Origin of the sequence: Acinetobacter sp. YH16051 (assembly GCF_013417135.1) — a bacterium.
GTDB classification, from domain to species: domain Bacteria; phylum Pseudomonadota; class Gammaproteobacteria; order Pseudomonadales; family Moraxellaceae; genus Acinetobacter; species Acinetobacter towneri.
Genome location: NZ_VPEN01000003.1, coordinates 1 through 57,671 on the forward strand (window position 1 = coordinate 1; position 57,671 = coordinate 57,671).

General features: G+C 41.3%; 52 protein-coding genes, 1 tRNA gene and 1 pseudogene (1 of these 54 running past the window's edge). 30 read left to right on the plus strand and 24 right to left on the minus strand.

Annotation, left to right across the window (positions count from 1 at the left end; all coding sequences use genetic code 11):
- Positions 1–126 precede the first annotated feature (126 nt).
- Positions 127–513 (minus strand): annotated as a pseudogene (locus FTV41_RS03445) (hypothetical protein); the annotation flags it as partial.
- A 244-nt stretch (positions 514–757) separates the two neighbouring features.
- Here FTV41_RS03445 and FTV41_RS03450 point away from each other — a divergent pair.
- From FTV41_RS03450 to FTV41_RS03460, 3 genes are all read left to right on the plus strand, one after another.
- Positions 758–3,862, plus strand: coding sequence for a multidrug efflux RND transporter permease subunit (locus tag FTV41_RS03450; protein WP_179996135.1), 3,105 nt, complete (start codon positions 758–760; stop codon positions 3,860–3,862).
- Positions 3,863–4,025: 163 nt separating this feature from the next.
- On the plus strand, positions 4,026–5,360 hold the full coding sequence (gene mgtE, locus FTV41_RS03455; RefSeq protein ID WP_179988559.1) for a magnesium transporter: 1,335 nt from the start codon (positions 4,026–4,028) through the stop codon (positions 5,358–5,360).
- A gap of 145 nt (positions 5,361–5,505) precedes the next feature.
- The gene (locus FTV41_RS03460; protein ID WP_004972119.1) at positions 5,506–6,096 is read left to right on the plus strand and encodes a DUF4112 domain-containing protein; all 591 of its coding nucleotides are present in this window, start codon (positions 5,506–5,508) and stop codon (positions 6,094–6,096) included.
- Positions 6,097–6,207: 111 nt separating this feature from the next.
- Here the strand turns inward: FTV41_RS03460 and htpX are convergent, their stop codons facing one another.
- Positions 6,208–7,113 (minus strand): protease HtpX, encoded by a 906-nt coding sequence (gene htpX / locus FTV41_RS03465; protein WP_004972117.1) that lies wholly within the window; start codon positions 7,111–7,113, stop codon positions 6,208–6,210.
- Positions 7,114–7,301: 188 nt separating this feature from the next.
- A complete protein-coding gene (locus FTV41_RS03470; RefSeq protein ID WP_004972115.1) occupies positions 7,302–8,189 on the minus strand; it encodes a lytic transglycosylase domain-containing protein in 888 nt (295 codons plus the stop codon).
- A 556-nt stretch (positions 8,190–8,745) separates the two neighbouring features.
- On the opposite strand from FTV41_RS03470, the gene ttcA reads away from it, so the two are divergent.
- Together ttcA and FTV41_RS03480 are read left to right on the plus strand one after the other, a co-directional pair.
- Positions 8,746–9,666 carry a tRNA 2-thiocytidine(32) synthetase TtcA gene (gene ttcA / locus FTV41_RS03475; protein ID WP_104853169.1) on the plus strand — a complete coding sequence of 307 codons (921 nt, stop codon included), beginning with the start codon at positions 8,746–8,748 and terminating at the stop codon, positions 9,664–9,666.
- Positions 9,667–9,914: 248 nt separating this feature from the next.
- Positions 9,915–10,298 carry an SCP2 sterol-binding domain-containing protein gene (locus FTV41_RS03480; protein WP_004972111.1) on the plus strand — a complete coding sequence of 128 codons (384 nt, stop codon included), beginning with the start codon at positions 9,915–9,917 and terminating at the stop codon, positions 10,296–10,298.
- A gap of 163 nt (positions 10,299–10,461) precedes the next feature.
- Here FTV41_RS03480 and FTV41_RS03485 read toward each other — a convergent pair whose 3' ends face one another.
- Complete coding sequence (locus FTV41_RS03485; protein ID WP_179991135.1) at positions 10,462–11,577, minus strand: transglycosylase SLT domain-containing protein; 1,116 nt, start codon at positions 11,575–11,577, stop codon at positions 10,462–10,464.
- A gap of 363 nt (positions 11,578–11,940) precedes the next feature.
- Between FTV41_RS03485 and greB the strand changes: the two genes are divergently transcribed.
- Entirely contained in the window at positions 11,941–12,438 is a 498-nt protein-coding gene (greB, locus tag FTV41_RS03490; protein ID WP_004972106.1) for a transcription elongation factor GreB, read from the plus strand.
- 86 nt (positions 12,439–12,524) lie between these two features.
- Positions 12,525–12,614: transfer RNA gene (locus tag FTV41_RS03495), tRNA-Ser, on the plus strand.
- Between the two features lie 104 nt (positions 12,615–12,718).
- On the opposite strand, the gene FTV41_RS03500 is transcribed toward FTV41_RS03495, so the two are convergent.
- A complete protein-coding gene (locus tag FTV41_RS03500; protein ID WP_179988560.1) occupies positions 12,719–13,141 on the minus strand; it encodes a hypothetical protein in 423 nt (140 codons plus the stop codon).
- 65 nt (positions 13,142–13,206) lie between these two features.
- On the opposite strand from FTV41_RS03500, the gene FTV41_RS03505 reads away from it, so the two are divergent.
- Positions 13,207–14,265: a restriction endonuclease gene (locus FTV41_RS03505; RefSeq protein WP_257221906.1), complete on the plus strand. Its 1,059-nt coding sequence runs from the start codon at positions 13,207–13,209 to the stop codon at positions 14,263–14,265.
- 325 nt (positions 14,266–14,590) lie between these two features.
- Here the strand turns inward: FTV41_RS03505 and metH are convergent, their stop codons facing one another.
- Positions 14,591–18,280, minus strand: coding sequence for a methionine synthase (metH, locus tag FTV41_RS03510; protein ID WP_179996136.1), 3,690 nt, complete (start codon positions 18,278–18,280; stop codon positions 14,591–14,593).
- A gap of 497 nt (positions 18,281–18,777) precedes the next feature.
- On the opposite strand from metH, the gene FTV41_RS03515 reads away from it, so the two are divergent.
- A complete protein-coding gene (locus FTV41_RS03515) occupies positions 18,778–20,394 on the plus strand; it encodes an inorganic phosphate transporter (protein ID WP_167845859.1) in 1,617 nt (538 codons plus the stop codon).
- A 125-nt stretch (positions 20,395–20,519) separates the two neighbouring features.
- Here the strand turns inward: FTV41_RS03515 and FTV41_RS03520 are convergent, their stop codons facing one another.
- The 3 genes from FTV41_RS03520 to FTV41_RS03530 form a co-directional block, all read right to left on the minus strand.
- A complete protein-coding gene (locus FTV41_RS03520; protein ID WP_131261616.1) occupies positions 20,520–22,067 on the minus strand; it encodes a hypothetical protein in 1,548 nt (515 codons plus the stop codon).
- 208 nt (positions 22,068–22,275) lie between these two features.
- On the minus strand, positions 22,276–22,470 hold the full coding sequence (locus FTV41_RS03525) for a hypothetical protein (RefSeq protein ID WP_168461374.1): 195 nt from the start codon (positions 22,468–22,470) through the stop codon (positions 22,276–22,278).
- Positions 22,471–22,635: 165 nt separating this feature from the next.
- Positions 22,636–23,253: a rhomboid family intramembrane serine protease gene (locus tag FTV41_RS03530; protein ID WP_179996137.1), complete on the minus strand. Its 618-nt coding sequence runs from the start codon at positions 23,251–23,253 to the stop codon at positions 22,636–22,638.
- 157 nt (positions 23,254–23,410) lie between these two features.
- Here FTV41_RS03530 and nfuA point away from each other — a divergent pair, with 157 nt between their 5' ends.
- Positions 23,411–24,049, plus strand: coding sequence for a Fe-S biogenesis protein NfuA (gene nfuA / locus FTV41_RS03535; RefSeq protein ID WP_096900978.1), 639 nt, complete (start codon positions 23,411–23,413; stop codon positions 24,047–24,049).
- 72 nt (positions 24,050–24,121) lie between these two features.
- Here the strand turns inward: nfuA and FTV41_RS03540 are convergent, their stop codons facing one another.
- The gene (locus FTV41_RS03540) at positions 24,122–25,135 is read right to left on the minus strand and encodes a hypothetical protein (protein WP_179996138.1); all 1,014 of its coding nucleotides are present in this window, start codon (positions 25,133–25,135) and stop codon (positions 24,122–24,124) included.
- An 18-nt stretch (positions 25,136–25,153) separates the two neighbouring features.
- Positions 25,154–26,215 (minus strand): alpha/beta fold hydrolase, encoded by a 1,062-nt coding sequence (locus tag FTV41_RS03545; RefSeq protein WP_026438298.1) that lies wholly within the window; start codon positions 26,213–26,215, stop codon positions 25,154–25,156.
- Positions 26,216–26,514: 299 nt separating this feature from the next.
- On the opposite strand from FTV41_RS03545, the gene FTV41_RS03550 reads away from it, so the two are divergent.
- Positions 26,515–27,129, plus strand: coding sequence for a carbonic anhydrase (locus tag FTV41_RS03550; RefSeq protein ID WP_004972031.1), 615 nt, complete (start codon positions 26,515–26,517; stop codon positions 27,127–27,129).
- A gap of 39 nt (positions 27,130–27,168) precedes the next feature.
- On the opposite strand, the gene FTV41_RS03555 is transcribed toward FTV41_RS03550, so the two are convergent.
- Positions 27,169–27,798 (minus strand): arylesterase, encoded by a 630-nt coding sequence (locus FTV41_RS03555; protein WP_004972029.1) that lies wholly within the window; start codon positions 27,796–27,798, stop codon positions 27,169–27,171.
- 12 nt (positions 27,799–27,810) lie between these two features.
- On the opposite strand from FTV41_RS03555, the gene FTV41_RS03560 reads away from it, so the two are divergent.
- The gene (locus tag FTV41_RS03560) at positions 27,811–28,560 is read left to right on the plus strand and encodes an ABC transporter ATP-binding protein (RefSeq protein ID WP_004972026.1); all 750 of its coding nucleotides are present in this window, start codon (positions 27,811–27,813) and stop codon (positions 28,558–28,560) included.
- Between the two features lies 1 nt (position 28,561).
- Positions 28,562–31,051: an ABC transporter permease gene (locus tag FTV41_RS03565; RefSeq protein ID WP_179996139.1), complete on the plus strand. Its 2,490-nt coding sequence runs from the start codon at positions 28,562–28,564 to the stop codon at positions 31,049–31,051.
- A gap of 46 nt (positions 31,052–31,097) precedes the next feature.
- Here FTV41_RS03565 and FTV41_RS03570 read toward each other — a convergent pair whose 3' ends face one another.
- The gene (locus FTV41_RS03570; RefSeq protein WP_179996140.1) at positions 31,098–31,913 is read right to left on the minus strand and encodes a rhomboid family intramembrane serine protease; all 816 of its coding nucleotides are present in this window, start codon (positions 31,911–31,913) and stop codon (positions 31,098–31,100) included.
- A gap of 76 nt (positions 31,914–31,989) precedes the next feature.
- Here FTV41_RS03570 and mtgA point away from each other — a divergent pair, with 76 nt between their 5' ends.
- Together mtgA and ppk1 are read left to right on the plus strand one after the other, a co-directional pair.
- Positions 31,990–32,664 carry a monofunctional biosynthetic peptidoglycan transglycosylase gene (gene mtgA, locus FTV41_RS03575; protein WP_004972019.1) on the plus strand — a complete coding sequence of 225 codons (675 nt, stop codon included), beginning with the start codon at positions 31,990–31,992 and terminating at the stop codon, positions 32,662–32,664.
- 133 nt (positions 32,665–32,797) lie between these two features.
- Positions 32,798–34,879, plus strand: a complete 2,082-nt coding sequence (gene ppk1 / locus FTV41_RS03580; protein ID WP_096900973.1) for a polyphosphate kinase 1 — start codon at positions 32,798–32,800, stop codon at positions 34,877–34,879.
- 110 nt (positions 34,880–34,989) lie between these two features.
- Here the strand turns inward: ppk1 and FTV41_RS03585 are convergent, their stop codons facing one another.
- From FTV41_RS03585 to rubA, 5 genes are all read right to left on the minus strand, one after another.
- The gene (locus FTV41_RS03585; RefSeq protein WP_096900972.1) at positions 34,990–35,625 is read right to left on the minus strand and encodes a LuxR C-terminal-related transcriptional regulator; all 636 of its coding nucleotides are present in this window, start codon (positions 35,623–35,625) and stop codon (positions 34,990–34,992) included.
- Between the two features lie 364 nt (positions 35,626–35,989).
- Entirely contained in the window at positions 35,990–36,895 is a 906-nt protein-coding gene (gene oxyR / locus FTV41_RS03590) for a LysR family transcriptional regulator OxyR (protein WP_096900971.1), read from the minus strand.
- A gap of 13 nt (positions 36,896–36,908) precedes the next feature.
- Complete coding sequence (locus FTV41_RS03595) at positions 36,909–37,847, minus strand: alpha/beta fold hydrolase (RefSeq protein ID WP_154320942.1); 939 nt, start codon at positions 37,845–37,847, stop codon at positions 36,909–36,911.
- A 56-nt stretch (positions 37,848–37,903) separates the two neighbouring features.
- Positions 37,904–39,082, minus strand: a complete 1,179-nt coding sequence (locus tag FTV41_RS03600) for an FAD-dependent oxidoreductase (protein ID WP_179996141.1) — start codon at positions 39,080–39,082, stop codon at positions 37,904–37,906.
- 72 nt (positions 39,083–39,154) lie between these two features.
- The gene (rubA, locus tag FTV41_RS03605) at positions 39,155–39,319 is read right to left on the minus strand and encodes a rubredoxin RubA (protein ID WP_004972007.1); all 165 of its coding nucleotides are present in this window, start codon (positions 39,317–39,319) and stop codon (positions 39,155–39,157) included.
- Positions 39,320–39,803: 484 nt separating this feature from the next.
- Here rubA and FTV41_RS03610 point away from each other — a divergent pair, with 484 nt between their 5' ends.
- Positions 39,804–40,346: an adenine phosphoribosyltransferase gene (locus FTV41_RS03610; protein ID WP_004972003.1), complete on the plus strand. Its 543-nt coding sequence runs from the start codon at positions 39,804–39,806 to the stop codon at positions 40,344–40,346.
- Positions 40,347–40,456: 110 nt separating this feature from the next.
- Here the strand turns inward: FTV41_RS03610 and FTV41_RS03615 are convergent, their stop codons facing one another.
- Complete coding sequence (locus FTV41_RS03615) at positions 40,457–40,963, minus strand: YqiA/YcfP family alpha/beta fold hydrolase (RefSeq protein ID WP_026438299.1); 507 nt, start codon at positions 40,961–40,963, stop codon at positions 40,457–40,459.
- A 316-nt stretch (positions 40,964–41,279) separates the two neighbouring features.
- Between FTV41_RS03615 and lysS the strand changes: the two genes are divergently transcribed.
- Entirely contained in the window at positions 41,280–42,806 is a 1,527-nt protein-coding gene (lysS, locus tag FTV41_RS03620) for a lysine--tRNA ligase (protein WP_096900968.1), read from the plus strand.
- A 73-nt stretch (positions 42,807–42,879) separates the two neighbouring features.
- On the opposite strand, the gene FTV41_RS03625 is transcribed toward lysS, so the two are convergent.
- The 3 genes from FTV41_RS03625 to FTV41_RS03635 all read right to left on the minus strand — a co-directional run bounded on the left by FTV41_RS03625 (position 42,880) and on the right by FTV41_RS03635 (position 44,123).
- Positions 42,880–43,161: a HigA family addiction module antitoxin gene (locus FTV41_RS03625; protein WP_004971994.1), complete on the minus strand. Its 282-nt coding sequence runs from the start codon at positions 43,159–43,161 to the stop codon at positions 42,880–42,882.
- Entirely contained in the window at positions 43,158–43,466 is a 309-nt protein-coding gene (locus FTV41_RS03630) for a type II toxin-antitoxin system RelE/ParE family toxin (protein WP_179996142.1), read from the minus strand. The genes FTV41_RS03625 and FTV41_RS03630 overlap by 4 nt, the downstream gene beginning before the upstream one ends.
- Positions 43,467–43,592: 126 nt before the next feature.
- Positions 43,593–44,123, minus strand: coding sequence for a hypothetical protein (locus FTV41_RS03635; RefSeq protein WP_096900966.1), 531 nt, complete (start codon positions 44,121–44,123; stop codon positions 43,593–43,595).
- Positions 44,124–44,477: 354 nt separating this feature from the next.
- Between FTV41_RS03635 and cysD the strand changes: the two genes are divergently transcribed.
- Together cysD and cysN are read left to right on the plus strand one after the other, a co-directional pair.
- Entirely contained in the window at positions 44,478–45,386 is a 909-nt protein-coding gene (gene cysD, locus FTV41_RS03640) for a sulfate adenylyltransferase subunit CysD (protein ID WP_026438300.1), read from the plus strand.
- Positions 45,387–45,530: 144 nt separating this feature from the next.
- Positions 45,531–47,147, plus strand: a complete 1,617-nt coding sequence (gene cysN / locus FTV41_RS03645; protein ID WP_179996143.1) for a sulfate adenylyltransferase subunit CysN — start codon at positions 45,531–45,533, stop codon at positions 47,145–47,147.
- Between the two features lie 101 nt (positions 47,148–47,248).
- Here the strand turns inward: cysN and FTV41_RS03650 are convergent, their stop codons facing one another.
- Positions 47,249–47,716: a GNAT family N-acetyltransferase gene (locus FTV41_RS03650; protein ID WP_179996144.1), complete on the minus strand. Its 468-nt coding sequence runs from the start codon at positions 47,714–47,716 to the stop codon at positions 47,249–47,251.
- Positions 47,717–47,997: 281 nt separating this feature from the next.
- Between FTV41_RS03650 and FTV41_RS03655 the strand changes: the two genes are divergently transcribed.
- From FTV41_RS03655 to FTV41_RS03675, 5 genes are all read left to right on the plus strand, one after another.
- Positions 47,998–48,474, plus strand: coding sequence for a hypothetical protein (locus FTV41_RS03655; RefSeq protein ID WP_104853188.1), 477 nt, complete (start codon positions 47,998–48,000; stop codon positions 48,472–48,474).
- Between the two features lie 157 nt (positions 48,475–48,631).
- On the plus strand, positions 48,632–49,210 hold the full coding sequence (pnuC, locus tag FTV41_RS03660) for a nicotinamide riboside transporter PnuC (RefSeq protein WP_179996145.1): 579 nt from the start codon (positions 48,632–48,634) through the stop codon (positions 49,208–49,210).
- 12 nt (positions 49,211–49,222) lie between these two features.
- A complete protein-coding gene (locus FTV41_RS03665) occupies positions 49,223–49,507 on the plus strand; it encodes a hypothetical protein (protein ID WP_096900962.1) in 285 nt (94 codons plus the stop codon).
- 165 nt (positions 49,508–49,672) lie between these two features.
- Complete coding sequence (locus FTV41_RS03670) at positions 49,673–50,170, plus strand: DUF2505 family protein (RefSeq protein ID WP_004971978.1); 498 nt, start codon at positions 49,673–49,675, stop codon at positions 50,168–50,170.
- Between the two features lie 258 nt (positions 50,171–50,428).
- A complete protein-coding gene (locus tag FTV41_RS03675) occupies positions 50,429–50,848 on the plus strand; it encodes a DsrE family protein (protein ID WP_004971976.1) in 420 nt (139 codons plus the stop codon).
- Between the two features lie 46 nt (positions 50,849–50,894).
- Here FTV41_RS03675 and mobR read toward each other — a convergent pair whose 3' ends face one another.
- Positions 50,895–52,583, minus strand: a complete 1,689-nt coding sequence (gene mobR / locus FTV41_RS03680; protein WP_179996146.1) for a phenol degradation transcriptional regulator MobR — start codon at positions 52,581–52,583, stop codon at positions 50,895–50,897.
- Positions 52,584–53,000: 417 nt separating this feature from the next.
- On the opposite strand from mobR, the gene FTV41_RS03685 reads away from it, so the two are divergent.
- From FTV41_RS03685 to FTV41_RS03710, 6 genes are all read left to right on the plus strand, one after another.
- Entirely contained in the window at positions 53,001–53,294 is a 294-nt protein-coding gene (locus FTV41_RS03685) for a phenol hydroxylase subunit (protein WP_004971972.1), read from the plus strand.
- Positions 53,295–53,313: 19 nt separating this feature from the next.
- Positions 53,314–54,318 (plus strand): aromatic/alkene monooxygenase hydroxylase subunit beta, encoded by a 1,005-nt coding sequence (locus tag FTV41_RS03690; protein ID WP_004971970.1) that lies wholly within the window; start codon positions 53,314–53,316, stop codon positions 54,316–54,318.
- A gap of 11 nt (positions 54,319–54,329) precedes the next feature.
- Positions 54,330–54,596 carry an MmoB/DmpM family protein gene (locus FTV41_RS03695; RefSeq protein WP_179996147.1) on the plus strand — a complete coding sequence of 89 codons (267 nt, stop codon included), beginning with the start codon at positions 54,330–54,332 and terminating at the stop codon, positions 54,594–54,596.
- 90 nt (positions 54,597–54,686) lie between these two features.
- Positions 54,687–56,213 (plus strand): aromatic/alkene/methane monooxygenase hydroxylase/oxygenase subunit alpha, encoded by a 1,527-nt coding sequence (locus FTV41_RS03700; RefSeq protein WP_004971966.1) that lies wholly within the window; start codon positions 54,687–54,689, stop codon positions 56,211–56,213.
- Between the two features lie 117 nt (positions 56,214–56,330).
- The gene (locus tag FTV41_RS03705; protein WP_104853300.1) at positions 56,331–56,693 is read left to right on the plus strand and encodes a phenol hydroxylase subunit P4; all 363 of its coding nucleotides are present in this window, start codon (positions 56,331–56,333) and stop codon (positions 56,691–56,693) included.
- A 68-nt stretch (positions 56,694–56,761) separates the two neighbouring features.
- Positions 56,762–57,671, plus strand: the 5' portion of a protein-coding gene (locus FTV41_RS03710) for an NADH:ubiquinone reductase (Na(+)-transporting) subunit F (protein WP_004971960.1). It continues 152 nt past the right edge of the window; only the first 910 of its 1,062 coding nucleotides appear in the window; the start codon lies at positions 56,762–56,764; the stop codon falls past the right edge of the window.

The following is a 57,671-nucleotide window of genomic DNA, read 5'->3' on the forward strand; positions in this document are numbered from 1 at the left end:
GTACACAGTGCACTGGGTTATGTATCGCCTTTTGAGTTTGAAGCAATGTACTATGATAAGATTAACCCGTTAGGTCAGGTGGCCTAACTTAAATAAAAAAGTCTCCGACAAACCCGGTACGGTTCATCCATTGCTATGGTCGCCATCGCTATCTAAAGATTGTAAAAATACCATTAAGTTGGTACGGGCATTTTCACTTTCAGCCAAATCTAGTGGGGTAATACGTGCTTTAGCTTCAATGGCTTCACCAAGTTGCACATCACCAATAAAGAAGCGAACAGTATCACTCTCAGCATATTCAAACTCACCTTTATCATTGGTGATACCTTCAATACTTTCACCTGAACTCGAAGCTCTGAGATATTTAACCCCAGTTACAGGGCCATCGGTCAGTACACCAATCTGTGTTGCTGAACTCGGTGGCGGATTCTGATTGCTACCAGAATCATTGTCTGACCCGCCACATGCACTGAGTAAACCTGCTAAGGCTAAGCAAATTAACGTTTTTTTCATCATGATTTCCTTGTCATCTCGTTGTTTATAGACAAAGTATAAAAACATGGCTGAGTCGCTGCATATCCTAAAGTGAGGAGGTTAAGGGCTTAAATCTGTGAGAAAAAATGAAGAAAAAACAATATTTTTGTGAAAAAGTATAATTTTTTGATTTTCAGTCACGGAAGATCCACTCGCCTATGTTAATTTGAAGAAAAATATTGCGTGTTTAAGCCCAATCGCCACCAGAAAGTGATCTTGTTCTATGCTGTCTAAATTTTTTATTGAACGTCCTATTTTTGCAGGTGTGCTCGCCATTGTGGTGATGGCACTGGGGATTTTTTCAGTATTAAATTTACCTGTAGAACGCTACCCAGACATTGCACCACCTCGTATCACCGTCAGCGCAACGTATACAGGAGCTTCGGCAGAAACGGTTGAAGAAAGCGTCACACAGGTTTTAGAACAGCAAATTAAAGGCTTAGATCACTTACTGTATTTTAGTTCTAGCAGCGATTCTTCAGGACGAAGTAGAATCAGCATTAGCTTTGAAAATGGTACCAACCCCGATACCGCACAAGTCCAGGTACAAAATGCGATTAATGGTGCAATTAACCGCTTACCTGAAGATGTGCAGCGTCAGGGGGTGAATGTCTTTAAGTCATTGGGCGATACCCACATGGTGATTGGGCTGTACGATGCCACAGGCAAAAGCAGCAATATTGCCTTGTCTGACTATATGATGAGTCATTTAGAGCAAGAGTTGGCACGCATTGAAGGTGTGGGTGAGGTCGATGTTTTTGGTGCGCAATATGCAATGCGGATTTGGCTGAATCCGATAAAGTTAAAACAATACGCACTCATGCCAAGTGATGTACGTGCTGCAGTATTGGCACAAAATACCCAAGTCGCAGCAGGCGCAATTGGTGAATTACCCATAGCACAAGAACAATATCTCAATGCCAAAGTCACCTCAGGTTCACGCTTAAAAACGGTAGAAGAATTTGAAAATATTATTTTAAAAGCAGATCAGGCAGGTGGCTTTGTTTATTTAAAAGATGTGGCACGTATTGAACTTGGTGCAGAAAATTATCAAAGCTTTAATACCATTAATGGTTTTCCATCGGCAGGGATGGGTATTTCCTTATCGTCTGGTGCCAATGCGCTACAAACTTCAGCCTTAATTCAAAAACAAATTGAGCATTTAAAACAACAATTGCCCGAAGGTTACCAAATTGTCTATCCACGAGATAACACGCCTTTCGTGCAGGAATCAATTAATGAAGTGGTGAAAACTTTAATTGAAGCGGTGATTTTAGTTGTCATCGTGATGTTCTTGTTTTTACAAAACTGGCGCGCGACGCTCATTCCTACCGTAACCGTGCCTGTGGTGATTTTAGGCACTATGGCCGTGTTGCAACTCTTTGGCCTAAGTATTAACACGCTGACCTTATTCGCTTTGGTTTTAGCGATTGGTTTGTTGGTGGATGATGCGATTGTCGTGGTCGAAAACGTCGAGCGTTTAATGCACGAACAGCAGCTCTCGGCTAAACAGGCATCTATCGCATCTATGCAGGAAATTAGCGGTGCTTTGGTCGGCATTACCTTAGTTTTGACCGCAGTATTTATTCCTATGGCATTTTTTGGTGGTTCGACTGGGGTGATTTATCGCCAGTTTTCCATCACCTTAGTCACTGCGATGGTGCTGTCTTTAGGTGTGGCCTTAATTTTAACGCCTGCCTTGTGTGCCTTGATTTTAAAACCCAATCCACAACCAGCCCAATGGGCCATCTGGTTTAATCAAAAACTGGAACGCTTAAAACAACACTATCTCAAATTATCAGGCTGGACGATTCAGCATAAAGCGGTGTGTCTGGTTATTTTTGCAGGTTTATTGACGGTGTTTGCCTTGTTTTACCGTGCCTTACCTACCAGTTTTATCCCGAATGAAGATCAGGGCATGTTGTCGGTGCAATTTAAATTACAGGAAGGTGCGCCGTTGTCTAAAAGTCGTGAAGTGGGCGAAAGCATACGTGAATACTTTATGCAGCATGAAGCCCACAATGTTGATTTGGTGATGATTCGTTATGGACGTAATTTTTCGGGAACAGGGCAGAATTTAGGGCAGGGTTTTATTGCGCTAAAACATTGGGATGAGCGTCAAGGGCAACAGCATACCGCACAAGCTATTCGTGAACGTGCCATGCAGCATTTTCGACAGCATCCCAATGCACAAATTACCATTGGCATGCCCGCAGCAGTTCGTGGTTTGGGGCAAACCGATGGCTTAGAGTTCTGGATGCGCGATGTGAATGGTACAGGACGCGATTTTTTAATTCAGCAATTTCAAAATTTACAGCAGCAAGCCGCTCAATATCAAAGCTTTAAAAATTTAGATCAACGTGCCAATCCTGAAAAAGCGGAGTTAAACGTCACGATTGATCAGAAACAGGCGATGGCAGCAGGTTTAAATCAAACGGCTATTAACAGTACCTTAGCGGCAGCTTGGGGCGGTAGTTATATCAACGACTTTATTGACCGTGGTCGAATTAAACGTGTGATTATGCAGGGTGATGCCGAATTTCGTGGTAAACCTGAAGATTTGAATCAATGGTCGGTACGCAGTCAGCAAAATCAAATGGTACCTTTTAGCCAGTTTGCTCAACTCAGTTGGAGCGGTGGGCCAGAAGTCGTCAATCGTTTTATGGGGTATAGCGCCGTGCAAATGGAAGCCGATACTGCCGAAGGATATAGCTCAGGGCAGGCGATGCGTGATTTAGAACAGATGGTGGCACAGCAGCAGGGCATTGACTTGGCATGGAGTGGGTTGTCTTTTGAAGAAAATCAGTCCAGCAATCAGGCTTTGTTACTGTATTTGGTTTCCATCGGGTTTATTTTCTTATGCCTTGCTGCCTTGTATGAAAGTTGGAGTATTCCAACAGCCGTGATGAGTGCCATTCCTTTAGGAATTGGTGGAAATATTATTTTCAGCTATTTGGCAGGTTTCCCGAACGACATTTATTTCCAAATTGCCTTGCTTACCACCATTGGTTTGTCATGTAAAAATGCCATTTTAATTGTGGAGTTTGCTTCGGCTGCGCAGCAACAAGGCAAACAGGTGATTCAAGCCGCTTTAGAAGGTGCAAGCTTACGGCTCAGACCTATTTTAATGACCTCATTGGCATTTGGTGCAGGTATTTTGCCGCTAGTATTTGCCTTTGGTGCAGGTGCAGCAAGCCGTCAGGAAATTGGGGTGAGTGTTTTAGGTGGAGTTATTTTTGGCACAATTTTAGTGCTTGTTTTTATTCCGTTTATGTATGTGCTGGTTCGTTCTATATTTCAAGTGAATCGTTCATCACCCATAAACTAAAGATGTTTTTATTAGGCACTTAGCAAAATTATAGGCTATGATATGAAACGCTAAAAATCTTGTATAAATCTACAGATTTTCGGGTTTTTAAGGGTTGGTTTGGGCTGAGAAACTTTGCCCATTCTTCATTTTACGTTTTGGAATGATGGAGTGGGTGAGATTAATGACCAATCTGCACGCTGAACAGTTAGAACAAGCCTTGCAATTACATCAGTCAAGTACAGTGCGCAGCTTGATCGATGGTATCAACCCTGCCGATTTAGCCGACTTAATGCAGCACTTGAGTCTGAAAGCACAGCTGAGTTTAATTGAACAAATTGACAGTGCTGCCTTGGTGATGGAGTTTTTACCACTGCATTCGCAACATCAAATTGCAGAGGCGATGGCACCGCAGCAATTGGTCAAACTGATTTCAGCCATGCATTCAGATGACCGCACCGACTTATTTAAGTTACTTTCTCCGCATTTACAGCGTTTTGTCAGCTTACACATTACGGAAGAAAAACGCGCACAGATTCAGACTTTAGCGCGATATCCTGAAGAATCTGCGGGCGCGATTATGAGTTCGGATTTCGTGGTGCTCTCACCAGAACTGAACATGCAGCAAGCCATAGATGAATTACGCAGAATGACCACAGATCGGGAAACTTTGTACCTGATTTATATTGTCGATGAACTGATGAAACTATTGGGGGTGATTTCTTTAAGAGAAATAATTCAAAACCCGCCTGAACAGAAAATTAAAAATGTGATGCGCACAGATTTAGTCACTGGTTTAGTGACAGAAGATCAGGAAAGTATCGCGCAAAAACTCAGCCATTATGATTTTTTGGCCTTACCGATTGTAGATGATGCACAGCATTTACTGGGGATTGTCACCTATGATGATGCGATGGACGTGGTACAGGCAGAAACTACAGAAGACTTTTTAAAATCCAGTGCGGTAGCGTCTTCACCTGGCATGAGTATAAAAACTGCGCCAATTTTATTTTTATATCGCAAACGTGTGTTTTGGTTGGTGATTTTGGTATTTGGCAGTTTATTGTCTGGAATTGGCATTGCGCATTATGAAGACACTATTGCAGCACATATTGTACTGGTTTTTTTCTTGCCGCTTTTGGTCGGTAGTGGTGGTAATGCGGGTTCTCAGTCTGCGACCTTAATGGTACGGGCACTGGCTACAGGTGATGTGCAATTTAAAGATTGGCTGCATTTACTCGGACGTGAAAGTTTGGTGGCGCTATGTTTGGGTGGAACTATGGCTTTTGCGGTTTCAATTTTAGGCTATTACCGTGGCGATATGATGGTGTCTGTGGTATTGGCACTGAGTATGCTGGGCATTGTGCTGATGGGCTGTTTAATTGGCATGAGTTTGCCTTTTATTTTGCATCGCCTGAAACTAGACCCTGCCAGTGCCTCTGCGCCTTTGGTAACCTCGATTTGTGATGCAACGGGCGTGGTGGTGTACTTATTTATTGCTTCACAGTTGTTACTTTAAACACTGTCGGTGATGATGACTTATTCAAGACCTCATCTTAAACTTTTTGCATTGATCAAAATTCTGTTTATAAAATCATAACAGACCTGAGTAAAAAACTGCTTTATTCTCAAGTAGATTGCATTTACCCAACGATACGTTTTCTATGCCAGAACCTGCATCTTCAAAAAAACTTAGCCAGCAAGAGGTGATTCGCTTAGAGCGCGATTTAGCCAAGTTTGCCAATATGATGGATTCTGTGGTGCGTATTCCATTTACCAAGCAGGGCGTGGGAGCAGATGCCGCATTAGGCACTGTACCTGTCGCGGGGGATGTCGCAGGTTTTGCACTGACCTGTTATGCGATTTATAAAGCCAAACAAATTGGTGTACCACAAACCAAACTCACTCCCGTGATTAAACTTGCTGTGATGGATGCAGTAGTTGGTTTTGTGCCAATTGTCGGCACAGTATTTGATGTATTTATTCGTCCAAGCCGTAAAGCTTTAGATGTAGTGCATACGCATATCCGTGAAGAATATCAGATTCACAGTGAGCATCATGTGGTACATCCTTTTTTACATGAGCGATTGGAACGTAAACAGCAGCAGTCAGCATTTTGGCGTAATCCTGTAGTGGCATGGCTGTGGCTACATTTGCCTGATTTGCTTGGTGTGATTTTTCTTATTTTCTTTATTTGGGCAGCATGGCTCGGTGCAAGTTGGTTGTGGCACTGGTCACAAAGTTTTGCTGTTTAAATGAACCTGTTTAAAGTACAAAACCATCTGGCAGATCTAATTTACAGACATGAAAAAAGCTTCCCTGAGGAAGCTTTTTGGTGTCGCTGTTACAATATCTTGCTAGCAGTATTAAGGTAAATTTAATTGCTGTAAAGCTGCAACACGTTGTTCAATGCTTGGGTGAGTTTGGAATAACGCTGCCAAGCTAAAACCTTCTTCTTTACCTGCAGAAATCGCAAAAGCTTTCATTTCTTTTGGCATTGCATCAGGCATTTCAGATTCTGCCTGTAAACGTAATAATGCAGAAATCATGGCTTGCTTACCTGCCAAACGTGCACCTGCTTCATCGGCACGGTATTCACGTTGACGCGAGAACCACATCACGATTGAAGAGGCCAAAATACCAAATACGATATCCAGTACAATGGTAATTGCAAAATAAGCCAAGCCTGGTGCTTCGCCATCTTCACGACCAAATACGTTACGGTCAATGAAGTCACCTGCAACACGGGCAAAGAACATGACGAATGCGTTGACCACACCTTGAATCAGTGCCAAGGTCACCATGTCACCATTGGCAACGTGACCAATTTCGTGTGCCAAAACTGCACGTAATTCATCTTTGTTCATACGCTCAAGCAGCCCTGTAGATACAGCGACTAAAGCATCGTTTTTATTCCAACCTGTTGCAAAAGCATTCGATTGGTAAGAAGGGAAAATACCCACTTCTGGCATTTTGATACCAGCACGTTGCGACAATTGCGCAACTTCATTTAATAACCACGCTTCAGCTTGGTTACGAGGGGCATTCGGGTCAATTAATTCAGTCCCAGTTGTTTTTTTCGCCATCCATTTAGACATGAATAGTGAAATTAAAGAGCCAACCATACCAAAGACAAAACAGATGACCAACAGGTTGCCTAGGTTTAAGCCACCCGCGCCATGGTAACTACCGACACCGAAGAGTGACAAAATTATGCCAGCTACAACCAGTACCGCGAGGTTGGTTAGCAAGAACAAACCAATCCGCATCATTGAGTAAATCCTCTTATATTAAAAATGTAATCTGATTTATTAATAAACCATGCCGTAAATATGCGGTGTATGTATTAAAAATTCAAGAAAAATAATAAAACTGTACTAAAAATATTTTGAGCTGATACTGCAATCAGCACTTCATTTGAGCTTGCGGCAACGCAAGCTCAAATGAAGTGCTGTAGCTTTTATTCTGAAATAAAAATACGTGCCGAAGCCGTGGCATTCCCTGTCGCGTAAGAACCTGCAGGTGCATCGGTAAAGCGACCATCGGCAGCCATAATAATTTGACGTTGTGGACGTTTGTTTGCCGCCACTTGATGATTACTGGCAGTGTAATTGTCTGACTGCGCAATCACTTGTGCATTTTGACTCTGAGTATTGCTATTGTTATTTGCCGTAATCGCGTTACTGCCAGAACTTGCACTAACGCCGCTAGCATATAGGTTGCTATAGCGACTGGTCACACGACGTACATAATCCTGTGTTTCACGAAAAGGCGGTACGCCGCCGTATTTTGCAACATTGCCTTCGCCTGCGTTATAGCCCGCCAAAGCTAAAGTGGTGTTGCCATTAAAGCGTTTGAGTAACCAAGCCAAGTATTTTGCACCCGCCATAATGTTTTCATGCGGGTCATAAGCGTTGCTGACATTAAAACGTCGTGCTGTCGCAGGCATGAGCTGCATTAGACCTTGTGCACCGACAGGCGAGCGGGCGTTGACATTAAAACCTGATTCGGTATGCATCACTGCTTTAATTAGACCTTCTGAAACACCGTGTTGTTGTGCTGCTTGCTGAATAATGTGGTCAAAGGCGTTTTTATTGCGGCTATAACTTGGCAATACCGACGCTTCGGAATTGCCCCAGTTGCGATAACTGTGAATATTGCTGTCTGGATAATATGTGACTTTTACTTTTGTCAGTGAACGATCTGCACTTTTACGGTTGGTCAGCAAGGTACTGCCATTGCTGTCCTTATACATATAAATTTGACCTGCGTGCGTTGTCGTTGCCAAAGGCATGATGCTGGCAGTCCCCAAAATATACAGTAAAAAGGCATTAATTTTATTGTTCATGCTGTGAATACACTAAAAGCTGTCCCCAAACAGTTATGAGGAGTTTAACAAAAATCTCACAGATGAAAAGGCTTTGTACAAATTCATTTACAGTAGTGTCGAAAAAAATCAAGCTTAATTGCTGACAGAGTAATCAAAAAAAATATTTATTTTTTTTTAATTGGATCAGCTTGACACACTTAAGTGTATGATTTTAAATTAAAATAAAATCGATCAAAAAGTGATCAATTTAAAGAGAAGCCTTAGAATAACGGCAAGAGGCGTTGTCAAGTTGTTTTAAATCCACAAAGTTATCCACAGCTTTTGTGGAAAACTGTGGAAAAGTCCAAAAGATAAGCATCTTGGCGAAAAAGTGAACCTGAGGGTTCAAACTTGCCGCAGAAAAAACGATCTGCGCAGACAAAAATAAAGTGTGCAAACAGAAATGAACGCGCAGTCAGAAATTAAGTTCTCTGACGAAAAGGAAGATTGCGATGAAATTACATTCTTTTGATGCGGGATTGGTCTGAATCGGCTAAAATTGCGCGGTAATTTTTTTCATGGGTTAATCGCGTCTATGTTCTCTCCAGTTGAGTCCGATCAAGGCTTTAATTTCAAACCAGAACTTCCAACCAGCTCTGCGTATTATCGTTTGTTGAAAAAGCTGCGTCGTCAAGTCGGGCATGCGATTCGTGACTTCAACATGATTGAAGATGGCGATAAAGTCATGGTGTGTATTTCTGGTGGTAAAGACAGTTATACCTTGTTGGACATTATGTTGCAGTTCAAGCGCATCGCACCCATCAATTTTGATGTGGTGGCTGTGAACTTAGACCAAAAGCAACCAGGCTTCCCTGAAGATGTATTGCCGCGTTATTTAGAAGAAAATAACATCCCATATTACATATTAGAAAAAGACACCTATAGCATCACCAAGCGTTTAACGCCTGAAGGTAAAACTTACTGTGCAGTGTGTTCGCGTTTGCGTCGTGGTTCTTTGTATGGCTTTGCGCAGGAAATAGGGGCAACCAAAGTGGCGCTTGGGCATCACCGTGATGATATTTTGGCGACTTTTTTCTTAAACTTGTTCCATGGCGGTAGCTTAAAAGCCATGCCACCGAAGTTGTTGTCATCAGACAAGAAAAATATGCTGATTCGTCCACTGGCTTATGTGGAAGAAAAAGACATCATTAAATATGCAGAAATGCGTAAATTCCCAATTATTCCGTGTAACTTGTGTGGTTCACAGGAAAACTTACAGCGTGCCATTATTAACGACATGTTACGTGAGTGGGATAAAGCACATCCTAAGCGTTTGCACAGTATTTTTGGCGCATTACAGAATGTATCGCCATCGCAGTTGGCAGACCGTGAATTATTCGACTTTGAAGCGTTAGACAGCCAACGCGTATTTGATTTTGCCGATCAGGCCGAACAAAACGCAGCAGAGCAAAACAAACGCATCAATATGGTCAATTTAGGCTACGCTGCAGACTAAGCGATAACAGCCTGTCAATCCCTTTAAAATGTAATCAACACCAAGCCAGAGCTTGGTGTTTTTTTATGAATTTGATTTATTTGAGAAAGTCGTCATTTCGACTAAAAATACAAAAACTGAACGTCCCGTACAAAATTTCTTAGCCTTTCACGAAAGGTTCATGCTATAACAATCAGCAAGCAAAACAGCTTAATAATGATGGTGTCTGGATAGACAACACACATGCACAAATATATTGAGGAAAAATCATGCCTGCTTTTTTAACTGATGATTGGTTTGCAACTGTAGAAAATTTAACGGCTCAAGCTGGTGATTTAAACCTACCTCCAGCACTTGCAAATCTGGCAATTAACTTAGTGGTGACTGATGCTGCAGGCAACACAGAATTGTCTTTAGATGGCGGTAAAATCCAAAAAGGTTTGGCGGACAACGCAAAAACAACATTAAATATGGATGCGGAAACTTTACGTAAAGTATTCCTAGAGTTTGACATGGCGGCTGCTATGCAAGCCTTTATGACAGGTAAAATCAAAGTACAGGGCGATATGTCACAATTAATGGCATTACAAACTGCAAAACCAAGCCAAGAACAAAAAGACTTATTTAAGAAGATTCTTGAGCAATCTGCTTAATTCAAGCGATTTACGCTGTAGCAGGCGAATTTCCCGCTATAGTACAAAAAAGCCTAGCTGAAGTATCAACTAGGCTTTTTTATGCACTGCAGCTTTAACAGCGCATTATTCATGTTTGAATTGCAGCTGATATACACTGCAACTCAATCACGCGAGGTAAATTTTAGATATTCACCAATTGCGGTGTGGTCTTAATATGCTCAAGGTAGGCGCGAATACGAGTCACATATTGCACTGCTTGACGATAACGACCGTTGCTCGCTTTGTTACGGTCTAAATACGCATATAGGTTAACCCAATTGTTCGGGTTTTTGCCTTGTGAGCGAATACGCTTCTGAATTTGACTGACTGCACCAGGACCCATGTTATAAGCGACTAGGGCATACCAGTTACGATCAGGAAATGGAATATGCTCATAACGGCTCAGCATTTGGTCATAATACTTAGCACCACCCTGAATACTTTGTGCAGGATCGGTACGGTTGCTTACGCCCATCGCTTTGGCTGTATTATTGGTCAGCATCATAATACCGCGCACACCTGTTGGCGAAACCGAGTTGGGTTTGAGGTAAGATTCCTGATAACCAATTGCCGCCAAAAGATGCCAGTCTAAATCGTACTGCGTGGCAGTCTTTTTAAAGTTGGCCTTATATAAAGGTAAACGATTACGCAAATCCCGCTGGATCACATCCCACGATTCTTGTTTGACCACATTACGATTATAAAATGAAGCCAATTGGGTAATTGAGCCGTTTTGCTTGCCACGACAAACAAAGTTGTTTGCGGTTTGGCTAAGAGGATCATCTGCGTGTTTAAACACCCAGTTCAGCTCACTATTTAAACCATTACGCTTTAAAGTATTTAAATCGCCACAACTGGCAGAAAATGCCGTGAGTTGCTGCTTTTCGATGCTTTGGATACTCGACGTGGTCATGGCAAAGTTCGCTTTACCAGAAGACACCCATTTTAAAGCGGTCGCATTGTCGCTTACCGTTTTAAATTCGAGTTTCACATTCATGCTGTCGGCATAGTTACGCACAAGGTCATAACCAAAGCCATGTAAATGTTGTCCATCTTTAAACACTGTGGTTGGATTTTCCACAGACACAACGGTCAATTTGTTCTGATTGACGACGCTGTCAAATTGATGAACGGCTTTGCCTGCGTTAATACTGTGGAATGGGAGAAGAACAGTACTGAAAGCGAGGACTTTGAATGGGAGGCGATTAAAAAATGAGTGAAGGCTAAGCCTAGACCCAGACGTTGAACTACTGTGCATGTTGGCTCCGCTACAAGTAATTTATGCCCTAAAAAGCAAAGGCAACACACCTTAAACTTTTTCAAGTTTGATAAATTCAATAAGGGTTGGGCAGTCATGACGTCATTCAAAATGACTTGGGATTAAAGGGAAAATGTGTAAAATTTATACACAGGTTAAAAAGTGATCAAAACTAAAAGATGTGCGAATAATAAAGATGAAAATTTTGGATGTCAAATTTTGTACATAAATTTTTTGAAAAATGTAACATAAGATATTCATTTCATTGAGAAATAAATTTTATAAATTTTTATTGTGTATAAAAATGCAATAAAATATAGGATTGATGTTAACCAAATGTAAAAAACCGGCTGCAAAAACACCATGAAATCTAACTTAATTACACGTTCTGGACACGATAAACTCGTGGCAGAGTTACAGCATTTGTGGCATGAAGAACGCCCTGAAATCACCAAAAAAGTAAACTGGGCGGCAAGTCTCGGCGATCGCTCTGAAAACGCAGATTACCAATATAACAAACAGCTTTTGCGTAAAATTGACCGTCGGGTACGTTATTTGGGCAAGCGTTTAGAAGAGCTGCGTATTGTCGATTTTGCACCAGAACAAGAGGGTAAAGTATATTTTGGCGCATGGGTCGAAATTGAAAATGAACAAGGCGAGCAAAAGACCTTGAGAATTGTGGGCGTGGATGAAATTTATGATCATCATCCACAACATATTTCGATTGATTCACCTATGGCTCGGGCTTTGTTGTCTAAACAGGTAGATGATGAGGTGGAAGTGCAGACGCCGTTAGGCAAAAAGAGCTGGTTTATTAATTCGATACGCTATGAAAAGCCTGAAATTGCAGAAAATGACTGATTTTTGATTTTATTTTGAACATTTGGATCATAATTTTTAGAAAATATTTGCCAAGCTGAATTTTTCTTTATATGATAGCCGCCATTGGAAGCGTGGCAGAGCGGTTTAATGCACCGGTCTTGAAAACCGACGAGGGTGTGAGTCCTCCGTGAGTTCGAATCTCACCGCTTCCGCCAAATATCAATGACTTAGCCCTGACATACTCAGGGCTTTGTTGTATTTGGGGTTTATGCAAGGTAAGCCTGTAGTAAGCATAATAAAAACTTGGTTTGAGTTTAAATTATTGTTCAAGACTAAATACAATCTCAAATTGGATACCATCCCAAATAGTTAATTCACCGATCCAATTGGTTTTTGCATTAAATCTTTTAGGGTATTGGCTGCCATCTTTGCCATCTAAAATATTTTGAAAATCCGAGCTTTTATCGAGCATAGCTATAATAGGTCTAATTTTTAATTTTTCTTCTAATGCTAGATCAAGGTTTTTCTTAAATTCATTACGTCCATTACCAGACCATCTATCAATACGGTCACGATAAACCTGTTTTCTTTCAGTTGGATGTTTAGATAATAAAGGTTTATGACCCCATAAACTAACAATTAGCTCATTATTAGAGCTAATTGAAGATACTGACCAGTTCGGATTTTTAAGATCAGCATCAAATTTTTTAAACTCAGAAACGATACCCACAATAATACTCATATTCAAATTAATCCTTATTTAAGATATGCTGAACGGCATAAATTACAAGTATTTAAGGTTAATAAATGTCTGATACACCGACTGTTTGGGGTGTACACATGGGCGTACATGTTGGAACTGAGCCAGTTGAAAAAAATTACATTGGAATTGGCTGGTCAGAGTTAGGTGATTTAAGTCAGATTGATGCTGATAGGGAAGCCTTTAAATTTGCTTTGCAAGCAAAGCAACCTGATTCTTCAATGCCTTCTATCCGAACTCAGGTAGCCACAATTTACAGATTTATGCATGTGGTAAAAACAGGAGATTATGTGGTATACCCATGCAAATCGGATAGATTGGTCTATATTGGTATTATTAGTGGAGATTATGAGAGAGCTAATTCTGAAGACGAAGATGCTTATTTAAATCGTCGTCCTGTAACATGGCTAACACCTAATGGAGTCCCACGTAACAATTTTTCTCAAGTAGCGTTATATGAAATTGGTGCTTACATTACGTTGTTTGAAATTAAGAAAACAGCAGGTGATTTTTTAAATGCTGTAGGTATTGAATACCAAGCTACAATAAATAAAGACCCAATAGTTGAGTTACAAGAGCAAGAATTAGAACAAGAAGAAATACCCGATGATGAAACAGTAACTAAAGTAATTAATGAAACAGCAAAATATTCAACTGAAGATTTTATTATTCGCAGATTAAATCAACATTTAAACGGTTATCAGTTTGAAGAATTTGTCGCTCATTTGCTTGAATGCATGGGGTATGTTGCTAGGGTTACTCAGAGGTCGGGTGATGGCGGTGTTGATGTTATTGCTCACAAGGATACACTTGGCTTCGAACCCCCTATTATTAAGGTTCAATGTAAAAAAACTTTAACATCTAATGGCTTACCTGAAATAAATCAACTTTTAGGTACTCTTGAAGATGGCGAATATGCTTTATTTGTTAATCTTGGAAGTTATAGTAATCAAGCAAAGAGTAAAGCTACGAATAAATCACGGTTAAGACTTATTGATGGTAAAGAGATTGTAGAGTTAATTTATCGTTATTATGAAGATTTTAAACCACAATATAGAGCTTTAATCCCTTTAAAGCAGGTTTTTATTCCTGATATTGGTGACTAATTCCTAGTATCGTCAGGATTTGTTGCCTAAACATTCAGAAGCCGAATTTTCCGAAATCCATTCAAATTTAAGTAACAACTCGGATATGTGGTCTGTCTAAGTCCGTAAATTTATTTAATGTAGTCATACGTACATGAATCTTAAAAGAAAATTCTACTTTTAGATTATTTTATTTTAGGGGGATTACGATCTTCCAATAATTTGATGCAATTTAGCTAAAACTTCCTTTTAACAAAAAACCAGTGAATTTTACAATTCACTGGTTTTTGAAATGACATTATGTAGAGCGCATGGGCCGATGTACTACCCAAGCGGCATAAAGCAATTAATTAATCGAATCATCCAAGTTTGGAGCTAACCAACGCTTCGCTTCATCTAAACTCCAGCCTTTACGCTGTGCGTAATCTTCAAGCTGATCTAACGAGATTTTACCTGCGTTAAAGTACTCAGAAGCAGGGTTGGCATAGTAGAAGCCACTCACAGATGAAGGCGGCCACATCGCAAAGCTGCTGGTCAGCTGTGTGCCAATCTTTTCAGTCGAACCTAACCAGTTAAACAGTGTGGCTTTTTCAGAGTGCTCAGGGCACGCAGGATAGCCCGGTGCAGGACGAATCCCTACATATTTCTCTTTAATCAGCTCTTCATTGCTTAGCTGCTCATTCGGCTGATAGCCCCAGAATTCTTTACGAATACGCTCATGCAAATGCTCTGCAAATGCTTCTGCAAAACGGTCACCCAAAGACTGCACCAAAATGGCAGAATAATCATCCCCTTTGGCTTTAAACTCATTGGCCATTTCCTCCGCACCAAAAATCGACACGGTAAAGCCGCCCAAGTAATCTTGCCCTTGCTCTGCAGTTGCAACAAAGTCTGCCAAAGACAAGTTTGGTTTGCCTGTGACTTTGTCAGACTGTTGGCGAATATGATGGAAGGTGTGCGTTACTTGATTACGTGCTGCATCATATACTTGTACTGAATCTGCCGCAGAACGGTTGGCAGGGTAAATCCCAAAGACTGCACGTGCATCAAAGCGATTATTTGCAATAATATCTTTGAGCATGGCTTGCGCTTGGTTATATAAGTCGGTTGCAGCTTCGCCCACCACGTCATCTTCCAAAATTTTCGGGAATTTGCCCGCCAAACTCCAAGAAATAAAGAATGGTGTCCAATCAAAGTATGGCAACAAGGTTTCAAGCGGATAATTAGTCAGCACTTGAGTTCCAATTAAGTTTGGTACTGCAGGCGTATAGTTGTCCCAATCAATTTTCAAACCATTGTCGATGGCTTCTGCATACGACAATTTCGCAGCTTTTGGTTGCTTATTGGCAATACGTTCACGAATTTTAGCGTATTCCGCACGGTGCTCTGCAACAAAAGCAGGTTTCATTTCAGGAGAGAGTAAGGTTGTCGCAACACCAACGGCACGCGAAGCGTCGGCAACGTAAATGACAGCATCGTTTGAGAACTGTGGATCAATTTTAACTGCAGTATGTGCTTTAGATGTGGTTGCGCCACCAATCAACAATGGAATGTTAAAGCCTTTACGCTGCATTTCTTTGGCAACAAAAACCATTTCATCTAAAGATGGGGTAATCAGACCAGACAAGCCAATGATATCGACTTTTTCGTCAATGGCAGTTTGCAGGATTTTTTCTGCAGGTACCATCACACCGAGATCGACAATATCGTATCCATTACAGCCCAAGACTACGCCCACAATATTTTTACCAATGTCGTGAACGTCACCTTTTACCGTTGCCATCAAGACTTTACCTTTAGACTGACCTTCGGTTTTTTCAGCTTCGATGTACGGGTTGAGCCATGCAACGGCTTGTTTCATCACACGGGCAGATTTCACCACTTGTGGCAGGAACATTTTACCTGCACCAAACAAGTCACCGACCACGTTCATGCCATCCATCAACGGGCCTTCAATCACATCTAATGGACGTTTGGCTTTCAGGCGCGCTTCTTCGGTGTCTTCATTAATAAAGGTGGTGATGCCTTTAACTAAAGCGTACTCAAGACGTTTTTCGACAGATTCACTACGCCATTCTAAGTTTTCTTCGGATTTTTGTGCGCCTGATTGACCACGATATTTTTCTGCCACTTCTAGCAGTTTTTCTGTGGCATCCTGACCGCTTTCACCTTGGTTCTGGTTCAGAATAACGGCTTCAACTGCTTCTTTCAGTTCTTTCGGGATGTCATCGTAAATTGCCAACTGACCTGCGTTGACAATCCCCATGGTCATGCCTTGCTGAATAGCGTGATATAGGAATACCGCGTGAATGGCTTCACGTACAGGTTCGTTACCACGGAATGAGAAAGATACGTTCGATACACCGCCTGAAATCATGGCATGCGGCAGGTTTTGTTTAATCCAGCCTGTGGCTTCAATAAAATCGACTGCGTAGTTGTTGTGTTCTTCAATACCTGTCGCAACTGCAAACACGTTCGGGTCAAAAATAATGTCTTCGGCAGGGAAGCCAACATCATTGACCAAAACGTCATAAGAGCGTTTACAAATTTCGCGCTTACGTGCCACAGTATCGGCTTGTCCGACTTCGTCAAAGGCCATAACAATGACAGCTGCGCCGTATTGGCGGCAGAGGCGGGCTTTTTCGACAAACTCGTCATAACCTTCTTTTAAGGAAATAGAGTTGACAATGGCTTTACCTTGTACGCATTTCAAGCCTGCTTCAATGATTTCCCATTTAGAGGAGTCAATCATGATAGGTACGCGAGAAATATCAGGCTCAGATGCCACCAAGTTCAGGAAGTGCACCATCGCACCTTCTGAATCGAGCATGCCTTCATCCATGTTGATGTCGATGATTTGCGCACCGCTTTCTACCTGTTGACGAGCAACATCTAAGGCTTCGGCAAAGTTTTCTTCACGAATTAAACGCAGGAATTTTTTAGAACCTGTGACGTTGGTACGTTCGCCCACGTTTACAAATAAAGAGTCATCATAAATGTTAAATGGTTCTAAACCACTTAAACGGCATGCAGGTTTAATCTCTGGAATTTTACGCGGTGGAATGTCTTTTACCGCATTGTAAATCGCGCGGATATGATCAGGCGTTGTACCACAGCAACCGCCTGTAATATTGATCAAGCCGCTTTCAGCAAATTCTTTGAGGAAAGCTGCGGTTTCTTCAGGCGTTTCATCATAACCACCAAATGCGTTGGGTAAGCCCGCGTTCGGGTGTGCAGAAACAAACACATCGGCAACATCTGAAACGGTTTTAACGTGTGGACGCATGGCATCTGCGCCCAAAGCACAGTTAAAACCAATTGAAAGTAAATCGCCATGACGTACCGAGTTCCAGAAAGCTTCTGCAGTTTGACCCGTTAAGGTACGTCCTGAAGCATCGGTAATGGTACCTGAAATCATCAACGGCAATTCACGCCCGAGCTGTTTAAACACTTCTTTGACCGCAAAAATCGCAGCTTTACAGTTTAAGGTGTCAAATACAGTTTCAATGAGCAGGATATCTGCACCACCTTCAATTAAGGCATGCGCAGCTTCAATATAGTTTTCTTTGAGTGCATCAAAGCTAATGTTACGAAATGCAGGGTCGTTTACATTTGGTGAAATTGAACAGGTACGCGATGTTGGCCCAAGTACACCTGCCACAAAACGTGGTTTGTCTGGTGTTGAATATTTTTCACAGGCAGCTTTGGCTAAACGCGCTGCTTCGCGGTTAATTTCTGGAACCAAATCTTCCATGTGATAGTCAGACATAGAAACGCGTGTGCCGTTAAAGCTGTTGGTTTCAATAATGTCTGCACCCGCATCTAAGTAGGCTTCGTGAATACCCTGAATAATGTGCGGTTGGGTCAGTACCAATAAATCATTGTTGCCTTTGAGGTCATGTGCCCAATCTGCAAAACGCTCACCACGATAATCGGCTTCTTCCAATTGATGGCGTTGAATCATAGTACCCATAGCACCATCGATAATTAAAATTCTTTGGGCAAGAAGCGCTTTCAGGGTGGTAAGCGTGGACATAAAAAACCCTTTATGACTGAATTCGAAATGAGCGCTATTTTAGCAGAGTTCGCACGGCTTTCGTGCACTTGAAGCGACCAGAGAGAGTGGAAGTCGTAAAAATAGTGCATAAAGCAGTATTTTTAGGATTTTGCTGTAGCTTTTGAACCTAAATAAAAGTTGTGATGAGGAACATTCTAATTTTGATTTTACTTTGATGCGTCATCGCTTTGTCATATTGCTCAGGCAAAATTGGCTCACGGTAAATTTTGTCTGAAATTTTAGGCAAATATGACAAAGGTGTAACAATCTAAATTTGAGAGAATGGCATAAGAAAAGTAGGTTTATTTATTCTAAGTGTTTAAATTTAAATGTTAATTTTAATTTTATGCACAAAAAAAACAGCTTAAAGTGTGAAAATAAAGTATGAAAGTTGCTTTATATAACAGCTCTTTGTCATATAATTGTCACAATTTAATTGAACAATAAGGGGATTTTAAATCCTCTTTTCTGCTTGCATGAATTCTAATCCAACTCCTGTAGATTCAGCACACAAGTCGACCACTAAATCGACCAATGTTCATGTGCCTACACCGAAATTTTTTATGCCGGTGTTTTTAACGATCATCGTTTCTACCCTTATTTATATTGGTTTCCAATTGTCTGCGGACTTATCCCACGTGCCTGCGCTAAGCATGTACTCGGTGATTTTATTGGCGACCGCTTTATTCATTGCCTTAGGCTTTGAATTTGTGAATGGTTTCCACGACACAGCTAACGCAGTGGCAACGGTTATTTATACCAATGCCCTGTCTGCACCTGTGGCAGTAATGTGGGCGGGTTTCTGTAACTTCCTTGGGGTGATGGTCGCCAGTGGCGCAGTTGCCTACGGTATTATTGCCTTACTTCCAGTCGAATTGATTATGAATGTCGGTTCAGGCGCAGGCTTTGCCATGGTTTTTGCCATGTTGATTGCCGCGATTGTCTGGAACTTAGGAACGTGGTTTTTCGGTATTCCTGCTTCAAGTTCGCACACTTTAATCGGTTCGATTTTAGGTGTGGGGATTATGAACTACTTGCTGAACTCAGGTGCGGGTGCAAGTGGCGTAGACATGGAACAAGTCATGAAAGTGGGCAAGGCTTTATTGTTCTCGCCACTGATTGGTTTTGCCTTTGCTGCGATTTTGTTCTTCTTGGTGAAAAAAATCTTCAAGAAACAAATGGAGTTGTTCCAGCCACCTGAAGGCAATAAGCCACCACCACCACTGATTCGTGCCATTCTAATTTTTACTTGTACTGGGGTAAGTTTTGCGCATGGTTCAAACGATGGTCAAAAGGGCATGGGTTTAATCATGTTGATTTTGATCGGGATTGTGCCGTTGGCGTACTCGTTAAATAAAGAGTTAGGCCAAAACCACATTCAATCGTTCCAGCAGCTTTCAACGCAAACGGCTGATGTGATTTATCCACAACATGCCGATATGCCAGATGAAAAAGCGCGTCAGATTATTACTAGTTATATTCAGACCAAAGAAATTACTCCTGAAGTCGTGCCTGCTTTGGCAAGCTTAACGGATCATTTGGGTGAGCGTGTGGGTCAATATGGCAACTTGAAAGATGTGCCTGAAGCTGAAGTAGCAGAAATGCGTAATGATATGTATTTAAGCACGACTTCATTCAAGCGTTTAGACAAAGCCAATGCCTTGCCTGAAATGTCGGAAGAACAGAAAAAAGTGGTTAAAAGCTACCGCAGCCATTTAGATTCATTCTTACAATACATTCCAACTTGGGTCAAAGTTGCCGTTGCCTTAGCACTAGGCTTGGGTACGATGGTCGGCTGGAAACGTATTGTGGTGACTGTTGGTGAACGTATCGGTAAGCAGCACATGACTTATGGTCAAGGTATGTCTGCCGAGCTTGTGGCAATGTCAACTATTGCTGCTGCAGATGGTTTGGGGATGCCAGTTTCAACTACACACGTACTGAACAGTGCGGTGGCAGGTACCATGGTGGCAAATAAATCGGGTCTGAATTTCCAAATGGTGCGTACAATTCTTTCGGCTTGGATTTTCACTTTACCTGCGACAATTTGCTTATCGGGTAGCTTGTTCTGGTTGTTCTTAAAAGTGTTTTAATCCATTCAAAACTTTTTGAGTGGTTGAAAAAGCGCTGTGATGATACAGCGCTTTTTTATACCTGCAGATTAGTCTAAAGAAATATTTGCAGGCAAGTTTTTGAATAGATAGATTAGCGGTTTACATTACTTTTTAAATTTTTGGATGACTTTGTCCAGAGGTAATTTATCTGCAGCAAAGCCATAGAGCGCAGCGAAAGGTAGGGCAGTTCGTGCCAAATATGCCACGCGCCACAATCCACCATGGTTCGCACCTTCCATCATCAATTCGAGCGGATGCTCAAGTTTCACTTCAGGATTGGCTGCCGAGTTTGGATTGCGTAAGTCATGAATCCACAATGCCGCCATAATCGCATTGGTGGTTTCAGGGCTAAATGCTTCAACATCAAACAAACTTGCGCCACTAAATGCTGCTTTGAGTAATGGATTTTTGGTCACAGAGTGTGTGGTGGTCGAAGGTGCAATATTGATGCTGACATGCTGTCCTTGATGACGCGCTAAAATTGCACGCCATTGCTGGATGCGTTTTGCTAAAGCATAGTTTGGCCCTTGTTCAACCACCAAACAGTCGGCAATACCATAATGTTGACCATTGTCTGAAGCAATTAAATTATGCAGATTCTTTTGGAAGAAATGACTGCGTGAAATGGTTTCAATACTTTTGGTAAGTAGCTTTTGCCCTTGCGAACGCTGCTGAAACTTCTCTGCCGATGCGCTAATCACTTCTTCAGGAACGGCATAAACATCGGTTGGGGTACACATAAACATAAGGCTGCTATCAGCTTTGTGTTCGCTGACATATTGCATAATCGCATCCATTGCCATCGCAACACGCACGTGTTTTTCACCATCTAAATAGGCAATGGCTGCTAAATCTAGCGTTTGAGGTTTTTGAGCTAACCATTGTGCAATTTCTGGGGTTTGCGTTAGCAGATTTACACCCAACTGTTCTGTTAAAATATCAAGTGGGGTATCTGCCGCGAGTTGTGTTGTACTGGGTGCATATAAGGTGGCATTGCCTTGTTGCACAGTGCTTAAAATTTTATTCCACACACGGCTATTTGGTAAATCGACTGCAATAATATTGGCTTTCCATTTGGCTAACCATGTGAGTGGCCCTGCTTCTGAAGCTGCACCAAATAGCACCATGTTACGGTCAGACAAATCAAACCATTCAGGATGCGCCATTGCAGCATTTAACGCTTCGGCATGACTTGGTTCAATAATGCCTGCTGCTAGCCAAATTGCAATTTGATCTAGTAGAGCTTGACCTTGTAACTTTTGCCCACGATACGGCACATACCATTCGGGTGCTGCTTGGCTGCTGCCTTGTAATTTAAAGGTATGTAAAGTTTCAGTAGGCAAGAGCATGACATCTTTCAGCACATATTTTTGCTCATGACGATAAAACTCAAAACTTTGATGCGCTTTTCTTAAACCATCTTCTGCAATTTGAATTGCGTTAGCTTGTTCACGAATACCATTGGTCACGAGGGCTTTAAAGTATTTTGGATAGTGTTTACGCCAGTTTTTTTCTGCCAAAGCATCGACTGAGCTTTGATGATCGACTGTGGCTAAGGCTTCGGCAATAATTTGTTTGCCCGTGCTTGAGGTGCTGGGTTTATGATTTTCTGGATGAATTGGAAACTGTAAGCCATCGTAAGAAGTGGACATGCAAAAACTCGCAAACTAAATTGAAATTAATATACAGATGTATACATTATCTATGCCAAATTGCGAGTTTGGGTGGCATAAACTACCAAAATTGTATGAATTCTAAAGTAAAATTTGCATAAAAAACCTTCGTGGAAACGAAGGTTTTTAGCGAAGAACTTTTGGAAAAGTAGTAGTTTTTGAAGAAATGGCAGATTGCTTCAGCAAATTAACAGCGTCCTTTTTTAGCCTGACCAGGTGGACAGAAGTCACCATTTGTATGTGGATGGCGGTGCGGAGAATAGCCTTTCGGATAAACGCTCCGATCTGGATCGACCACAATACTCCCTTCAGGGGTATGTACCGCACAGGCGCCTAAACTTAAACTGAGTAATATACTGCTCAGAAGTGCAATTTTTTTCATGCCACACTCCTTTTTTGTTTTATGTGTATTCAGTATAGGCTGAGGCTGGGTTACAGCGTGTTATTGCTTATCAGTATTATTGTGCAAAGAATGATCGGTTTGTTTTGCGTAAAAAGCGACTCAATGCATATACATAGAGCCGCTGTATGCTGCGATGTGAGGTGACTAGAAAGGCAATTGAGCCAATTTATTCAAGAAATGCGGCAAGATGCGAGGCTCAATTAAAATAGTGACAACCACACCATAAGCTGCGCCCCATAAATGCGCACTGTGGTTAATATTAGAATTGCCTCGTTTACCTGACCAAATGCTATATGCCACGTACAGCACTGCAAAAATAATAGCAGGAACTGGAATGAAGAATACAAAAATCAACTTCCATGGCTCAAATAAAATATAGGCAAATAGCACAGCAGATACCGCTCCTGAAGCACCTAAACTGGCCCAGCGATGGTCATTTTTGTGTTTTAAATAACTTGGAATAATTGCCGCAATTAAGCCACCTAAATAGAACAGCACAAAGCCTAAATCATAGACGTATTGGCGATAAAAACTTTCAATAATGCTGCCAAAGAAAAACAGGGTAATCATATTGAACAGCAAATGCGCACCATCGGCATGCACAAAACCATGGGTAATGAAGCGATCATATTGACCACGTTGCATAGCAGGCGGCCAAAAAATCAGACGATTCATTAATTCTTGTTTGGAAAACGCCAACATAGACACAATGACCGTAATAATGATAATGGTCACGGTATGATTAAAAGGTAAATCGAGCATAAACGCCTATTCTTTTACTTGAATTCTGCTGTAATAATGCATCAAAACTGAGTTTGAGTCGAACTTTAGGAATAAATCCGACAATTTTGGTTGATTTTTTTTTATTCCCCCGCATCTTCAGTTAAAATAGCCACTTCAGCTTGAGGAAATTATTGTTATGTCGACTGAGAACAGCAGCACAGCAGTTGTAGATGAAATTCCAAACTTATTGATTACGCCAACTGCTCAAGAGTATTTGAAGGATTTATTGGCAAAGCAAAATACACCGGGTATTGGTGTGCGTGTTTTTGTGGAAAATCCTGGTACACCGCGTGCTGAATGTTGCATGGCTTATAGTGCGCCCGATGAAGTTGTACCTACAGACTACAAACAGGAATATCCAGACTTTCCTGCATTTATTGATACGCCGTCTATTCCGTATTTATTGGATGCCGTAATTGACTACAACAAAGACCGTTTTGGTGGTCAATTGACTTTCCGTGCACCGAACTCAAAAGTGCCACGCGTAGGCCCAGATGCTTCGGTAGAAGAACGCATTACTTATGTTTTACAGTCTGAAATTAACCCAGGTTTAGCAGGGCATGGTGGTAACTGTGCTTTGGTTGAAGTGGTTGAAGATGAAGAACACGGCTTAACTGCAGTATTGAAATTTGGTGGCGGTTGCCAAGGATGTTCAGCGATTGATGTGACTTTAAAGCAAGGTGTTGAAACAACCTTGAAACAACACGTACCTGAATTGATGCGTGTGGTGGATCAGACTGACCACAGTCAATCTGAAGGTGCTTATTTTAAATAAGCTCTAAGCCTCGCTTAAAAATAACCTCCTAAATTTTAGGAGGTTATTTTTATCTGAAATTGTCAACAGACCCTATTCATTCGTTTGTAGATTTAAAATTTGTTGTGTTTTTTCAGAATAATAAAATTTCTCTAAATAATGGCGCGCACGTTGCTTTAAATAGCCTTCAGCGATCATTTTTTGAATGACTGGATTTAACAGTTGTTGTAATTGTTGTTGGACTAGCGCTTCATCAATGTTTAAGTCGTGCAATAACAAGTCAAAAGGGCGCGCCTGATTGCGTACATACCACGCATAAACCCCATCATGCACTTGCTGTTTCAAATAGTCACTTTGGCGTAAATGATCCCAAATTTCATGTCCTAAATTGACAGTTTGGGATAGGTCTTGTACTTCAATATAATTTTTTAAAACGGAAAGTGGCAAGTCTTTAACTTTGTGCCATAAATTGGCTTGGAAGTGATACAGTTTTTCCTCATCAAAATGTTGATTAAGCACCGACTCGCTCATTTGAGTCAGCTTCTGCACATTTTTTTGCAAATAATGCTGAATGGTCTGGTCTAAATTGGTATCGGTAACGCTTTCCAAAACCGATTTACCCATTTTCATAAAACGCGATACGCCAGGCACGCTTTTGGCGATCACCGAATTATCCATATAATCCTGAATGGAATGTTGAATGAGTTGGGTAATCATGGCGGCAAAGGCAGGATTATTCACCACGGCTTTAATCAAACGCTGACGATGTCCACTTTTACTTGCAACATATTGTGCAATTTTGTCGATGGTCAGCACAGGTATCACATCGGCAATTTTACTGCTGTCATTAACAGGGTGTACCAGTGCAAAACGAATATGCTCAGCAATTTGTTCCACTAAAAATGAACTGGCAGGTGTATTTAAAATTTGATGTTGAATCAGTTGATGAATGGCTTCAGATGTCCATAAATCTTGTAAGCTTTGTTTGCGAAACCATTGGTAAAACTGCATAAATTCAGTTTGTACCATTTCACTTTGGTTAAATTCTTGATCTAAAAAATCAAGCTGAGCTTCAATTAGTTGCTCAATGATGGGATGTTTCTGCATGAAGGTTTTATATAATAATTAATTTAGAGGAATCAGTTTATCAGCAAGTGGGTTTTTTAGGTTCTGAGTTTTAGCCAGAAACGGCAAATAATATTGTGCGACTTGTTTTTCAGCTTCCAATAACGGCATGTGTCCAACATTATTAAGAATCACAGGTGTTTCGGCGCGTTTGAGTAAAGATTGTAATTCCTTCGCCACTTCAACATTAATAATGCGATCTTGCTTACCCCATAAAATCAGGGTCGGTGCTTCAATTGATCCTGCTAAACGTGCAAATGAGTCTGGAGTATAAATACGGTTGAGTTTGACAATTTGCTCAATTGCTTTACGGGTTTGTTCTGAGCGAGAAATCAGGACTTCTTCTTGCGCATGTTGAATTTGTGAGGTCATGGCAGGCGGGCTTTGCATGATTTGTTTGGCGACGTCGGCTAAATCGCCATGTTTGCTCACAATTAAGTCATTTAAAGATAATGGATTTTTGGTGTAAGGCGTATTAGCAAGTTTATAAATGCCTGCACTATTGAGTAAAAATAAACTTTGCGTATCAAAAGGATATTGCGAGGCATACACGGTTGCAATTGAGCCGCCTAAAGAATGTCCTGCCACGTGTAAGTTTTCTTCACAGTCAATTGCTTCAATAAATTGACGCAGTTGTGAAGTTACATTCGGAACTGAATTATCAAAATTGCTTGGAGTTTTGGTGTCACCGCTATTGGGTAAATCTGGAATAATCACATGATAATGTGGGGTTAAAAATTGCGCGACACGGTTCCAATTATCACGTGTGCCTGCCAAACCATGAATCAATAAAATTGTGGGTTTGCTGTGCGAGCCACCTTCGTTATAGCTCCAGACGACATCTCCAACACGAATGCTTTTAGAGCTTAGTCCTGCTTGTTTGCGCTGTTGCTGAAAATGATTTTGTAATAGTTTAAGTTCAGTTGCGTTGCTGTTACTGGCGTTATTGTTTTTTGTGAAGGTATATGGATTGGGCGCAGCGCTTTGCACAAGGCAAGATGTACTTAGTCCCAAAGCCAATAAAGTCGTATGTAGATAACGTGATCGAATAAATTTCATCATGAAAACGTCTTCCCCTGACGAACCCAAAACAGGCTCCAATAATGATAGGCACTAGCTCTTAGGTCTAATTGCACAAGTGTATTCTGTCTATTGTAGGCGTTTAAAAATGAAAGTCATCCCTTGCTTTTTTGATCAAAGCTTTGAAATTGGTAGAAAATGTGACCTATCTCAATAAAAAGTGAAAAAATTTATAACAAAAATGAATAAAGAAAAGCGCAGCTGCATATTTTTTTGCAAGTGACATTCATAAAAACTGGCTTTAGAATATCGCAACTTCAAAGATCGGTGGTAAATCAAGAATGCTAACAGCTCAAGAAGCTTTAGAACGTCTTAAACAAGGAAACCAACGTTTTGTTTCTGGTGATACCAGACATCCGAAGCAATTGTCGCACCAACAGCGTGCAGAAATGGCAGAAGACCAAAATCCATTTGCCATTATTTTAGGATGTTCAGATTCACGTGTTCCTGCAGAAATGGTATTTGACCAAGGATTGGGTGATCTTTTTGTAATTCGTGTTGCGGGCAACGTGGTTGCGCCATCACAGGTAGGTAGTGTTGAATTTGCGGCAGAGCGTTATGACTGTGCTGTGGTTGTTGTCTTAGGACACAGTCACTGTGGTGCAATTCAAGCGACAATTGATACTTTAATGTGCCCAGACTGTCCACCATCGGCAAATTTAATGTCGATTGTGAACCGTGTTCGCCCTTCAGTTGAAACCTTAATGCAGACTGAACTGAAAAATGATTTGGCGAAATTGTCTAAGCATGCAGTACGTTCCAATGTATTTGCATCGGTAAATCAATTGCGTCATGGTTCAGCAGTTTTAGAAAACCTGATTGAACAAGGTCAGTTGAAAGTAGTCGGTGCAGAATATTCACTGGAAACAGGTGAAGTGGTTTTTTTTGATTTTTAATCCGAACTGCACAGCAATTAGATTTTCCTCAAAGGCGCTTTATAAAGCGCCTTTGATATATGGATAAGCATTATTTAGCAAAATAGGCTGAGCTTTGGCATTTGGATGAATTAAATCTTTTTGCATCAATTGCTTATTGCCCGCAATACCTTCCATAAAAAATGGCAGTAATTTGACTTTATATTGCTGACTCACCACTTTATAGTTATTTTCAAATGCTTTGCTATACGCCGAGCCGTAATTTGGCGGCATTTTCATCCCAAAAATCACCACTTTCGCTTTGGCTTTTTGGCTATGCTGAATTAAGTTCGCTAAATTTTTTTGAATCATTTGTGGCGGTTGTCCACGCAAGCCATCATTTCCGCCTAACTCAATGACTACAACGTCTGGACGATGGGTCTGCAGCAATTTAGGCAGACGCGCCAAAGCACCACTGGTGGTTTCGCCACTGACACTTGCATTGACCACTTTATGCTGTTTCGGATACTGTTGTTCTAAACGTTTTTGCAATAAGTGAACCCAACCTTGTTGTGGTTGTATGCCGTAACCTGCACTTAAGCTGTCACCTACAATCATAATGGTTTTTGCAGATACCACGAATGGGCTGAAACATAGTCCGAGCAGCAACACACGCGGGAAGACACGACTAGTTAGATTGCGATTTTGCATAATGGGAAACGTATGACTCAAAACACTAAAGAATCTAATATCATGCCACAAACGATTATTTCTGCCCAAAATTTGACACAAAAGATACAACTTGCACAAAAACAATTGACCATTTTTGAGAATTTAAACTTCGATATTCAGGAAGGTGAACAAGTGGCCATTACAGGTCGTTCGGGTTCAGGAAAATCGACCTTATTGGGTATTTTGGCAACATTAGATCAGGCCAGCAGTGGAAAATTGGTGGTATGTGGTGAGTCAATTGCAGAATTAAACGAAGAACAACGTGCAGAAGTTCGTTTAAAGCATATTGGTTTTGTGTTCCAGTCATTTCAGTTATTGCCGCATTTGACGGCACTGGAAAATGTGATGTTGCCACTACGTTTGCAGGAAAAATTTAAATATGCAGAGGCAGAACAAAAAGCCCTCAACTTGCTGAAACGTGTGGGTTTAGAACGACAAGCACAGCAAACGCCGAAAGTGCTTTCGGGAGGTGAGCAACAACGTGTCGCCATTGCACGCGCTTTAATTCGTGAACCTAAAATTATTTTTGCCGATGAACCGACAGGAAACTTGGATGGGGAAACTGCAACTGAAATTGAGCAATTGTTATTTGAATTGAACCGCGAGTTGGGCACAACCTTGGTGTTGGTCACGCACGACCCGAAACTAGCAGCACAATGTCAGCGTCACTATGCCTTAATTGATGGGCAATTGGTTGAGCAATTTGCAGCTAAGCCAACTGCTGCCATAACAGGAGGATGAAATGAACGCATTATTTCATCCGCTGTTAAAGCAGAGTTTTAAAAGCAGTGGTGTATATTTACTGATTATTGCGCTGACTTTAGCGATTAGTGCGACCACGGCCTTAAAGTTTAGCAATGAACAAATTCAAAATGCGGTAGCGTTGCAAGCGGCAGAAATGTTGGCGGGTGATTTAGTCCTGAGTGACAATGAGCCCATTGCGCAAGACTGGCAGGATCAGGCGACTGCACATCAGTTACAACAGTCGCATGTGACTGTATTTAGTTCGATGGCACATACTCAAGCGCAATTTGTGATGGTGAATGTCAAAGCGATTGAGCACAATTTTCCGTTACGTGGTGAATTGAGGGTGAGTCCTGCAGCGGACAAGATTCAATCTGGTGAAATTTGGCTCAGCCAACGTGCCATGGATTTGCTTCACGTTAAACTTGGTGAAACGGTGAATATTGCCGATGCAGCATTTACCGTGACTGCAAAAATTGAACACGATTCTAATCAGGAACTCGGTTTTTCAGGTTTTTCGCCGACAGTGATAATTTCACAGGCCGATGTAGCACGTACCCACGCGATTCAAGTGGGTAGCCGCATAGATTACCGTTTGTTGTTGGCAGGCAGCGCCAAAGATACACAAAATTTTGAGCAGTATTTTAAAACACATACACAACAGCCTGCACAGGCACAGCAAACGGCCAGCCCTGAACAAAACTTTGAAGAACAAAGTAGTTTAAGACTACGCAATGCCAGTGAAGGCAATACTCGCTTAATGCGCCCCATTGCCAATTTAGATACCTTTTTACAGTTAGCGAATATCCTGACCATTTTATTGTGTGGGATTGCGATTGGTTTGACCAGTCAGCGCTATGTGCAACAAAATCAGGATCATATCGCCTTATTACGTTGTATTGGTGCAAGTAAACGACAAATTTTAGCCGCTTATTTGGCTTTGCTTGCTTTGGTCTTAATTATCGCTATGGGCATTGGCAGTATTTTGGGCGTGACGTTGGGCTATGCTTTGTTGCAAATCATGCTGCAACTGATTCCGCACCTGGAAATTCAATTTTCAGCCATGGCAATGTTGCTTGGGCCATTGCCAATCGCCATGCTCACCAGTGCTGTGGTGTTGTTGGGTTTTGTGCTGCCTAATTTATTGCAATTGCTGAATACCGCACCGATTCGCGTGATTCGCCAACAAGACAAAAGCATGCGCGCTTGGTGGTGGATGTTGCTTACAGGGACGCTAAGTCTAATCGTATTTTGTGTGGTCTTGACCGAAAGTTTAGTGCTTAGTACATGGGTGATTGGTGCGATTATTGCGCTGTGCGTATTGCTGTATGGAGTGGTGTGGAGTTTATTAAAATTATTGCGTCATTCTAAAGGCAGACTCGCAGCGTATATTCGTGCGCCTGCTGTCACGGCATTTCAAATTACTGCATTGGCTTTAGGATTAAGTTTAATTACGGTACTTGCAGTGTTGCGTACCGACCTGCTAGATCGTTGGCAGCAGCAATTGCCCGAAGGAACACCCAATCAGTTTGTTTACGGCTTGCCACCGTTTGATATGCCTGAGTTTCAACAACAATTAACGCAGCAGCAGTGGCACAGCACGCCACTTTATCCAAATATACGTGGGCGTTTGGTCGCCAAAAATGATCAACCTTTTGCCGACGCCTTAATTCAGCAAAGCAATACGTTAAGACGCGAACTCAACCTGACACAGTCTGACCGTTATCCTGCCGATAATATCATTGTAAATGGGCAAGCCAATTTCAGTGCAGTGGGACAAGTGTCAGTAGAAGCAGATACGGCTGCCGAGTTGGGCATTCAAATTGGTGATCGACTCAGTTTTAGTTTGCCTGAAGGCATACTTGAAGCCGAAGTGATTAATCTGCGTACGGTGGAGTGGGAAAGCTTTAGTCCAAATTTTTTCTTTATTTTTTCACCGCACACTATGGATGAAAATGCAGGCAGTTATTTGGGCAGTTTCTATGTGCCTGAAGCAGATAAACCGAAACTAATTCAATTGATTCAGCAATTTGCCAACACAGTGTTTATTGATGTCAGCCTAATTTTGGATGAAATTAAACGCATTGTGAATGTGTTGGTGCAGATCATCACCATTTTAGCCATTTTGGTGAGTGTGTCTGGGCTGTTGGTATTAATCGCGTGTTTAAACTTGCTGATGGATGAGCGCAAACGCGAAGTCGCATTACTGCGTTCTTTTGGTAGTTCTAAACAAAAACTCAAACGTATGTTGAGTCTGGAAATCGGTTTTATGGGCTTTATGGCGGGAATAGTGGCGTGTTTATTTGCCGAAGTCATTAGTGCTGTTGCCAGTTACCGCATGGATTTAATGCTGCAACCACATTGGGACATCTGGCTGATTTTGCCTGTATTTATGACCGTGCTGTGTGCCTTGATTGGACGTTATCGTTTAAGTTATTTATGCGATATTCCGCCACTGCAAAGTTTAAGGGAGATGAATCAGTCCTGATTCATCTCTAGTTGATGTTGTTTTACTTGTTGTAAAGGTTGATTGTTTAACCCAGACTGCGTTGCATCATGCTAAGCAGTTCTTGCCAAAGGGGTTGAATTGGGGCAAGCAGTTGATGGCAATACCAGTAAAATGCAGCACAGCCCAATGGTGCAAGGAGCATCGCAAAACCGTTCACTAAGTTACTGTGTTTGCTGCGTTGTCCAATATACCAAATGAGTGTCATGGCTGCGCCCATGAGCATGCCGCCAATATGTGCAGCATTATTAATGCCACTGATCATAAAGCCCATACCTAAGTTCAGTGCCATCACCATCACCAAAGTCTTGCCATCCAACAGAAATTTTTGGCGAGGTAATTGGGGCAATAACGCCAATACCGTCAGTGCAGCTCCAAGTCCCATCACCGCACCCGATGCACCTGCACCCACGCTAGGTAACAGCTTTGGATTAGCGACACCTTGTTCGAGCAGGGTATAGCTGTCTTGAATGCTGACATAGCCACTAAGCAGGCTACCCATCAAACCTGCGCAAACATATAACACTATAAAATAGACACGCCCAAACAACTGTTCACTGACGCTGCCAAAAATATACAAGGCCCACATATTTAACATTAAATGTACTAAACCGAAATGAAAAAACATGCTGCTGAACAGGCGAATGGGTTCCGCCAAAAAGGTTAAAGGTGCATAATCAGCACCCCAGCGTATTGCATCTTGCGGGCTAGGATTGCTAATGTTCATGCCGTTGAGCACTTGCCATGCAAACAAAGCCACGTTTATTGCAATCAGGGCTGCGGTAATCCACCACAGGTGAATTTCAACTTTATTGTTGCGCAGGTTTGGGGGATGTTGGGACATATATTTGAATATTGTGTCGTAGTGATCAATCTAAGCTTAACACGAAAAAATAACGCTTCAGGAGCCATGCACCAAGATGAAAGCTTTTTTTATACGAACTTTGTTAATTCTTGTCAGTGTGGTGCTTTTGGTTCAATTATGGATTTTTAGCAGCTTGGTGTGGTGGCGTACGCAGCCTGTGCAATCGACCATGATGATGCGTTTGGATTATTGGGCTGAACCGAGTAAGCCTATACAACATCAATGGCGCGACTATGACCAACTCAGTGATAATTTAAAGCGAGCTGTGGTGACTGCCGAAGATGGCAAATTTATGCAACATCATGGCTTTGACTGGGAAGGTATTCAAACTGCGCTGGAACGGAACAAAGATGAAGGCAAGGTTGTTGCAGGTGGTTCCACAATTTCTCAGCAGCTCGCCAAGAATTTGTTTTTATACAATAAGCGATCTTTTTTGCGTAAAGGGCAAGAAGTTGTGGCGACATGGATGATGGAACGCATGTGGTCAAAGCAGCGTATTTTAGAGGTCTATCTCAACTCGGTAGAATTTGGCGATAATATTTATGGTGCCGAAGCTGCGGCACAGCATTATTTTGGCAAAAGTGCAAAAAGTTTAAGCCGTGATCAAGCAATTTTCTTGGCTGCGATTTTAACCAATCCAAAATATTTTCAGGAACATCGTAATGCGGGGGCATTAAAAGCCCGTAAACAGATGGTGCAGCGCTATATGCGTTATGCGGAAATTCCCTAAATTGAGCGAAAACAAACTATAAAATGTGAAAATATCCACAAAGCCTAATTTTTTAGGCTTTTTTTATGAAAATGTCACAAAATTGAAGCATACTTGTAGCAGTGCCAAACATTTTAAAAAAGCATAGGTGGGTATGAATACGGCAACAGGCGCGACTCCTGCGCAAACAGAATATACATATAATGATCGCTACATTAACCGCGAACTGTCTATTTTAGATTTCCATTTGCGCGTGCTTGAGCAAGCTGTCGATCCGTTGCATCCTTTGTTGGAACGCATGAACTTCCTGCTGATTTTTTCACGTAACTTGGATGAGTTTTTTGAAATTCGTGTTGCGGGCATGATGGAACAATTGGACTTGGGCAATGAAAGCCGTAGTCCAGATGGTTTAACCCCTAAGCAGGTGTTAGATCAAATTTCTAAAACAGCACATGCTGCTATTGAACGCCAGTACCGTATTTTAAATCAGGAAATTTTGCCAAAATTACGTGAAGAAGACATTTGTTTCTTACGTCGTGGTGAATTAACCCCTGCACAATCGGCATGGGTGAAAAAATATTTCCAAGAGCAAGTTGCCCCTGTATTAACCCCAATTAGCCTAGACCCTGCACATCCATTTCCACGTTTGGTCAATAAAAGTCTGAATTTTATTGTGACTTTAGAAGGGAAAGATGCTTTTGGTCGTCAAATTGATTTGGCGGTTGTTCCTGCACCACGTTCATTACCACGTGTAGTTCGTTTACCCGATGAACTTACAGGCGGTAAAGAGCACCACGTCATGCTTTCAGCAATTATTCATGAGCATGTGTCTGACTTATTCCCGGGCATGACTGCGACTGGATGCTATCAATTCCGTGTGACCCGTAATGCAGATTTGGCGTTAAATGAAGATGTAGAAGACTTGGCCAAAGCCCTAAAAGGCGAATTAAACTCACGCCGTTTTGGTCGTGCGGTACGTTTAGAAGTAACGCACAACTGCCCGAAAGCCATTTATGATTATTTGCTAGATGAGTTCGATCTTGAAGAAGAACAACTTTATAAAGTAGATGGCCCAGTGAACTTGGCGCGTTTATTGTCTAATTTTAAACGTCCACATTTACGTTATGATTCACATACACCCGCCATTCCAAAGGTGTTAAAAAAGTCTGAAAATATTTTTTCAGCGATGCAAAAGCAAGACATTTTATTACACCATCCGTTTGAATCTTTTGCACCCGTGATTAACTTGCTGCGTGAAGCTGCACGTGATCCACAAGTCTTGGCAATCAAACAAACTTTATATCGTAGTGGCGCAGATTCTGAAATTGTACAAGTGCTTGCAGAGGCTGCACGAAACGGTAAAGAAGTGACTGCGGTGATTGAACTGCGTGCACGTTTTGATGAAGAATCTAACATTGCTGTGGCTAACGTGTTGCAAGAAGCGGGCGCTGTGGTTGTGTACGGTATTGTGGGGTATAAAACCCACGCCAAAATGATTTTGGTGGTGCGCCGTGAAAATAATAAATTGGTGCGTTATGTACATTTAGGCACAGGTAACTACCACGCAGGCAATGCGCGTATTTATACCGACTATGGTTTACTGACCACAGACAAAGAGCTGTGTGAAGATGTGCATCGTATTTTCCAAGAGCTAACAGGCATGGGTAAAATGGCAAAACTGAAAAAGTTGTTGCATGCACCATTTACCCTGCACGCACAGTTGGTGAATTATATTGATGAAGAAATTGCCAATGCTAAAGCAGGTAAGCCCGCACAAATTATTGTGAAAGTGAATGCACTGACTGAAATGCAATTGATCAATAAATTGTACGAGGCGTCTCAGGCGGGTGTGCAAATTGATCTCATCATCCGTTCAATTTGCTGCTTGCGCCCAGGTTTGCCGGGCTTATCGGAAAATATCCGTGTGCGTTCGATTGTCGGACGTTTCCTTGAACATACCCGTGTCTATTATTTCTCTAATAATGGCAATCCACGTATTTATTGTTCAAGTGCTGACTGGATGGATCGTAACTTATTTAACCGCGTTGAAGCGTGTTTCCCAATTGAAGATCCAGCTTTGAAAAAGCGTATTTATGAGCAAGGTTTATTGACCTACATGCAAGACAATCAACAGGCGTGGCTGTTGCAGGGTGATGGAACTTGGGTGCGTGTAAAAGCAGCTGAGGGTGAAGAACCACACAATGCGCAGCGTATCCTGACCGATAGTATTGTTTAGTTTCAAACATTTATAACAGGTAAAAAGAGCGATGCCAGACATCGCTCTTTTTTTGTTTCTAATATTTATTTAAGACTTATATTTTTGATTGATATTTATTGATCAATAATTTAAGAAAAACAGCACATCGCATCATCCGCATTCATAATTTTGCGATAAATACTTTTCACATAACCATGCACCAGTTGTTCTGAAGCATTCAGGTTGGCAGCAACTTGTTGTGAAGGTAAACCTTGTCCTGAAAGCGCCAATATTTCATGTTCAGTTTTAGAGAGTGCCAAAGAATGACCATGTGCGACAATGGATTGTTCGCAGGCTAAGATTTCATTGGCTAAGTTGCCGTCTAGCGGTGAGCCGCCACGTAAAATGGTGCGAATCTGGTTTTGCATGCCTGTTGCAGATTGGTCGCTAAAGACATAGGCTGAAATGCCTAAATGAATAGCTTGTAGCAATTGTTTTGGCATACTTGAAGGCAGCACCGCCACAATTAAGGTATCTTTACGGAAAAGTTTGAGATTTTGGATAAAATCAATTTGAGCTTTTGACCAAGACTGTAAATTGATAAATACCAAATTAGGCAAATGTTGCTGCACCATCAGCACTGCATTTGCGAGCGATGGGCTGCAAAGTAGAACCTCTTTAGGGTAGCCAAAATTTTGTAAAATGTGGCTTAAATTTTGTGATGCTTCTACCTGATCATCAATCAGCAGAACAGGCACAGGTAAAACGAGATCTCTGTGAATCATGACAAATACTCCTGTGCTGTTCTATAAATAATTTTGATAAATAGATTGTGCGTGATATTGCTGTAACTGAATATCCTTAAATATAGTGATTTTTATATAAAAAGGGTAAATATAAGTAATTGTTGCTGAATATGTTTTTTTGAAATGTGTTGAAAACGTGAGTAATGTAACTCGATACCGTTCTTTCGTTCAGTGGTAAGAGTGAATTGTTGAATTTGTGATGAATCTCACATTTTAAAACTTATTCATATTTATAAGTCACTTAAATCATAGTGAACTGCAAAAACAATACGCATTTTTGAACGAAAAATAAAAAAGGAGCCATGTTGGCTCCTTAATGAAATGTTGGATCGTGTGTCTAAATTTAGACTGCGTTTTGAGTGATTTTCTGTAAAATCTGCAGCAAAACGTCAAATTCACTTTGTAATGGCGTGCTTTTACGCGTCACTAAAGCCAAAGTACGGCTTGGTGCAGCCTCAATACTTTTGATCTGTAAATCTGGATTCGATTTGATCATGGCATTATGAATTGCAATTTCAGGCAATAGGGTAAAGCCTAAATTTGCAGACACCATTTCAACCAAGGTCGGCAAAGAGCTGGCTTTTAAACGATGATCGTTTTTGCGTTCACCAATCGGGCAAGCACTTAAAGTGTGATCACGTAAGCAATGACCTTCTTCAAGCAGCATTAAACGCGATAAATCCAAATCATCTAAAGAATTGGCCTGCGCCGATTTTTGATCGCCCTTGTGATAAACCAAGAACAAATCTTCTTTAGAAATTTCAGCCACTTTCAAACCACGCGTATCGAATGGCAGGGCTAACACCACCATATCTAAATTGCCGTGTTCCAGTTTTTCGACAATTTTTTCACTTTGCGCTTCGTGTAAATGCAATTGAATTTTAGGTAGCTGCTTATGCACTTCATCTAACAGTTGCGCCAAAATAAATGGGGCAATGGTTGGAATCACGCCTAAGTGTAAATCACCTGTGAGAGGCTCACTCATTTCACGGCTTAAACGCATTAAGTCCTGTGCATCTGCTAACAGAACACGGGCGCGTGCTACGACTTGTTCACCCAATGGGGTTAAACGTACATTCTGTCGATCACGTTCTACCAGTACGCCGCCAAGCAGGCGCTCCAGTTCCATGATACCGCCAGACAAAGTCGACTGAGTTACAAAAGAACGGCGAGCCGCTTCTGTAAAATGTAACGTTTCAGACAGTGTAACGAGGTATGACAGCTGTCTTAAAGATGGTAATGCAGCCATAGTGTCCTAATGATTATGATTTAAAGTGGTGAGCAAACAGTTCGCTAAGATGAGGAATAAAGTGTGGAGGAATATCATGCCCCATTCCTTTGATTAATTCAAACTTAGCGCCCGGAATCGCTTTCGCAACAGCCTTACCATGCCCTGGTGGGAGCAAACGATCTTGCGAACCATGTACCACAAGGGTAGGTTGCTGAATTTGTTTGTCCAGTTGTAGCAACGAGCCTGTACATAATATTGCTAAAAACTGTTGAAGTACACCCGCAGGGTAATAACTTCGCTGATATAATTTGCGTGCAGTTTGCATCGCTTCGAGTTGATTCACATAGCCTGGTGAGCCTATCACCTTAAAGAGTTTTAAACTATGATCAACAATGCCATTTTCATCTTGCGATTTTGGTCTTTCTAGCAAACTGAACAGTTGTTTCGGAAATGGTGGTGGTAAAAAAGGCTGGTTATTACTGGTAAATAATAAGCCTAAATTATTCACGCGATCTGCATATTTGGCAGCCAAAATTTGGGCAATCATGCCGCCCATAGAAGCACCAATCACTTCGGTCTTTTCAATGCCTAAGCGTTCTAATAGTAATGCAGCATCATCCGCCATATCAAATAAGTTATAAGGCGCACCGTGGTTTTGCAGACCTAAGCTAAAACGCCCCATCATTTTATAGGTGTTCAGACGTGGACCTTTGTGGCGAATTTTGGATGACAAACCAATATCGCGGTTGTCATAGCGAATGACACGATAGCCCTGATCAATCAGTGATTTACAAAAGAAATCGGGCCAGTACAACATTTGTGCGCCTAAACCCATAATCAGCAAAATAGGTGGATCTTCAGTTTTGCCGCCCACTTCGACATGCAGCTGAATTCCGTTGCCTAAATCGACTTTGGTTTCGTGCATAAATGCCGTATAGGGCGATGTGGTGAACTGAAGTGCACTATTCATGTTGTGATCCTCATGTCAGGCAAGGGCGAAATCAATCGCCCTTTATTGTTTTTATTTTATTCCGATACAGGCAATAAGTCTGGCACTAATTTGGTCAAACTCAAGCGTTGTTTGGCCGCTGTTGCGCCTAATAGGACAAAGCCACGTAAGGTATCGGTTTGGTCATAGGCTCTGGCAATCATGCCATCGTCAAATTCTTCGGTATGCCAGTTGACATCTACCCCTAGTGGCGCAGGTAAAACGGTCAGTGGTGCAGCAGGTGTTTTCACTGCAACAGGCATGGCAGGGTAGTGTACCTGAGTAGTTTCACCATTTAAGGTTTTGGCTAAGGCACGTGCTTGCTGCATGATTGGCATCACATACGGCAATAAAATACCATTCACTTCCGCACAATCACCTACTGCATAGATATCAGCTTGGCTGGTTTCAAGTTGCGCATTGGTTAAGACCCCACGTCTGGTTTCGATGCCTGCTGTTTTAGCCAAAGCAATGTTTGGTTGTAAACCAATGGCAGACAGTACCACATCGGCAATTAAAGACTGACCACTGGTAATGGTCACTAAATAGTCGTCATTTTTAATTTTCGAAACTTTTTCAACGGTTGTACCCAATACAAAATGGATACCCGTTTCTTCTAGGTTTTGTTTAAAAGCACTGGCTACATAATCCGGCAATAAACGACCTAGTGGTTGTGGTGCAAGGTCAATCACCGTGACTTGGTGTCCTGTTTGCTGCAAGTCATTGGCAAATTCACAACCAATTAAACCTGCACCTAAAATCACCACACGTTTGTCTTGACGTTGTTCAAGCTGTTGGCGAAATGCGGTGTAATCACTTAAATTATTTACCACATGAATGTCATCACTGCCATCGCCCGCAATGGCTAAACGTACAGGATTCGCACCCACTGCCAAAACCAATTTAGAATAAGGTTGTTGGCTGCTTACACCCTCTTTTTCTAATTCAAGTACATGCGCTTCTGCATCAATTGCTTTAACCCAAGTGTGGGTTTCAATACGCATATTGAGTTGGCTTGCCATTTTAGCTGCATCGCCCAATGCAATTTGAGCAGGGGCTTTATTGCCCGCCAATGCGTTAGATAAAGTTGGTTTGGCATAATTGGCAGCATCATCTGCACAAATCATGACTAACTCTTGTTCTGCATTTAGCTTACGAAACTCGCGTGCAACAGTATAACCTGCCATGCCTGAACCAATAATAACGATAGGATGCATAAGGTGTACTCCAAATGAGGGCATAGAAATTGGCGTTAAAAAAAGACCATCGGACATGGTCTTTTCGTGGTCTTAAACTTCAATCATTTCAAAATCAGCTTTTGAAACGCCGCAGTCTGGGCAAGTCCAGTCATCAGGAATATCTTCCCATAATGTACCTGCCACAATACCATCTTGAGGCCAGCCTTCTGCTTCGTCATAAATCCATCCACAAACGATGCATTGATACTTTTTCATTCAATTCTCCATAAACCGATCTTTAAATTTCCAGATCAGCAAAAAACTTATCTACGACTAGTTGTATGATATATCTATTTGATTAAATTTTTACGCAGTTATACGGCTAAAGTAAAGTAAATAAGCGATTTTAATCTGTGCTTTTATAGAATGAATAGCTGCATGGGACATAACCGCGCAGAAAAGACCTCTTTTGATATAGATACGGCATTGTAATGAGAGAATGGCTGCAGGAAAAATCACGTTTTTATGCGTTTAAATGCCATTTAAGACCTTGGTCGTACAGTAAAAGTCTTATATTTTTGCTATTTTATTATGGAATAAATATATATTAATATTTTTAAGTATATTAAAGTTTATAAAAATCAAAACCTTGTAGTGTTTTGATGCGTGATTGATGGCAGTCTTGCCGATTCGATCACTAGCCTTATGTGAAAATAAACGGTAAAATTCAACCATTCTTTAGTCACATTTCTGATCTTCCATGAGCAATTTGTCTACTTTTTTGTGGTCGCATATTCGTACAGTTCCTCATTTTCCAAAACCAGGCGTAGATTTTTATGATTTAACGCCTTTGTTTATGAATAATTTGGATTCATTAACAGATGCTTTAATTGCCAGCATTCCTGCAGAAAAATTAGCTGAAGTTGAAAGCTTTATTGCAGTAGAAGCACGTGGTTTTGTATTGGCGAGCCTTTTGGCACAGCGTACAGGCAAAGGTTTGGTACTTGTGCGTAAAGCAGGTAAATTGCCACCACCAGTTGTGGGTGTGGGTTATAGCTTAGAATACGGTTTAGACCGTTTAGAAATGGCTGCCGATGTGCAAGCGCAAAAAGTCATTATTGTAGATGATGTATTGGCGACAGGTGGCACTTTAAAAGCAGTGAAACAATTGGCTGAAAAATGTAATCATCAAGTTTTAGGTGCAAGCATTTTCCTAGACTTACCAGATTTACACAAAAATTTAGGTTTAGATATTTGGTCCGTATTGGACAATAAATCTAAACCAGAACAAGCAGTGGCTTAATCCTTTTAAGTTATTGTAACTGCTGTAAAAAAGCCTGATCTCCATAGTTGTGATCAGGCTTTTTTAATGGGTGATGTTTAATTGATTATTTTTAATGGATAGCTTTGACTTTATTTGGCAAGATAAGCTTGTTCGATTTGCTGAATACAAGAATTAATATTTTCTGGATGCAATAAGCGATGATGCCCAGACTCAAAAGTAGAGGTCTGCATATAGTTTTCTAAAAATGCTTGCGCGGCATGCATATCCAAAATTTCATCGCCCAATTCTAAATAAGCCAATTGTGGAATATCGTGCTGCAAGTCATCATCTGAAATTGCAGGATAGTCATTGCGAAACGTGGGAGCTAAACTTGGATTTGCCACCACACACGGAATATGGTGCGACAAAGACATTTTGAGTGCCCAATAGCCGCCTAGACTATGTCCCACCAAAATTTCAGGCTTAATTTTTTGAATGATATTGTGATAAAAATCGGCAACAGTTTGATAATTTAAGTTGCGATAATCGACATTGATACAAAATTTTTGTTTTGCATCTATGGCATGGAATTTAGTCGACTCCCGCGAGGAATCTAATCCATGTAAAAACAAGACTTTTAAAGCACATGTATTCATTGCCAGATTCACAAAGTTAAACATCTTGAGTCAAACTGAGCCTAAAGATAAAGTGGATAGAAAATAAAATATTTAGACTGATACATCAGCAGGTTTAAAAACAGCAAAATACGGTCTTTTTCATCTATTTTCTGAACAATATTGTAGTGCGCTTAGCCTGAGAAAGAAGTTAGCTTTTGGTCTAAGTCTACAAAAAATCACAAAAGCAAGTGGCAATTTAAAAAATAAATTGCTCGAGTCAGAGAAGGCATACGAAATCGTGTCTAAATCTGCTATTCTATTGAACTTCTTTTTTTAGTAATTATTCGAGGCAGAGATGACGCAACATAACGCTCAATCGACTTCTGAACCCACTATTTCCGAAAACGATTTAATTGCGCAGCGTCATGCCAAGTTAAAGCAAATTCAAGAACAAGCGCAGGCGAAGGGAACTAGCCCTTGGCCAAATACGTTTAAGCGTGAAAACTACGCAGAAGATTTGCAGGCACAATTCGCAGAAGTTTCTAAAGAAGAAATTGAAGCAGGCGAAAAAGTGTATGTGTCTGTAGCAGGTCGTGTGATGTTGAACCGCGGTTCATTCATCGTAATTCAAGACATGACAGGTCGTATTCAGTTGTATGTGGCGCGTAAAGAACTTAGTGCTGAAACATTAGAGACGATCAAGAGCCTAGATTTGGGCGATATTATCGCAGTGAAAGGCTATATTGGTCGTTCAGGCAAAGGCGATTTATATGTTCATATTCAACATTTTGAATTGTTGACCAAATCTTTACGTCCATTACCAGACAAATATCATGGTTTAAGCGATACCGAAGCGAAATATCGTAAGCGTTATTTAGACTTAATCGTAAATGAAGACACCCGTAAAACCTTTGAAATTCGTGCCAAAGTGGTTTCGGGTATTCGTGCATTTTTAACTGAACAGCGTTTTATGGAAGTTGAAACGCCAATGATGCATGTGATTCCTGGCGGTGCATCGGCACGTCCATTTGAAACGCATCATAATGCTTTAGATATGCCGTTATTCTTGCGTATTGCGCCTGAATTATATTTAAAGCGTTTAGTGGTTGGCGGTTTTGAACGTGTGTTTGAAATTAACCGTAACTTCCGTAATGAAGGGGTGTCTACACGTCATAACCCTGAATTTACCATGATCGAATTCTACCAAGCTTATGCCGACTATAAAGATTTGATGGCATTGACTGAGCAAATGCTAGAAAAACTGGCTTTGGATATTTTGGGTACTACCGATGTGCCGTATGGCGATGAAGTGTATAGCTTCAAAGGCCCATTCAAGAAAATTTCTATGTTTGATGCCATTCTTGAGCATAATCCACAATTCACGCCAGAAAATGTTAATGACCGTGATTTCTTGGCTAAATTTGTGCAGGAAGAATTGAAAGAACAGGTGAAGCCTGGTTTTGGTTTGGGCAAACTACAAACCATCGTGTTTGAAGAAACCGTAGAAACTCAATTACGTCAGCCGACTTTCATTACAGAATATCCTGCAGAAACGTCGCCTTTGGCACGTCGTAATGACGATAACCCACACATTACTGACCGTTTTGAGTTCTTTATTGGTGGTCGTGAATTGGCGAATGGTTTCTCAGAATTAAATGACCCGATTGACCAAGCTGAGCGTTTCCAAGCACAGGTTGCAGAAAAAGACGCAGGCGATGATGAAGCGATGCATTACGATGCAGACTTTGTTGAAGCTTTGGAATACGGCTTACCACCAACTGCAGGTGAGGGCATCGGGATTGACCGTTTGGTAATGTTGTTTGCCAACGCTGCGAGTATCCGTGATGTGATTTTATTCCCACACATGCGTCATAAAAACTAAGTTTTAGCGCATCGTTGACGACATAAAAAACAACCTGCAGAAATGCAGGTTGTTTTTTTGTTGTAACTTAAAGTTAAACACTTGCCACCAATTTTTTGATCATAGGTCGCTGGCGTTGACTGGCAAGCCATAAATCATGCTGCATTTGTAAATTCAACCAAAACTCTGGTGAGGTTTCTAAGGCTTCACTCAAACGAATCGCCATATCTGCAGAAATTCCAGTATGACCATTCAAAATGCGAGATAGGTTTGCACGTGTCACTCCAAGTGCTTGAGCCACTTCAGTCACAGAAGTTTCACCAATATATTCGCGCAACATTTCGCCCGGATGAGGTGCATTAAACATCATATTCATCTTTGTACTCCTGCGCTAGAAGCTATGTGATAATCCAAATAATCTACAATGTAGACATCACCATCTTCAAATTTAAAAATTATACGCCAATTACCATTTACTGTTAGTGACCATTGATCTTGTAGATTTCCACTCAATTTATGTAAACGCCAATTGGGTGGAGTTCGCAAATCATTCACCGTAGATGCAGCATGTAGTGCTGCAAGTATTAAACGTAATTTTGTAGAATGCGCTGCTTGAATACCTGCTGTTGAACCAGTTTGGAAAAAAGCCTGAAGACCTTTATGTTTAAAACTCTTAATCAAGCCTTAGTATCCAAGTGTATTGTGTATATGTATAGTATACGATAATTTCGAGTTTAATCAATCAACCAGTTTTGGCGGGGTTTAAGTGCATCTTGCGTAATCCGCAGAAACTTAAAGTGATGATGCTTATAACAACGCCGTTTGAATCCGTACTTTCATCTCTAAAGCTTGCTGCAAAATATGCGCTTTCATCCAAGTTACTTGTGTACCCATGGGGTTGGTTTTAATAGCAGTGTTTAAGAAATCCAGTTTTTCTTGCGAAAATAATTGCGTTTCAATCGCTTGATGCAGTTCTGCCGTGGTTGCATTTAAAGGCACATCTACCAAATAAAAACCTTTAGGATAATTATAAAATGCATACATTAAGTTAAAGGCTTTTTGTTCGGCCTTTAAATTGCCCGCACCAATTTCATAGCTGCGGTCTTGATTGCTATGCGTCACGCCTATTAAAAAGGAGAGTTGTTGATCACGGCAACGCAAACCAAATTGCAGCCCAATCTGATCTGCACTGAGTTCATGTTGCACAAAAACATTCAGCATTGAAGCATCATCGTTTAAAGGCTCTTGTAGGACGAGTAGCTCAGGGCTGTGCTGATACAAAAAACCAGCCAGCTGCGCCTGTTCAAGTTTGGATTTGATCTGTTCAATCTGTGGCATGGGAGCATCTTAAAAATAAAAAAATATGTTTTTACTTTAAGCATTTTTTGTTCATGCTTGAAGCACTGAATTAGATGAATAATCTATGAAGTTATTCAAAAATGAGCAGCTTGTAAGCGCGATTTGTATGTATCAAACGTAGCGAGAATGACGTTAAATTTCAATATATGATGGAATAAACTATTGATTAAATAAAACTTATACTGCTTATTGGTTTTCTTTTATATGAGCTTTTTGCATATAAATATAATAAAACAAGCAATAGTCTGCATAACTAAGTCACTATAATGAAAATCAAATTCTATCTGTGTTATTCGTACACAAGTTTAAGTACATCTGGTGTGATCAATGTCAATAAATCAGGAAAGACTTACTCATCTTAAACAGCTTGAAGCTGAGAGTATTCATATTATCCGTGAAGTTGCAGCCGAGTTTGAAAATCCAGTCATGTTGTATTCGATTGGTAAAGATTCAGCGGTAATGTTGCATTTGGCTTTAAAAGCATTCTATCCAGCGAAACTGCCATTTCCACTGTTACATGTGGATACAGGCTGGAAATTCAAAGACATGATCACTTTCCGTGACAACATGGCAAAACAGCACGGTTTTGACTTGATTGTTCATCAAAATAAAGAAGGGGTAGATGCCAACATTAACCCATTCGATCATGGCAGTTCTAAATATACCGACATCATGAAAACCCAAGGCTTAAAACAAGCTTTAGATAAATACGGTTTTGATGCGGCATTTGGTGGCGCGCGTCGTGATGAGGAAAAATCACGTGCCAAAGAACGTGTTTATTCTTTCCGTGATGCAAAACATCGTTGGGACCCGAAAAATCAGCGTCCTGAATTGTGGAATTTGTATAATGGCAAGGTCAATAAAGGCGAAAGTATTCGTGTGTTCCCATTGTCTAACTGGACTGAATTGGATATTTGGCAATACATTTACCTCGAAAGTATTCCATTAGTACCGTTGTATTTGGCTGCAGAACGTCCTGTCGTTGAGCGTAGCGGCACTTTAATTATGGTCGATGACGAACGCATGCCGTTACTAGAAGGTGAAGTTCCACAAATGAAATCGGTACGCTTCCGTACTTTAGGTTGTTATCCACTTACGGGTGCAGTCGAATCAGAAGCGAATACCTTGCCTGAAATTATTCAGGAAATGCTATTGGCAACCAGTTCAGAGCGTCAGGGTCGTATGATTGACCACGATGAAGCTGGCTCGATGGAAAAGAAAAAGCAAGAAGGTTACTTCTAATCTCTCCTGAAAAATCTCCCCAAACCCCTCTTTATAAAGAGGGACTTATAAAAAGCGGAGCAAAGCCTCCCTTTATAAAAGGGAGATTTAGAGGGATTAAAGATTAAAAAACCGATTTCTAAAAAATATGTGGAGCTTTGAGCAATGTCTCATCAATCGAATTTAATTAGCCAAGATATTTTGGCGTATTTAAAACAGCACGAAAACAAAGATCTACTGCGCTTTTTAACTTGCGGTAACGTAGACGATGGTAAATCGACATTAATTGGTCGTTTGTTGTATGACTCAAAATTGATTTATGAAGATCAATTACAAGCCGTGACTCGTGACTCGAAAAAAGTCGGCACTACGGGCGATGCACCTGATTTAGCTTTATTGGTCGATGGTTTGCAAGCCGAGCGTGAGCAGGGCATTACCATTGATGTGGCTTATCGTTATTTTTCTACTGAAAAGCGTAAGTTCATCATTGCCGATACACCTGGGCATGAGCAATATACACGTAACATGGCAACAGGTGCATCGACTTGTGACTTGGCGATTATTTTGATTGATGCGCGTTATGGCGTACAAACTCAGACCCGTCGTCATACTTTTATTTCTAGTTTATTGGGCATTAACAATATTGTGGTTGCCATCAATAAAATGGATTTGGTGGATTATTCAGAAGCACGATTTAACGAAATTCAGACGGAATATGCGAACTTTGTGAATCAACTGGGTGATCGTAAACCATCGAATATTATTTTCACGCCAATTTCTGCCTTAAATGGCGATAACGTGGTGAACAAGTCTGAGCATACCCCTTGGTACACAGGCGATACTTTAATGGGAACATTGGAGTCGGTAGAAATTAACCGTAACTCGGCTCAAAATGATTTCCGTTTCCCTGTGCAGTATGTCAACCGTCCAAACCTTGACTTCCGTGGTTTCTGCGGCACGATTGCTTTGGGCGATATTCATGTGGGTGACCGCATTGTGGCATTGCCATCGGGCAAAAGCTCGACAGTAAAAGAGATTGTGACTTTTGATGGCAATCTTGAACATGCAATTGCAGGTCAAGCAGTTACCCTAACACTGAACGATGAAATTGATATTTCACGTGGTAATGTGTTGGTGCGTGAAGATCAAGTGCGTCCTGAAATTTCACGTGCTGTAAATGCCACTGTGGTGTGGATGGCTGATCAGCCACTATCTATTGGCAAGCTGTATAACTTAAAAGTGGGTACACAAACTGTGCCTGCAAAAGTCACAGCCATTCATTACCGTACCAATGTGAATACTTTGGAACAGGTGCAGGTTGAACAGCTTGAACTGAATGCAATTGCCAATGTCACCATCGAATTTGATGCGCCTGTGGTATTTGACCGTTATCAAGACAGTCGTTATACGGGTTCGTTTATTTTCATTGATCGTTTAAATAACGTGACCATTGGCGCAGGTATGGTTGAAGCTTGCGTAGAATGGACTGCACACGGTACACCTGTAACAGCCGAAGACCGTGCTGCACGTTTGGGTCAAAAACCTGCAGCGGTATGTGTACCAAGCCAAGCACTTGAACAGTCACAAGCACTTGAAAGCTTGCTGATTCAGCAGGGTATTGTTGCCATTGCCAAAGCAGGTTTAGATGCTGCGCAGGTTGCATTACTCCGCGAAACGGGCATTGTGGTCATTAGTGATGTAAACAGTGGTGCAGATGCAGAGTTGACTGCGACAGCTACAGAAGAACTGGCAGAAAAAATTATTGCCCTAGTTCGCTTATAAAATTAGATTCGTTTATAAAATCGAATCCACATCCCCAAAAAACCGCTTTCACCTGAAAGCGGTTTTTTTATGTGCGTTCACTATATTGGAAAGTTTGTTTTTTAAGTGTGCTCTAAGGGTTCGCCATTGAGATGTTTGAGCATGGGTGTGAAGTGCCCATAGCTAATTTTTTGAGGTTGTATTTCAAAGCCATTTTTTTCATAAAAACTTAAAGCAGTCTGTGTGCTAAATACACTCATGTGCGATACATTTTTGCGCTTTAAATCGCTTATTGCTTCAAATAACAAGGCTTGACCAATACCGCGTTGTTGTACTTCGGGGGCAATGGCATGTTGTAAAATTTGCCCGCGATCACTCATCATAATAAAGCCAACCACCACATGCTGTAAGACATAGACCCAACAATTGTTGTAATGCAGCAGCAATAAAATATTTTCATAGCTTTTATTTTCTAGCCATGCCTGAATTTTGGCTTCATTGCGTTGATGATCTTGAATACAAGAGCGAATACTGGCGTGTAATACCGCAACCAAATTGGCGACATCTTGAATTTGTGCAGCTCTAATCATCTAGGCTTAGGGTGATAGATAAAAACAAGGCTCTATTGGAAGCGAAAAGTGTTTAAAGAAATAGCAGAAAATTGTTGTGTTTTACTGCGTTATACTGCAGCACAAGTCCTATTTTTAAGGCAATCGGTATCATTGTGTAATTGAGCATTGCACTTTTTAGCGATGCATGGATGGAATCATCTGTTAAAGCATAAGCGTTGAAGCGTGCAGCAGCGAATAGACGCTAAGCCCTGAAATGGTTATACTTTATTGAAACGCCTGAAATAAGAGCGAAGACCAAGATGGCAAAACTATTGTTATGGATTTTGTTGTTGATTGCCGTATATGCAGTCTGGAAAGTCTGGTTCAAAATAAAAATTAATCGTACTTTTCAGCAAAGCTGTCAAGATATTGCCAATATTGTCCAAGACCCGATTACCCACAAAGCACCGCGCCCTGTTCGTGAGGTGGTGGAAGAAGTTGCCGAATACGAACAGCAATTATTTGATGATATCGCAGAAATATTTTTAAGCTTAAAAGTATCTAGTCGTGACCCTGAAGATGCCGAAACTATTCAACAAGAAGTGCTGAATAAAATGCCTGCCAAAGCACATACGCAAATTCGTCAGTTAGACTTGGGGGAGTGGTCAATTTACTGGAGTTTTTACGAGCAATCCCTTGAATATTTTGTCGGCAAATACGGAGTTTTTATTACCCATGTAGACCGCTTTGGGCAAGAGCATAAATACAATAATTCAGAGCAGTTTCAAACAGATTGATTTTCATGCCTGATTTTCTGTTTATGATTTTACAGAGGTTTCTTGAAAATTAATTGCAGCATCTTCTTGTCAGTTAAGTGTTTGGTTAAATGTTGAGTTTTGCGCTATTTTCCCGAAAAGAGGTATCATGCCTTTTTCTTTTACATAGGCAGCATCAATGTCAGTTTTAGAAATCATTGCTGTGTTGATTAGTGTTTTAGGCGTGACCTTAACCATTAAGCGACATATAGCTTGCTGGGTGGTGAATTTTATTGCCTGTTTGCTGTATGCCTATTTGTTCTTTGAATATCAATTGTATGGCGAAACGGTATTACAAACCCTATTTATGGGCATGGCTGTTTATGGTTTTTTCCAGTGGAAAACTGCACAGCAGCAAAAACAACATATCATCATTCAAAGCTTGCCACTCTCTAAAATGTGGCTGCAAATTGCACTGAGTAGCATACTGGGTTTACTGTTTGGGCTAAGTTTAAAGTGGTGGACGCAGGCTTCACTGCCTTTATTGGATGCACAACTGGCAGCTATGAGTCTATTGGCAATCTATTGGACCAGTCGTAAATACTTGGCTACATGGGTGTTATGGATTGTGGTCGATCTGGTGTATATCGGCATGTTTATTTACAAAGAGTTGCTGTTAACGGCTGTGTTATATGCAGGTTTTGTGGTTCTTGCTTATTTGGGCTGGCGTGAATGGCATAAAATCCGACAACAACATGCGGCACATTCTGCGGTGTGATGGCGTGTAGCGATGAGCAATTTAATTGATTTTAAACAGGCGCAGCTTAAACAATTTGATTTATTGGCATTGGATATTTTAGCGTATCCTGAGCGTTATTTACAGTTTGATTCGATTGCAGATTTTTACCAAGCCCAGTGGTTAGATGATTTCCCCAAAGGGACGACATGGTGTTCCACAGGACTAGATGATGGCGCAGAACATTTTTATGCCAAAATTGAATTTTATGGGCATTATTTAACTATTTATAGCCATGAAACCTATGCCGCTGAATTTGGCATCATTCACACAGAATAGACAAAATAGAGTCAATGACAGCAGGCGGAAAAAACATTTTAATAGCCTGAAAATAAAGTTGTATTTAGGATATAAAACAGCTTATACCCGTTGAGCATCAGCCAAATTATATTGCACGATGATGCTAGACCTACTCCATCAATAAACAAAATAAAAGGAACTCAAATGGCTCATCAATTTACTGTAAACGCCACCATTCATGGCGTTTCAATTGACGAATTTAAGCGTTTAGTGGCAGATGTTGCTTTGCATGAAGCAGTCTGCAAGCGTATTCCTGGTGAAAATTTGGAAATTTTAGAATCTAAAAAGAACGGTGATATTTACACTTTACGCCGTGCTTATAATTTAGATGTGAATATTCCAGATATGGCTAAAAAATTATTAAAAGATGCATTTCGTTTAAAACGCAATGATGTGACCCATTTAACGGCGCTTACTTCTACCGTGGAGCTTGGTGCAAACTTGCCTTTAGAAGCTAAAGGCGAGCGTAGTGTGACAGGCAACCATGAAAAAATTGATATTCAATTAAACTGGACAATTAAGGTTAAAGTGCCATTGATTGGCGGCATGTTGGAAAAACATGCAGAAGGGGAAATCCGTCGTTTCAGTGAGTTGGAAATTGGTATTGTAGAAGATGAACTCAAGAAAAATTTAGCGGCTTAACCCTTCATTTCTACTAGAAAAGATTGCTCTTAAATACATGCTTGGCGCTGCCGTTTTCGGTGGCGCTTTGTTTTTTGGACGTATTGAATTGTGATTGTTGATGCTGGGGTCATTTTACAGTGATCAATTTTTGATTTTTGAAAAAGTTTAGTGCTTGGCTTTATTGCATACAGACTATCGTCTTAATTTATTATTTAAATATAGTATATTTATTATGTTAATATTTTGACCAGATTTAAATTGAGTGTGAGTTCTGCCATGAAATTGATTCAGTTGTTATGTTTATCGGTTTTGCTGACCTTTGCCAGTCTATCTCCAGCAATGGCAGAGAGCAAAAAAGATCCACTTTTTGTCTTGCTTACCAGCAGTGATGCGCACCGCACCAAAATGGCAATTGGCATGAGCAATAACCAATTTGGCAAAGGTCATCCACTGACGATTTATTTGGTCGATCAAGGCGTAATGTTGGCATCTAACCGCTTTGAACATAAATATGCAGAGCATCAGAACATGCTGAAAAGTATTATCGCCAAAGGTGGTGATGTGTATATCTGCAAAATGTGTATGGAGCAGTACGGTGTTGTTGAAGGTGACTTAATGAAAGGTCTGAAATATGCCAATCCAGATGCTATGGGTGAAGCAATTTTCCGTCCAGGCACTCAGACACTGAGCTGGTAATTCGGCTGCTTGAAATGCAAAAGCCTTGTTGAAAAACAGGGCTTTTTTATTGCGGAATTTCTAGCGCATGGCGTATTTTTTTTAAACGATAATCCAGTGCAGCGCGGGAAATTCCCAATAAGCGTGCCGCTTCAGATACATTGTGTTTGGCTTTTTGCATCGCGGTGATAATCAGTTGTTGCTCATGCTGTTCTAAATCAAAACCTTCGGTTAAAAGCGTGTCTAAATCTACGCTGTCTTGCTCATCTACAGTATGGTCGCTGTGCATTTGCGGAAACAGGGCATTCAGTTTAATCAGTTGTTGATCTTCCGTCAGTAGTACCGCACGTTCGAGCAGGTTTTCCAGTTCACGAATATTGCCAGGCCACGCATAGCTTTGCATAAAGTTAGTGGCTTTTTCACTGACGCCTTGAATTTGTTTGTCATACATTTTTTCAAAGCGTTTTAAGAAATGTGCAACCAATAATGGTAAATCTTCACGGCGTTCACGCAGCGGTGGAATCTGCACAGGAAAAATGTTTAAACGGTAATATAAATCGGCACGGAAACGACCTGCTTTAACCGCTTGTTCTAAATCTTCATTGGTTGCAGCAATCACGCGAACATCAATATGACGGGTTTGCGAATCTCCAACGCGTTCCACTTCACCTTCTTGTAGCACACGCAGCAAAGCCGCTTGAGCGCGTGGCGAAAGTTCAATCACTTCATCTAAAAAAATAGTACCGCCATGGGCGCGTTCAAATTTACCTAAGCGTGATTGATGTGCACCTGTAAATGCACCTTTTTCAACACCAAACAGTTCAGATTCAATCAGTTCAGGTGGAATTGCCGCGCAGTTGACCGCAACAAAAGCATGTTCTTTACGCTGACTCAGTTCATGCACACCACGGGCAAAGGCTTCTTTTCCGACCCCTGTTTCACCTTGCAGCAAAATCGACACTTTGGCACCTGCGGCTTTTTTGAGTAAGTTACACACCCGCTGATAAGCCGCCGATTGTCCGACTGAGCTGAACATGCTGTAGTCATTTTTACTGGTGGCATAAATCGACTTTTTCAGTTCATACAATTCGGCTTGCAGTGCAATGAGTTCCTGTTCCATCGGTTCAGGCGACATGAACTGAATCAGCTCATCGGCATTTTCCCATTCACTGAGTTGTTTACCAATAATACGGCAATGCTCACGCCCGCAGGCTTTACATTCCACTTCCTGATAAATAATGGTCATGCCTGTGGCAAAACTGCTGTAACCGCAAGCATAGCCCAGCAGCATCCAGCAGGAAGGTTCGTGACTCAGTCCAAATTGCTCAACATGCACATCGGCTTCAAAAGAGTTATGCCAGTTTAAGTCTGCATAAAACTGTTTTTTCTTTTGATTTAAAATCAATTGATTGGCAGAAACTTGCACCATGCCACGAATACCGTGCATTTGAGGCCCTGCCATAAAAGCCTGTTCTTCATTTAAACCTGGGCGCATTTTAGTAGTGACTTCTGCATCTTTCAGACCTGCCTGATAGCCCAAACGAATAAAAAAGCGTTTGGTGCGTTCCATTCCAATCATATTGGCAAGGTCTTTACGCAAATAGCCCATGATGCTGGTATGCATCAGCAACATGCGATATTCATCAAACCAGATTTGTCCACGCTCAGTGTCAAAATGTAGTTTGGAAAGCAGGTCGTGAATTTCCTGAGGATGACCTGCATATTTGCCGCTGCTGTCGTATTTTACTCGTACCATGCGCCGTGTTTAATCCATTAAATTCGAGGCTGTTTAGCCATCTTATGCAAATTCGTGAAAATTCAATAATACCTAAACAGCATCATGCCAAACCTTAAAGGTATTTAGTTGTATCTATATGTTTTTGTTGTTTTTATTCCGTCTTTATCATAAGCGAATTGCATAAAGCCCAAGGGTAAATTTTTGTATCTGTACGGGCTGTATTTCATCAAATCATGAAATCTTAAATTTTTTAAACATCAAAATTCATCAAATCATGAAATCCAAATTCTTATAAAAACACTCAGATTTTTTAAGTTGCTGTTTTTCAATGTTTTTATAAAGTTGGCACGCTTGTTGTAATAGTAAAAGTAAGCAACAGATGCATGAAGCAACTGAAGCAAGTTCTGAATGAATCAGATCTTGTAGGAGAACAATATGAAGGATGCAACAGGCGCATTGCCCTTAACCAAATATATTCGGGTAACGGGCGATATTAATGCCGCATTTGTCGAGTTCGACTTTGCCATTCACGATCCCACTTTATATGTGGAGTTGGTGTTACCGCAGCAAGCATTCCGCGAGTTCTGCGCAACCAATCAAGTGGTGGAAATGAGCGAACAACAGCAAGCCGTGAATGATGCTGAAGAAGACAAATGGCGTTACGGCATTGAACACGACACTTTAGTCGGTGCACAGCGATACAACATTGATCATGAAGATCAACACTGAATGCTTAAGGAGATAAGCGATGACTTTAGAAATTAAAACAGCGGGTATTGAGCCAATTCGTCAAAACTATGCCTATATTGAGCGCCGTTTTGGCAACAAGCCAGCCACCCGTTATCAGGAAGTCAGTTTTGATATTCAGGCGGAAACCAACTTTCACTATCGTCCGCTGTGGAAACCTGAAAAAACCTTAAATGATAAAACCCATACTGCAATTGAAATGCAGGATTGGTATGCATTTAAAGACCCGCGTCAGTTTTATTACGGAACTTATGTGCAGCATCGTGCGCGTTTGCAGGACATTGCCGAAAGTAACTTTAGCTTTTTTGAAAAGCGTCAGTTGGCAGAGCATATTTCTGAAGATGTCAAAGCCAAAGTGATTGCCTTGTTTTTGCCGTTTCGTCATATCGAACAGACTGCCAATTTACACATGATGTCGGGCAGTGCTTATGGTTATGGCACGGTGCTGACCCAAGCCTGTATTTATGCTGCGATGGATCGTTTAGGGATGGCGCAGTACATCTCACGGGTTGGTTTGGCACTCGATGGCAACACGGGCGAATCTTTAATTCCAGCCAAACAAGCATGGATGCAGGATGAAGCATGGCAAGGACTGCGCAAGTTGTGTGAAACCAGTTTGATCGAGCAGGACTATTTCAAACTGTTTTTATTACAAAACTTGGTGATTGACAGCTTTATGAGCGAATTGGTTTACACCCAATTTGATCAATGGCTGGCACAGCATCAAGCACGTGACTTGGCGATGCTGATGGAATTTATGCAGGAAGCCATGGCAGATTTACGCAAATGGTCAGACAGCGTATTTAAAACCGCAGCTGCAGAATCTGCACATAACAAACAATTGTTGAGCCAGTGGTTAGCCGAATATTTACCTGAAGTGAAAGCGGCATTTGCAGCGTGGGCAGCTGAGGCGTTGTCTGCAGATGCAGTCGACATTGCAGAACAAAAACTGCTGGAACGCAGTAAAAAAATTGGCATCGAACTCGAACAAATTTTGCAGGCTTAAGGAGAAGCAGCATGTCTAAGGTTTATCTCGCATTACAGGACAATGACACGTCGCGCTACATCATTGAAGCGATTGAAGAAGACAACCCAGATGCCACGATTCAATATCTGCCAGCCATGATTCGGGTAGAAAGCGAAACAGGTCTGATTGTTAAAGCAGAAACGGTATCTGAAAAACTTGGACAAGATTGGGATATTCAGTCTTTACAACTCAACATGATTACGTTGGGCGGCAACGTCGAAGAAGATGATGACAGTTTCCGTTTGCACAGGAACTAGGAATAAGGATGTGCACTGAGCCAATTTGAGTACAGTGCCGCCAGAACATTGCTGCATAGATTGCCGCTAAAAAATTTAAGGATGATGAGCATGAATTCACAAGTTAAAACCCCAGCAAAAAAACTGAATGCCAAAGACCGTTATCGCGCACTTACTCGTGACTTGGATTGGGACTTTTCTTATGCAGACCGCAAAGAAGCCTTTCCATACGAAGAATTTGAAGGCATTAAAATTACAGACTGGTCTAAATGGGAAGATCCATTCCGTTTAACCATGGATGCTTACTGGAAGTATCAGGCAGAAAAAGAGAAAAAACTTTACGCCATTTTTGATGCTTTTGCACAAAACAACGGTCAAATGAACGTGACCAATGAGCGTTATTTGAATGCCATCAAACTGTTTTTAACTGCGGTAACTCCGCTTGAATATCAGGCATTCCAAGGTTATGCACATGTAGGGCGTCAGTTCAGTGGTGTAGGTGCACGTATCGCATCACAAATGCAGTCGATTGATGAATTACGTCACGTGCAGACGCAAATTCATGCCATGAGCCATTACAACAAATTCTTTGATGGTTTTCAGGATTGGTCGCACATGCATGACCGCGTTTGGTACTTGTCTGTACCAAAATCTTTCTTTGAAGATGCGCGTTCAGCAGGGCCGTTTGAGTTCTTGTTAGCCATTAGCTTTGCCTTTGAATATGTATTGACCAACTTGTTGTTCGTACCGTTCATGTCAGGTGCAGCACACAATGGCGATATGGCAACGGTCACCTTTGGTTTTAGTGCACAGTCCGATGAAGCACGTCACATGACTTTAGGTCTAGAAATCGTGAAATTCTTGTTAGAACAACACGAAGATAACGTGCCAATCGTACAGGAATGGATTGATAAGTGGTTCTGGCGTGGGACTCGTCTGTTATCTATAGTTGGCATGATGATGGACTACATGCTGCCAAACAAAGTGATGTCGTGGAAAGAAGCGTGGGAAACCTACTTTGAAGAAGCGGGCGGTGCGTTATTTAAAGACTTGAGCCGTTACGGTATTCGTATGCCGAAATATTCAGAAGTAATTACCAAAGAAAAAGAACACGTGTCGCATCAAGCGTGGTGGATTTTCTATAACTTCGGTCATGCAGCAGGTTTCCATACTTGGATTCCAACCGATCAGGAAATGGATTGGTTATCTGAAAAATATCCAGACACCTTTGACAAATACTACCGTCCAAAGTGGGAGTTAGCACGCAAGATGGAAGCAGAAGGCAAGCGTTTCTACAGCGCAGGCTTACCGCAATTGTGCCAAATTTGCCAAGTGCCAATGACTTTCACCGAAATGGATGGCGATCCGACCATGTTTACGTATCGTGAGTCTGTTTATAAAGGCGAGCGTTACCACACCTGTTCAGATGGTTGTCACGATATTTTTGAACGTGAACCTGAAAAATATGTGCAGGCATGGTTGCCAGTGAACCAAATTCTACAAGGCAACTGTGGTGGCTTAGATTTGGAAAACATGCTGCGCGAATATTATCGCTTCAATGTCGGTGCAGATAACTTGGATATTGAAGGTTCACCAGACCAGCAACGCTGGAAAAAATGGAAAGGTGATGCGGCTTAACGCTCATTCACTATCTAAAGTAAATATCTGAAATTTAAGTTATTTCAAGATTCAAATTTAAAAGGATTTCGGTTTGAGTCATTTGCGGCTCAAACCACCCCAATACGGAGAATGACCATGTCAGTACGCGCTATTCGCCCAGATTACGACTTTGAACCACGCGACCTACAAAAACACTATGGCGACAACATTTTGGTGTATGTGGGTTGGGATCATCACACTTTATATTGTTCTGCACACGCCATGTTGGTTTCGCCGCAGCAAACCTTTCAGGAATTTTTGGATCAGCAAATGCAGGCGGGTTTCCATCAACATCCTGACTTTGAAAACATTAAATGGGATGAAGTGCAATTTACTTTAAACAAACAGGTAATTCAGCCACGCCCTGAACAGACCTTGGCAGAAATTGGCTTCGATCAAAAATCACTACTGCGTTTTGTGACCCCAGGACTGAATGGGTACAAGGGCGCACACGTTTAAAACAGTAAGATCACAACAAAATAAAGACAGCAAAGCACAGTCAGTAAGTACAAGACAGGAGGTCGCAGATGAGCTATCAAGTCACAATTGAGCCAATTGGCACAACCATTGAGGTTGAAGAAGATCAAACCATTTTAGATGCCGCGTTACGTCAAGGCGTGTGGTTGCCATTTGCTTGTGGGCATGGCACTTGCGGCACTTGTAAAGTCCAAGTCACCGATGGTTATTATGATGTCGGCGAAGCGTCACCTTTCGCGCTGATGGATTTGGAACGTGAAGAACACAAAGTGTTGGCGTGCTGCTGTAAGCCTGAATCAGACATGACCATTGAAGCCGATGTTGATGAAGACCCAGATTTCTTGGGATATTTGGTTCAGGATTATCAGGCCAAAGTCCTTGAGGTAAAGGACTTATCTCCAACCATTAAAGGTGTGCGCTTGCAGTTAGACCGCCCGATGGAGTTTCAGGCAGGGCAATACATTAACGTGCAATTCCCGGGTATTGAAGGCACTCGTGCCTTCTCAATTGCCAATGCACCAAGCGAGCTCGGCATTATTGAATTGCATATTCGTCATGTTGTGGGCGGCAGTGCTACGACCTATGTGCATGAGCAGCTTGCGGCAGGCGACGCACTGGAAATTTCAGGGCCATACGGACAATTCTTTGTACGTAAATCGGATGATCAGGATGCGATTTTTATTGCAGGTGGTTCAGGTTTATCTAGCCCGCAATCTATGATTTTAGACTTACTAGAGTCGGGTGATACCCGCACCATTTACCTATTCCAAGGTGCGCGTGATGTTGCGGAATTATATAACCGAGAACTGTTTGAGCAGTTAGTCAAAGACTATCCAAACTTCCGCTACATTCCTGCATTAAATGCACCTAAAGCAGAAGACCATTGGACAGGATTTACAGGCTATGTGCATGAAGCGGTTGCCGATTATTTTGAGCAGCGTTGCGGTGGACACAAAGCCT

Excerpts from the sequence above, each read along its gene's own strand:
- rubA (WP_004972007.1), bottom strand. The coding sequence starts at position 39,319 with ATGAAAAAGTATCAATGCATCGTTTGTGGATGGATTTATGACGAAGCA.
- FTV41_RS03675 (WP_004971976.1), top strand. The coding sequence starts at position 50,429 with ATGAAATTGATTCAGTTGTTATGTTTATCGGTTTTGCTGACCTTTGCC.
- FTV41_RS03500 (WP_179988560.1), bottom strand. The coding sequence starts at position 13,141 with ATGAGTATTATTGTGGGTATCGTTTCTGAGTTTAAAAAATTTGATGCT.
- FTV41_RS03670 (WP_004971978.1), top strand. The coding sequence starts at position 49,673 with ATGGCTCATCAATTTACTGTAAACGCCACCATTCATGGCGTTTCAATT.
- FTV41_RS03650 (WP_179996144.1), bottom strand. The coding sequence starts at position 47,716 with ATGATTAGAGCTGCACAAATTCAAGATGTCGCCAATTTGGTTGCGGTA.
- FTV41_RS03530 (WP_179996137.1), bottom strand. The coding sequence starts at position 23,253 with ATGCTCGATTTACCTTTTAATCATACCGTGACCATTATCATTATTACG.
- ttcA (WP_104853169.1), top strand. The coding sequence starts at position 8,746 with ATGTTCTCTCCAGTTGAGTCCGATCAAGGCTTTAATTTCAAACCAGAA.
- mtgA (WP_004972019.1), top strand. The coding sequence starts at position 31,990 with ATGAAAGCTTTTTTTATACGAACTTTGTTAATTCTTGTCAGTGTGGTG.
- FTV41_RS03470 (WP_004972115.1), bottom strand. The coding sequence starts at position 8,189 with ATGAACAATAAAATTAATGCCTTTTTACTGTATATTTTGGGGACTGCC.
- FTV41_RS03515 (WP_167845859.1), top strand. The coding sequence starts at position 18,778 with ATGAATTCTAATCCAACTCCTGTAGATTCAGCACACAAGTCGACCACT.
- FTV41_RS03690 (WP_004971970.1), top strand. The coding sequence starts at position 53,314 with ATGACTTTAGAAATTAAAACAGCGGGTATTGAGCCAATTCGTCAAAAC.
- lysS (WP_096900968.1), top strand. The coding sequence starts at position 41,280 with ATGACGCAACATAACGCTCAATCGACTTCTGAACCCACTATTTCCGAA.
- FTV41_RS03705 (WP_104853300.1), top strand. The coding sequence starts at position 56,331 with ATGTCAGTACGCGCTATTCGCCCAGATTACGACTTTGAACCACGCGAC.
- FTV41_RS03505 (WP_257221906.1), top strand. The coding sequence starts at position 13,207 with ATGTCTGATACACCGACTGTTTGGGGTGTACACATGGGCGTACATGTT.
- FTV41_RS03625 (WP_004971994.1), bottom strand. The coding sequence starts at position 43,161 with ATGAATATGATGTTTAATGCACCTCATCCGGGCGAAATGTTGCGCGAA.
- FTV41_RS03585 (WP_096900972.1), bottom strand. The coding sequence starts at position 35,625 with ATGATTCACAGAGATCTCGTTTTACCTGTGCCTGTTCTGCTGATTGAT.
- FTV41_RS03700 (WP_004971966.1), top strand. The coding sequence starts at position 54,687 with ATGAATTCACAAGTTAAAACCCCAGCAAAAAAACTGAATGCCAAAGAC.
- FTV41_RS03695 (WP_179996147.1), top strand. The coding sequence starts at position 54,330 with ATGTCTAAGGTTTATCTCGCATTACAGGACAATGACACGTCGCGCTAC.
- FTV41_RS03540 (WP_179996138.1), bottom strand. The coding sequence starts at position 25,135 with ATGCAGAAACATCCCATCATTGAGCAACTAATTGAAGCTCAGCTTGAT.
- cysN (WP_179996143.1), top strand. The coding sequence starts at position 45,531 with ATGTCTCATCAATCGAATTTAATTAGCCAAGATATTTTGGCGTATTTA.
- FTV41_RS03525 (WP_168461374.1), bottom strand. The coding sequence starts at position 22,470 with ATGAAAAAAATTGCACTTCTGAGCAGTATATTACTCAGTTTAAGTTTA.
- FTV41_RS03565 (WP_179996139.1), top strand. The coding sequence starts at position 28,562 with ATGAACGCATTATTTCATCCGCTGTTAAAGCAGAGTTTTAAAAGCAGT.
- FTV41_RS03550 (WP_004972031.1), top strand. The coding sequence starts at position 26,515 with ATGCTAACAGCTCAAGAAGCTTTAGAACGTCTTAAACAAGGAAACCAA.
- FTV41_RS03560 (WP_004972026.1), top strand. The coding sequence starts at position 27,811 with ATGACTCAAAACACTAAAGAATCTAATATCATGCCACAAACGATTATT.
- FTV41_RS03600 (WP_179996141.1), bottom strand. The coding sequence starts at position 39,082 with ATGCATCCTATCGTTATTATTGGTTCAGGCATGGCAGGTTATACTGTT.
- htpX (WP_004972117.1), bottom strand. The coding sequence starts at position 7,113 with ATGATGCGGATTGGTTTGTTCTTGCTAACCAACCTCGCGGTACTGGTT.
- FTV41_RS03635 (WP_096900966.1), bottom strand. The coding sequence starts at position 44,123 with ATGCCACAGATTGAACAGATCAAATCCAAACTTGAACAGGCGCAGCTG.
- FTV41_RS03610 (WP_004972003.1), top strand. The coding sequence starts at position 39,804 with ATGAGCAATTTGTCTACTTTTTTGTGGTCGCATATTCGTACAGTTCCT.
- FTV41_RS03555 (WP_004972029.1), bottom strand. The coding sequence starts at position 27,798 with ATGCAAAATCGCAATCTAACTAGTCGTGTCTTCCCGCGTGTGTTGCTG.
- FTV41_RS03460 (WP_004972119.1), top strand. The coding sequence starts at position 5,506 with ATGCCAGAACCTGCATCTTCAAAAAAACTTAGCCAGCAAGAGGTGATT.
- oxyR (WP_096900971.1), bottom strand. The coding sequence starts at position 36,895 with ATGGCTGCATTACCATCTTTAAGACAGCTGTCATACCTCGTTACACTG.
- FTV41_RS03545 (WP_026438298.1), bottom strand. The coding sequence starts at position 26,215 with ATGATGAAATTTATTCGATCACGTTATCTACATACGACTTTATTGGCT.
- FTV41_RS03520 (WP_131261616.1), bottom strand. The coding sequence starts at position 22,067 with ATGTCCACTTCTTACGATGGCTTACAGTTTCCAATTCATCCAGAAAAT.
- FTV41_RS03685 (WP_004971972.1), top strand. The coding sequence starts at position 53,001 with ATGAAGGATGCAACAGGCGCATTGCCCTTAACCAAATATATTCGGGTA.
- nfuA (WP_096900978.1), top strand. The coding sequence starts at position 23,411 with ATGTCGACTGAGAACAGCAGCACAGCAGTTGTAGATGAAATTCCAAAC.
- FTV41_RS03655 (WP_104853188.1), top strand. The coding sequence starts at position 47,998 with ATGGCAAAACTATTGTTATGGATTTTGTTGTTGATTGCCGTATATGCA.
- FTV41_RS03570 (WP_179996140.1), bottom strand. The coding sequence starts at position 31,913 with ATGTCCCAACATCCCCCAAACCTGCGCAACAATAAAGTTGAAATTCAC.
- FTV41_RS03665 (WP_096900962.1), top strand. The coding sequence starts at position 49,223 with ATGAGCAATTTAATTGATTTTAAACAGGCGCAGCTTAAACAATTTGAT.
- FTV41_RS03485 (WP_179991135.1), bottom strand. The coding sequence starts at position 11,577 with ATGCACAGTAGTTCAACGTCTGGGTCTAGGCTTAGCCTTCACTCATTT.
- FTV41_RS03450 (WP_179996135.1), top strand. The coding sequence starts at position 758 with ATGCTGTCTAAATTTTTTATTGAACGTCCTATTTTTGCAGGTGTGCTC.
- pnuC (WP_179996145.1), top strand. The coding sequence starts at position 48,632 with ATGTCAGTTTTAGAAATCATTGCTGTGTTGATTAGTGTTTTAGGCGTG.
- mgtE (WP_179988559.1), top strand. The coding sequence starts at position 4,026 with ATGACCAATCTGCACGCTGAACAGTTAGAACAAGCCTTGCAATTACAT.
- FTV41_RS03480 (WP_004972111.1), top strand. The coding sequence starts at position 9,915 with ATGCCTGCTTTTTTAACTGATGATTGGTTTGCAACTGTAGAAAATTTA.
- FTV41_RS03595 (WP_154320942.1), bottom strand. The coding sequence starts at position 37,847 with ATGAATAGTGCACTTCAGTTCACCACATCGCCCTATACGGCATTTATG.
- metH (WP_179996136.1), bottom strand. The coding sequence starts at position 18,280 with ATGTCCACGCTTACCACCCTGAAAGCGCTTCTTGCCCAAAGAATTTTA.
- greB (WP_004972106.1), top strand. The coding sequence starts at position 11,941 with ATGAAATCTAACTTAATTACACGTTCTGGACACGATAAACTCGTGGCA.
- mobR (WP_179996146.1), bottom strand. The coding sequence starts at position 52,583 with ATGGTACGAGTAAAATACGACAGCAGCGGCAAATATGCAGGTCATCCT.
- FTV41_RS03615 (WP_026438299.1), bottom strand. The coding sequence starts at position 40,963 with ATGAATACATGTGCTTTAAAAGTCTTGTTTTTACATGGATTAGATTCC.
- ppk1 (WP_096900973.1), top strand. The coding sequence starts at position 32,798 with ATGAATACGGCAACAGGCGCGACTCCTGCGCAAACAGAATATACATAT.